Origin of the sequence: Enterobacter sp. BIDMC 26, assembly GCF_000534435.1 — a bacterium.
In the GTDB taxonomy this organism is placed as follows: Bacteria; Pseudomonadota; Gammaproteobacteria; order Enterobacterales; family Enterobacteriaceae; genus Enterobacter; species Enterobacter ludwigii.
Window position 1 is genome coordinate 906408 of record NZ_KI973182.1, and the last position, 56331, is coordinate 962738.

Annotated in this window: 63 protein-coding genes (2 of these 63 running past the window's edge); 40 read left to right on the forward strand and 23 right to left on the reverse strand. The window is 52.5% G+C overall.

Annotation, left to right across the window (positions count from 1 at the left end; translation table 11 throughout):
- The 6 genes from pabC to ptsG all read left to right on the forward strand — a co-directional run.
- Positions 1–804, forward strand: partial view of an aminodeoxychorismate lyase gene (gene pabC / locus L462_RS18995; protein ID WP_032677881.1) — the 3' portion only. The gene continues 6 nt to the left of window position 1, outside the view; only the last 804 of its 810 coding nucleotides appear in the window; its start codon lies beyond the left edge, outside the window; its stop codon occupies positions 802–804.
- 2 nt (positions 805–806) lie between these two features.
- Complete coding sequence (gene yceG / locus L462_RS18990) at positions 807–1829, forward strand: cell division protein YceG (protein WP_032677882.1); 1023 nt, start codon at positions 807–809, stop codon at positions 1827–1829.
- Positions 1819–2460: a dTMP kinase gene (tmk, locus tag L462_RS18985; RefSeq protein WP_014169579.1), complete on the forward strand. Its 642-nt coding sequence runs from the start codon at positions 1819–1821 to the stop codon at positions 2458–2460. The genes yceG and tmk overlap by 11 nt, the downstream gene beginning before the upstream one ends.
- Positions 2457–3461 (forward strand): DNA polymerase III subunit delta', encoded by a 1005-nt coding sequence (gene holB / locus L462_RS18980; RefSeq protein ID WP_032677883.1) that lies wholly within the window; start codon positions 2457–2459, stop codon positions 3459–3461. The genes tmk and holB overlap by 4 nt, the downstream gene beginning before the upstream one ends.
- A gap of 10 nt (positions 3462–3471) precedes the next feature.
- Complete coding sequence (locus L462_RS18975; RefSeq protein WP_032677884.1) at positions 3472–4266, forward strand: metal-dependent hydrolase; 795 nt, start codon at positions 3472–3474, stop codon at positions 4264–4266.
- 297 nt (positions 4267–4563) lie between these two features.
- Positions 4564–5997 (forward strand): PTS glucose transporter subunit IIBC, encoded by a 1434-nt coding sequence (gene ptsG / locus L462_RS18970; RefSeq protein ID WP_014169582.1) that lies wholly within the window; start codon positions 4564–4566, stop codon positions 5995–5997.
- Between the two features lie 57 nt (positions 5998–6054).
- Here ptsG and fhuE read toward each other — a convergent pair whose 3' ends face one another.
- Positions 6055–8244, reverse strand: coding sequence for a ferric-rhodotorulic acid/ferric-coprogen receptor FhuE (fhuE, locus tag L462_RS18965; protein ID WP_032677885.1), 2190 nt, complete (start codon positions 8242–8244; stop codon positions 6055–6057).
- A 350-nt stretch (positions 8245–8594) separates the two neighbouring features.
- Between fhuE and hinT the strand changes: the two genes are divergently transcribed.
- The 8 genes from hinT to L462_RS18925 all read left to right on the forward strand — a co-directional run bounded on the left by hinT (position 8595) and on the right by L462_RS18925 (position 14682).
- The gene (gene hinT, locus L462_RS18960; protein ID WP_032677886.1) at positions 8595–8954 is read left to right on the forward strand and encodes a purine nucleoside phosphoramidase; all 360 of its coding nucleotides are present in this window, start codon (positions 8595–8597) and stop codon (positions 8952–8954) included.
- A 1-nt stretch (position 8955) separates the two neighbouring features.
- The gene (locus L462_RS18955; protein ID WP_014169585.1) at positions 8956–9330 is read left to right on the forward strand and encodes a YcfL family putative periplasmic lipoprotein; all 375 of its coding nucleotides are present in this window, start codon (positions 8956–8958) and stop codon (positions 9328–9330) included.
- A 10-nt stretch (positions 9331–9340) separates the two neighbouring features.
- Positions 9341–9988: a penicillin-binding protein activator LpoB gene (gene lpoB / locus L462_RS18950; RefSeq protein WP_032677887.1), complete on the forward strand. Its 648-nt coding sequence runs from the start codon at positions 9341–9343 to the stop codon at positions 9986–9988.
- Positions 9969–10793 carry a thiamine kinase gene (gene thiK, locus L462_RS18945; protein ID WP_032677888.1) on the forward strand — a complete coding sequence of 275 codons (825 nt, stop codon included), beginning with the start codon at positions 9969–9971 and terminating at the stop codon, positions 10791–10793. Before lpoB ends, thiK begins: the two co-directional genes overlap by 20 nt.
- Before the next feature lie 11 nt (positions 10794–10804).
- Positions 10805–11830, forward strand: coding sequence for a beta-N-acetylhexosaminidase (gene nagZ, locus L462_RS18940; protein WP_020884661.1), 1026 nt, complete (start codon positions 10805–10807; stop codon positions 11828–11830).
- A gap of 34 nt (positions 11831–11864) precedes the next feature.
- Complete coding sequence (gene ycfP / locus L462_RS18935) at positions 11865–12407, forward strand: alpha/beta hydrolase YcfP (RefSeq protein WP_032677889.1); 543 nt, start codon at positions 11865–11867, stop codon at positions 12405–12407.
- A 238-nt stretch (positions 12408–12645) separates the two neighbouring features.
- On the forward strand, positions 12646–13950 hold the full coding sequence (locus L462_RS18930; protein ID WP_025204449.1) for an NAD(P)/FAD-dependent oxidoreductase: 1305 nt from the start codon (positions 12646–12648) through the stop codon (positions 13948–13950).
- Positions 13951–14142: 192 nt separating this feature from the next.
- Entirely contained in the window at positions 14143–14682 is a 540-nt protein-coding gene (locus L462_RS18925; protein ID WP_008500779.1) for a glycine zipper 2TM domain-containing protein, read from the forward strand.
- Between the two features lie 60 nt (positions 14683–14742).
- Here the strand turns inward: L462_RS18925 and comR are convergent, their stop codons facing one another.
- A complete protein-coding gene (gene comR, locus L462_RS18920; RefSeq protein ID WP_014169591.1) occupies positions 14743–15378 on the reverse strand; it encodes a TetR family copper-responsive transcriptional repressor ComR in 636 nt (211 codons plus the stop codon).
- 244 nt (positions 15379–15622) lie between these two features.
- On the opposite strand from comR, the gene bhsA reads away from it, so the two are divergent.
- On the forward strand, positions 15623–15880 hold the full coding sequence (gene bhsA / locus L462_RS18915) for a multiple stress resistance protein BhsA (protein WP_013097102.1): 258 nt from the start codon (positions 15623–15625) through the stop codon (positions 15878–15880).
- Positions 15881–15959: 79 nt separating this feature from the next.
- On the opposite strand, the gene L462_RS18910 is transcribed toward bhsA, so the two are convergent.
- The 3 genes from L462_RS18910 to L462_RS18900 all read right to left on the reverse strand — a co-directional run bounded on the left by L462_RS18910 (position 15960) and on the right by L462_RS18900 (position 21744).
- A complete protein-coding gene (locus tag L462_RS18910; RefSeq protein ID WP_032677890.1) occupies positions 15960–16925 on the reverse strand; it encodes a L,D-transpeptidase LdtC in 966 nt (321 codons plus the stop codon).
- Between the two features lie 150 nt (positions 16926–17075).
- Positions 17076–20522: a transcription-repair coupling factor gene (mfd, locus tag L462_RS18905; protein ID WP_025204447.1), complete on the reverse strand. Its 3447-nt coding sequence runs from the start codon at positions 20520–20522 to the stop codon at positions 17076–17078.
- A 148-nt stretch (positions 20523–20670) separates the two neighbouring features.
- Positions 20671–21744, reverse strand: coding sequence for an acyltransferase family protein (locus tag L462_RS18900; RefSeq protein ID WP_032677891.1), 1074 nt, complete (start codon positions 21742–21744; stop codon positions 20671–20673).
- 256 nt (positions 21745–22000) lie between these two features.
- Between L462_RS18900 and lolC the strand changes: the two genes are divergently transcribed.
- Genes lolC through cobB form a run of 5 tightly spaced genes read left to right on the forward strand, consistent with a single transcriptional unit; the run spans position 22001 to position 26940 of the window.
- Positions 22001–23200, forward strand: coding sequence for a lipoprotein-releasing ABC transporter permease subunit LolC (gene lolC, locus L462_RS18895; protein ID WP_025204446.1), 1200 nt, complete (start codon positions 22001–22003; stop codon positions 23198–23200).
- Positions 23193–23894 carry a lipoprotein-releasing ABC transporter ATP-binding protein LolD gene (gene lolD / locus L462_RS18890; protein WP_020884656.1) on the forward strand — a complete coding sequence of 234 codons (702 nt, stop codon included), beginning with the start codon at positions 23193–23195 and terminating at the stop codon, positions 23892–23894. Before lolC ends, lolD begins: the two co-directional genes overlap by 8 nt.
- Positions 23894–25138, forward strand: a complete 1245-nt coding sequence (gene lolE / locus L462_RS18885) for a lipoprotein-releasing ABC transporter permease subunit LolE (protein WP_014169597.1) — start codon at positions 23894–23896, stop codon at positions 25136–25138. Before lolD ends, lolE begins: the two co-directional genes overlap by 1 nt.
- 54 nt (positions 25139–25192) lie before the next feature.
- A complete protein-coding gene (gene nagK / locus L462_RS18880) occupies positions 25193–26104 on the forward strand; it encodes an N-acetylglucosamine kinase (RefSeq protein ID WP_025204444.1) in 912 nt (303 codons plus the stop codon).
- Between the two features lie 14 nt (positions 26105–26118).
- Positions 26119–26940, forward strand: a complete 822-nt coding sequence (cobB, locus tag L462_RS18875; protein ID WP_014169599.1) for a Sir2 family NAD+-dependent deacetylase — start codon at positions 26119–26121, stop codon at positions 26938–26940.
- Positions 26941–26986: 46 nt separating this feature from the next.
- On the opposite strand, the gene L462_RS18870 is transcribed toward cobB, so the two are convergent.
- Positions 26987–28918 carry a methyl-accepting chemotaxis protein gene (locus tag L462_RS18870; RefSeq protein WP_032677892.1) on the reverse strand — a complete coding sequence of 644 codons (1932 nt, stop codon included), beginning with the start codon at positions 28916–28918 and terminating at the stop codon, positions 26987–26989.
- A 237-nt stretch (positions 28919–29155) separates the two neighbouring features.
- On the opposite strand from L462_RS18870, the gene L462_RS18865 reads away from it, so the two are divergent.
- Complete coding sequence (locus L462_RS18865) at positions 29156–30385, forward strand: EAL and HDOD domain-containing protein (RefSeq protein WP_020884653.1); 1230 nt, start codon at positions 29156–29158, stop codon at positions 30383–30385.
- A 47-nt stretch (positions 30386–30432) separates the two neighbouring features.
- Here L462_RS18865 and potD read toward each other — a convergent pair whose 3' ends face one another.
- From potD to potA, 4 genes are read right to left on the reverse strand one after another with little or no spacing between them, the layout of a single operon-like run.
- On the reverse strand, positions 30433–31467 hold the full coding sequence (gene potD / locus L462_RS18860) for a spermidine/putrescine ABC transporter substrate-binding protein PotD (RefSeq protein ID WP_014169602.1): 1035 nt from the start codon (positions 31465–31467) through the stop codon (positions 30433–30435).
- Positions 31464–32255 carry a spermidine/putrescine ABC transporter permease PotC gene (gene potC / locus L462_RS18855; protein WP_014169603.1) on the reverse strand — a complete coding sequence of 264 codons (792 nt, stop codon included), beginning with the start codon at positions 32253–32255 and terminating at the stop codon, positions 31464–31466. The genes potD and potC overlap by 4 nt, the downstream gene beginning before the upstream one ends.
- Positions 32252–33109: a spermidine/putrescine ABC transporter permease PotB gene (gene potB / locus L462_RS18850; RefSeq protein WP_020884651.1), complete on the reverse strand. Its 858-nt coding sequence runs from the start codon at positions 33107–33109 to the stop codon at positions 32252–32254. Before potB ends, potC begins: the two co-directional genes overlap by 4 nt.
- Positions 33093–34244 carry a spermidine/putrescine ABC transporter ATP-binding protein PotA gene (gene potA, locus L462_RS18845; RefSeq protein WP_171032980.1) on the reverse strand — a complete coding sequence of 384 codons (1152 nt, stop codon included), beginning with the start codon at positions 34242–34244 and terminating at the stop codon, positions 33093–33095. The genes potB and potA overlap by 17 nt, the downstream gene beginning before the upstream one ends.
- A 233-nt stretch (positions 34245–34477) precedes the next feature.
- Here potA and pepT point away from each other — a divergent pair, with 233 nt between their 5' ends.
- Positions 34478–35701, forward strand: a complete 1224-nt coding sequence (pepT, locus tag L462_RS18840) for a peptidase T (RefSeq protein WP_032677893.1) — start codon at positions 34478–34480, stop codon at positions 35699–35701.
- A 59-nt stretch (positions 35702–35760) separates the two neighbouring features.
- Here the strand turns inward: pepT and L462_RS18835 are convergent, their stop codons facing one another.
- The 10 genes from L462_RS18835 to L462_RS18800 all read right to left on the reverse strand — a co-directional run bounded on the left by L462_RS18835 (position 35761) and on the right by L462_RS18800 (position 44455).
- On the reverse strand, positions 35761–36882 hold the full coding sequence (locus L462_RS18835) for a ribosomal protein uL16 3-hydroxylase (RefSeq protein ID WP_032677894.1): 1122 nt from the start codon (positions 36880–36882) through the stop codon (positions 35761–35763).
- Positions 36883–36973: 91 nt separating this feature from the next.
- A complete protein-coding gene (gene phoQ / locus L462_RS18830) occupies positions 36974–38437 on the reverse strand; it encodes a two-component system sensor histidine kinase PhoQ (protein ID WP_032677895.1) in 1464 nt (487 codons plus the stop codon).
- Entirely contained in the window at positions 38438–39109 is a 672-nt protein-coding gene (gene phoP, locus L462_RS18825) for a two-component system response regulator PhoP (protein WP_032670531.1), read from the reverse strand.
- A 73-nt stretch (positions 39110–39182) separates the two neighbouring features.
- On the reverse strand, positions 39183–40469 hold the full coding sequence (locus tag L462_RS18820) for a site-specific integrase (RefSeq protein WP_020884645.1): 1287 nt from the start codon (positions 40467–40469) through the stop codon (positions 39183–39185).
- Positions 40469–40684: an excisionase family protein gene (gene xisR / locus L462_RS18815; RefSeq protein WP_010429804.1), complete on the reverse strand. Its 216-nt coding sequence runs from the start codon at positions 40682–40684 to the stop codon at positions 40469–40471. Before xisR ends, L462_RS18820 begins: the two co-directional genes overlap by 1 nt.
- A gap of 61 nt (positions 40685–40745) precedes the next feature.
- Positions 40746–40985 carry a DUF4060 family protein gene (locus tag L462_RS0123345; protein WP_010429806.1) on the reverse strand — a complete coding sequence of 80 codons (240 nt, stop codon included), beginning with the start codon at positions 40983–40985 and terminating at the stop codon, positions 40746–40748.
- Positions 40972–42876: an exonuclease family protein gene (locus tag L462_RS18810; RefSeq protein ID WP_032677897.1), complete on the reverse strand. Its 1905-nt coding sequence runs from the start codon at positions 42874–42876 to the stop codon at positions 40972–40974. Before L462_RS18810 ends, L462_RS0123345 begins: the two co-directional genes overlap by 14 nt.
- A 223-nt stretch (positions 42877–43099) precedes the next feature.
- Positions 43100–43372: a hypothetical protein gene (locus tag L462_RS18805; protein WP_032677900.1), complete on the reverse strand. Its 273-nt coding sequence runs from the start codon at positions 43370–43372 to the stop codon at positions 43100–43102.
- 67 nt (positions 43373–43439) lie between these two features.
- Positions 43440–43625 (reverse strand): hypothetical protein, encoded by a 186-nt coding sequence (locus L462_RS25010; protein WP_155964416.1) that lies wholly within the window; start codon positions 43623–43625, stop codon positions 43440–43442.
- Positions 43626–43963: 338 nt separating this feature from the next.
- Positions 43964–44455, reverse strand: a complete 492-nt coding sequence (locus tag L462_RS18800) for a helix-turn-helix domain-containing protein (protein WP_032677901.1) — start codon at positions 44453–44455, stop codon at positions 43964–43966.
- A gap of 72 nt (positions 44456–44527) precedes the next feature.
- Here L462_RS18800 and L462_RS18795 point away from each other — a divergent pair, with 72 nt between their 5' ends.
- The 13 genes from L462_RS18795 (at position 44528) to L462_RS18750 (ending at position 51320) form a co-directional block, all read left to right on the forward strand.
- Positions 44528–44797: a transcriptional regulator gene (locus L462_RS18795; RefSeq protein ID WP_032677904.1), complete on the forward strand. Its 270-nt coding sequence runs from the start codon at positions 44528–44530 to the stop codon at positions 44795–44797.
- Positions 44797–45246 (forward strand): toxin YdaT family protein, encoded by a 450-nt coding sequence (locus L462_RS18790; RefSeq protein WP_032677905.1) that lies wholly within the window; start codon positions 44797–44799, stop codon positions 45244–45246. Before L462_RS18795 ends, L462_RS18790 begins: the two co-directional genes overlap by 1 nt.
- A gap of 16 nt (positions 45247–45262) precedes the next feature.
- Positions 45263–45526, forward strand: coding sequence for a DUF4222 domain-containing protein (locus L462_RS18785; protein ID WP_032677906.1), 264 nt, complete (start codon positions 45263–45265; stop codon positions 45524–45526).
- Positions 45516–46550 (forward strand): DnaT-like ssDNA-binding domain-containing protein, encoded by a 1035-nt coding sequence (locus tag L462_RS24180; RefSeq protein WP_072031438.1) that lies wholly within the window; start codon positions 45516–45518, stop codon positions 46548–46550. Before L462_RS18785 ends, L462_RS24180 begins: the two co-directional genes overlap by 11 nt.
- 4 nt (positions 46551–46554) lie before the next feature.
- The gene (locus tag L462_RS0123350) at positions 46555–46977 is read left to right on the forward strand and encodes a replication protein P (RefSeq protein ID WP_050595775.1); all 423 of its coding nucleotides are present in this window, start codon (positions 46555–46557) and stop codon (positions 46975–46977) included.
- Positions 46978–46991: 14 nt separating this feature from the next.
- Positions 46992–47666, forward strand: coding sequence for a DUF1627 domain-containing protein (locus L462_RS18780; RefSeq protein ID WP_032677907.1), 675 nt, complete (start codon positions 46992–46994; stop codon positions 47664–47666).
- A 200-nt stretch (positions 47667–47866) separates the two neighbouring features.
- Positions 47867–48133: a DUF977 family protein gene (locus L462_RS18775; protein WP_023311194.1), complete on the forward strand. Its 267-nt coding sequence runs from the start codon at positions 47867–47869 to the stop codon at positions 48131–48133.
- A 392-nt stretch (positions 48134–48525) separates the two neighbouring features.
- Positions 48526–49047: a hypothetical protein gene (locus L462_RS18770; RefSeq protein ID WP_023311195.1), complete on the forward strand. Its 522-nt coding sequence runs from the start codon at positions 48526–48528 to the stop codon at positions 49045–49047.
- A 463-nt stretch (positions 49048–49510) separates the two neighbouring features.
- The gene (locus tag L462_RS18765) at positions 49511–49834 is read left to right on the forward strand and encodes a hypothetical protein (RefSeq protein WP_032677908.1); all 324 of its coding nucleotides are present in this window, start codon (positions 49511–49513) and stop codon (positions 49832–49834) included.
- 184 nt (positions 49835–50018) lie between these two features.
- Positions 50019–50186 carry a hypothetical protein gene (locus tag L462_RS25305; RefSeq protein WP_181006729.1) on the forward strand — a complete coding sequence of 56 codons (168 nt, stop codon included), beginning with the start codon at positions 50019–50021 and terminating at the stop codon, positions 50184–50186.
- Positions 50187–50325: 139 nt separating this feature from the next.
- Entirely contained in the window at positions 50326–50619 is a 294-nt protein-coding gene (locus L462_RS18760; RefSeq protein WP_032677909.1) for a Ref family recombination enhancement nuclease, read from the forward strand.
- Positions 50612–50980, forward strand: coding sequence for a RusA family crossover junction endodeoxyribonuclease (locus L462_RS18755; RefSeq protein WP_032677910.1), 369 nt, complete (start codon positions 50612–50614; stop codon positions 50978–50980). Before L462_RS18760 ends, L462_RS18755 begins: the two co-directional genes overlap by 8 nt.
- Positions 50973–51320, forward strand: a complete 348-nt coding sequence (locus L462_RS18750; protein ID WP_032677911.1) for an antiterminator Q family protein — start codon at positions 50973–50975, stop codon at positions 51318–51320. Before L462_RS18755 ends, L462_RS18750 begins: the two co-directional genes overlap by 8 nt.
- A 16-nt stretch (positions 51321–51336) precedes the next feature.
- Here L462_RS18750 and L462_RS18745 read toward each other — a convergent pair whose 3' ends face one another.
- From L462_RS18745 to L462_RS18735, 3 genes are all read right to left on the reverse strand, one after another.
- The gene (locus tag L462_RS18745; RefSeq protein WP_032677912.1) at positions 51337–52224 is read right to left on the reverse strand and encodes a Kiwa anti-phage protein KwaB-like domain-containing protein; all 888 of its coding nucleotides are present in this window, start codon (positions 52222–52224) and stop codon (positions 51337–51339) included.
- A 4-nt stretch (positions 52225–52228) separates the two neighbouring features.
- The gene (locus tag L462_RS18740; RefSeq protein ID WP_032677913.1) at positions 52229–52747 is read right to left on the reverse strand and encodes a hypothetical protein; all 519 of its coding nucleotides are present in this window, start codon (positions 52745–52747) and stop codon (positions 52229–52231) included.
- A 410-nt stretch (positions 52748–53157) separates the two neighbouring features.
- Entirely contained in the window at positions 53158–54015 is an 858-nt protein-coding gene (locus L462_RS18735; RefSeq protein WP_032677914.1) for an FRG domain-containing protein, read from the reverse strand.
- Between the two features lie 189 nt (positions 54016–54204).
- Between L462_RS18735 and L462_RS18730 the strand changes: the two genes are divergently transcribed.
- The 5 genes from L462_RS18730 to L462_RS18710 form a co-directional block, all read left to right on the forward strand.
- Positions 54205–54609 (forward strand): putative holin, encoded by a 405-nt coding sequence (locus L462_RS18730; RefSeq protein WP_032677915.1) that lies wholly within the window; start codon positions 54205–54207, stop codon positions 54607–54609.
- Positions 54606–54902, forward strand: coding sequence for a phage holin family protein (locus L462_RS18725; RefSeq protein WP_032677916.1), 297 nt, complete (start codon positions 54606–54608; stop codon positions 54900–54902). Before L462_RS18730 ends, L462_RS18725 begins: the two co-directional genes overlap by 4 nt.
- The gene (locus L462_RS18720) at positions 54899–55528 is read left to right on the forward strand and encodes a glycoside hydrolase family 19 protein (protein WP_032677917.1); all 630 of its coding nucleotides are present in this window, start codon (positions 54899–54901) and stop codon (positions 55526–55528) included. The genes L462_RS18725 and L462_RS18720 overlap by 4 nt, the downstream gene beginning before the upstream one ends.
- Positions 55529–55535: 7 nt before the next feature.
- A complete protein-coding gene (locus L462_RS18715; protein WP_032677918.1) occupies positions 55536–55808 on the forward strand; it encodes a hypothetical protein in 273 nt (90 codons plus the stop codon).
- A 440-nt stretch (positions 55809–56248) separates the two neighbouring features.
- Positions 56249–56331: the 5' end (the start) of a hypothetical protein gene (locus tag L462_RS18710; protein ID WP_032677921.1), read on the forward strand. It continues 205 nt past the right edge of the window; the window shows 83 of its 288 coding nt (coding positions 1–83); the start codon lies at positions 56249–56251; its stop codon lies off the right edge, out of view.

A 56331-nucleotide genomic window follows, 5' to 3' on the forward strand; every position in this document is an offset into this window, starting at 1 on the left:
TTAATCAATGGCCTTGAGCAAAACACGCTGCCTGCTGGTGACAGGGCAACTCAGTTTGGTGATGGCTGCTTTACGACAGCGCGCATTCTTGACGGCAATGTCTGCCTGCTCGAGGCGCACCTTCGTCGTCTTCAGCAGGGTTGTGAAGCCTTGATGATCCCCTTCACGCACTGGGACACATTGCGTCAGGAGATGTGCCATCTGGCGGCCGGGAAGCAAAGCGGTGTTCTGAAGGTGATTATCAGCCGCGGCAGCGGTGGCCGGGGATACAGCGGTTCAGCTTGCCAGCACCCAACGCGGATCCTTTCGGTGTCTGCCTGTCCTGCTCATTATCCGCGCTGGCGTGAAGAGGGCGTTACGCTGACGCTCAGCCCGGTACGTCTGGGGCGAAACCCCATGCTTGCTGGTATAAAACACCTCAACCGCCTTGAACAGGTACTGATTCGCACTCATCTTGAACAGACGGACGCTGATGAGGCGCTGGTTCTTGACAGCGAAGGGTTTATTACGGAATGCTGTGCGGCTAATTTACTCTGGCGGCAGGGGAGCGATGTTTATACGCCGTCGCTCGAGCAGGCCGGCGTCAACGGGATTATGCGTCAGTTTTGTTTGCAGCAGCTGGCACACTCTGGCTTTCGCGTTGTCGAAGTGAGCGCGAGAGAAGAGGCGCTGCACCAGGCTGATGAAATTATCATCTGTAATGCGCTGATGCCGGTTGTACCCGTCCGCGCGTATGGTCAATACAGCTTGTCCTCGCGCGAGCTGTTTCAGTTTTTAGCCCCGATATGTGAGCAAACCCGATAGTCATGAAGAAAATGTTGCGCTTTGTCCTCCTCCTTATCGTTGCGCTGGGTGTTGCCGGCGGAGCGGGAGTGTGGAAAGTTCGTCAGCTGGCGAACAGTAAGATCCTGATTAAAGACGAGACGATTTTTACCCTGAAAGCGGGGACGGGCCGCCTGGCGCTTGGCGAACAGCTTTATGGCGACAAGATCATTAACCGTCCGCGCGTGTTTCAGTGGCTGTTACGTATCGAGCCTGAACTGTCTCATTTCAAAGCCGGTACCTATCGCTTTACGCCGGGGATGACCGTCAAAGGGATGCTTCAGCTGCTGGAAAGCGGTAAAGAAGCGCAGTTCCCGCTGCGTTTTGTTGAGGGGATGCGCCTGAGCGATTATCTCGAGCAGCTGCGCGATGCTCCGTACATTAAGCATACCCTGAAAGATGACCGCTATCAGACGGTGGCCGAAGTACTGAAATTTGAACACCCTGAGTGGGTGGAAGGCTGGTTCTGGCCAGACACATGGATGTACACCGCAGGCACGACCGATGTGGCTATCCTCAAGCGGGCGCATAAAAAGATGGTTGCAGCCGTCGATTCCGCCTGGGAAGGGCGCATGGACGGTCTGCCATACAAAGATCAAAACCAGTTTGTCACGATGGCCTCAATTATTGAGAAAGAGACGGCCGTCGCCGCCGAACGCGATCAGGTGGCATCGGTCTTCATTAACCGCCTGCGTATCGGCATGCGTCTGCAAACGGACCCCACCGTCATCTACGGAATGGGCGAGAGTTATACCGGTAAGATTTCAAGAAAAGATCTGGAGACGCCAACGGCGTATAATACCTACGTGATTAGCGGTCTGCCGCCGGGACCGATTGCCACGCCGAGCGAGGCTTCCCTGCGTGCGGCTGCGCATCCTGCTAAAACACCGTATCTCTATTTTGTGGCTGATGGAAAAGGGGGGCATACCTTTAACACCAACCTTGCCAGCCATAATCGCTCCGTTCAGGACTATCTGAAGGCACTTAAGGAAAAAAATGCGCAGTAAATACATTGTCATTGAGGGACTCGAAGGGGCGGGTAAAACCACGGCCCGCAACGTGGTGGTGGATACGCTCAAATCGCTTGGCGTTGCGGACATGGTATTTACCCGCGAGCCCGGCGGTACGCAACTGGCCGAAAAGCTGCGAAGCCTGGTGCTGGATATCAAATCCGTAGGTGACGAGGTCATCACAGATAAAGCCGAAGTATTGATGTTCTACGCGGCGCGCGTGCAGCTGGTGGAGACGGTCATTAAACCGGCCCTGGCTAATGGCAAGTGGGTAATTGGCGATCGTCACGATCTGTCGACCCAGGCTTATCAGGGCGGTGGACGTGGTATTGACCAGACGATGCTGGCCACGCTGCGCGATGCGGTGCTGGGTGATTTTCGCCCTGACCTGACGCTCTATCTGGATGTGACGCCGGAAGTGGGTCTCAAGCGCGCCCGTGCTCGCGGTGAGCTGGACCGCATTGAGCAGGAGTCCCTTGATTTCTTTAACCGTACCCGCGCGCGCTATCTGGAACTGGCGGATCAGGATGGCAGTATTCGCACCATTGATGCGACGCAATCCCTGGAAGAGGTCACCCGCGCAATTCAGAAGACGGTTACGCAGTGGCTACAGGAGCAACAGGCATGAAATGGTACCCATGGTTGCGCCCGCATTTTGAAAACCTGATCGAAAGCTATCAGGCTGGTCGGGGGCATCATGCGTTACTGATTCAGGCACTGCCGGGAATGGGGGATGATGCATTGATTTACGCCATCACCCGCTTCCTGATGTGTCAGCAGCCGGAAGGCCATAAAAGCTGTGGTAAATGCCGTGGCTGCCAGTTAATGCAGGCTGGCACGCACCCTGACTATTACACGCTCGAGCCCGAGAAGGGCAAAAGCGCGCTCGGTATTGATGCCGTGCGTGAAGTCAGTGAAAAATTGTACGAACATGCGCGGCTCAGCGGCGCAAAAGTCGTCTGGCTCAAAGACGCAGCACAGCTTACCGAGGCGGCGGCGAATGCGCTGCTTAAAACGCTGGAAGAACCGCCGGAGAAAACGTGGTTCCTTCTCTCCTGTCGTGACCCGGGGCGTTTGCTGGCAACGCTGCGCAGCCGTTGCCGTCTTCATCACCTCGCGGTGCCTCAGGAATCATGGGCGCTGAGCTGGCTTGAACGAGAAGTGACAACGTCACAGGAAGGGGCGCTCTCTGCGTTGCGCCTGAGCAGCGGTGCGCCCGCGGCGGCGCTGGCATTACTGCAGCCAGAGGTCTGGTCACAGCGAGACGCGCTCTGCCGGGCCGTTGAGTCTTCCATCACCAGCCGCGACTGGCTAAGTTTATTGCCTGTGCTTAACGGCGAGCAGGCCGCGGAACGTCTGCACTGGCTGGCTTCCTTACTTCTGGATGCGCTCAAACTCCAGCAAGGGGCAACGCTACTGACCAACCCGGACGTCTGGCCGCTGGTTAACACGCTGGCGAACAGCCTGTCAGGCGCATCATTACACGCTATCCTTCACGATATCTGTCAGAGTCGTGAACAGCTTTTAACAGTGACCGGTCTTAATCGCGAGCTTTTACTGACCGACCAGTTGCTGCGTATCGAACATTACCTGCAACCAGGCGTGACACCGCCTGTTTCCCATCTCTGAGAGAGACATTATGTTTTTAGTCGACTCACACTGCCATCTTGATGGCCTGGATTATCAATCCCTGCATAAAAACGTGGACGACGTGCTGGCCAAAGCCGCTGCTCGTGATGTGAAGTTTTGCCTTGCCGTGGCGACAACGTTACCGGGGTATCGCGGCATGCGTGAGCTGGTGGGCGAGCGCGAGAACGTTGTTTTCTCCTGTGGCGTGCATCCGCTCAATCAGGATGAAGAGTACGACGTTGAGGAACTGCGCCGGCTGGCCGCAGAAGAGGGCGTCGTGGCGATGGGGGAAACCGGGCTGGATTACTACTACACGCCGGAAACGAAACCGCGCCAGCAAGCGTCCTTCCGCCATCATATTCGCATTGGTCGCGAGCTTAACAAGCCGGTGATTGTCCATACCCGTGATGCGCGCGCCGATACGCTGGCGATCCTGAAGGAAGAAAAGGTGACGGATTGCGGTGGCGTACTACACTGTTTCACAGAAGACAGAGAAACAGCGGGTAAACTGCTTGATTTAGGGTTTTATATCTCGTTTTCGGGGATCGTGACGTTCCGTAACGCTGAGCAACTCCGCGAGGCTGCACGCTATGTTCCGCTCGATCGCATCCTCGTGGAAACAGACTCTCCGTATCTGGCACCGGTGCCGCATCGCGGTAAAGAAAATCAGCCAGCCATGACGAGAGACGTAGCCGAGTACATGGCCGTGCTTAAAGGCGTCAGCATTGAAGAGCTGGCCCGCGTCACGACGGACAACTTCTCTACGCTGTTCCATATCGACCCCGCCCGCCTGCAATCTGTTTGATACGCCTGTTTTTTTTAGGCTCGTAATTAATACATAAAACGAGTAAAGTTCACCGCCTCATTTGGGGCGGTGAAGGTGTATTTAGACACATCCAGAAATGCTTTTTGTAAATAACTGAAAGTTTTTCGACCGTCTTAAGCTGAAACGTGATAGCCGTCAAACAAACTCAGAGGGAATTATTTTACTCTGTGTAATAAATAAAGGGCGCTTAGATGTCCTGTCCACGGCACGGTACTCCCCCCGGGCCAATGCGTGAAAGCGTAAAAAAAGCACAAATACTCAGGAGCACTCTCAATTATGTTTAAGAATGCATTTGCTAACCTGCAAAAGGTCGGTAAATCGCTGATGCTGCCAGTATCCGTACTGCCTATCGCAGGTATCCTGCTGGGTGTCGGTTCTGCTAACTTCAGCTGGCTGCCAGCCGTAGTTTCCCACGTGATGGCCGAAGCAGGCGGTTCCGTCTTTGCTAACATGCCTCTGATCTTCGCTATCGGTGTGGCGCTGGGCTTCACCAATAACGACGGCGTTTCTGCGCTGGCTGCAGTTGTTGCCTACGGCATCATGGTGAAAACCATGGCAGTGGTTGCGCCACTGGTTCTGCATTTACCGGCAGAAGAGATCGCTGCGAAACACCTGGCAGACACCGGTGTTCTGGGCGGTATCATCTCCGGTGCGATTGCAGCGTACATGTTCAACCGCTTCTATCGCATCAAGCTGCCTGAGTATCTGGGCTTCTTCGCGGGCAAGCGTTTTGTTCCGATTATTTCTGGCCTGGCAGCGATTTTCACTGGCGTGATCCTGTCCTTCATCTGGCCACCAATCGGTTCCGCGATCCAGACCTTCTCTCAGTGGGCTGCTTATCAGAACCCGGTTGTGGCGTTTGGTATCTACGGCTTCATCGAGCGTTGCCTGGTACCATTTGGTCTGCACCACATCTGGAACGTTCCATTCCAGATGCAGATTGGTGAATTCACCAACGCAGCAGGTCAGGTATTCCACGGTGATATCCCACGTTACATGGCGGGTGACCCAACTGCAGGTAAACTGTCTGGTGGCTTCCTGTTCAAAATGTACGGTCTGCCGGCAGCGGCAATTGCTATCTGGCACTCTGCTAAACCAGAGAACCGTGCAAAAGTGGGCGGTATCATGATCTCCGCAGCGTTGACCTCGTTCCTGACCGGTATCACCGAGCCGATCGAGTTCTCCTTCATGTTCGTTGCGCCGATCCTGTACATCATTCACGCGGTTCTGGCGGGTCTGGCGTTCCCAATCTGTATCCTGCTGGGTATGCGTGACGGTACGTCCTTCTCTCACGGCCTGATCGACTTCATCGTTCTGTCCGGTAACAGCAGCAAACTGTGGCTGTTCCCAATCGTTGGTGCGTGCTATGCCGTTGTTTACTACACCATCTTCCGCGTGCTGATCAAAGCACTGGATCTGAAAACACCAGGTCGTGAAGATGCGTCAGAAGACAGCAAAGCCACCGCGACAAGCGAAATGGCTCCGGCTCTGGTTGCCGCATTCGGCGGGAAAGAGAACATCACTAACCTGGACGCGTGCATTACTCGTCTGCGTGTTAGCGTTGCCGACGTCGCGAAAGTAGACCAGCCGGGTCTGAAAAAACTGGGTGCAGCAGGGGTTGTTGTTGCTGGTTCGGGCGTTCAGGCAATCTTCGGGACTAAATCCGATAACCTGAAAACCGAAATGGATGAGTACATCCGCAACAGCTAAGCTGTGACCTGGGGAGACTAAGGCAGCCGAATGGCTGCCTTTTTTATGGGTAGAAACTTAAAAAGAGTAATTCGCGCTGACGGAGACGTTCAGCGGCGCGCCATAGACAACGTATGACCCGACGTAGTCGTAGTATTTTTTATCAAACAGGTTGTTAACGTTGGCCTGCAAGGCCAGATCCCTGGTGACCTGATAACGGCTGAAGAGATTCACCAGCGCATAGCTGCCCTGTTCTGCACGGGACTGGCCTGCCGGGCCACCCTCCACATCCGTCCACACTTTATTCTGCCAGTTCACCCCGCCGCCCACCGCCAGTTCCGGCAGCATAGGCAATTGATAACGGGTAAACAGCTTCATGGTCGTGCGTGGCTGATCGGAACTGATGGCATTCCCGCGCTTATCTTCTGCAATAAACCGTGTCGCCCCGAAGGTTAACTGCCAGTTGTCGGTCAGTGCACCGTTTAGCTCAAATTCAATCCCTTTGCTGACTACGCCATCCAGTGATTCATAAATAGATTCGCCGCTCGGCATATAGGTGTAGGTATTGCTCGCCACGTTATCCTGTTCAATACGGAAAACGGCCAGTGAGGTGGTCAGGCGGGTGTTGAACCAGTCCGCTTTCACCCCCGCTTCGTAGCTTTTCCCGGTCGTAGGGTCGAGGTAACGGCCGCTCGCGTCACGCTTGTCCTGTGGCTGGAAAATAGAGGTGTAGCTGACATAGGTCGACCAGTCTTCATTGATGTCATAAACCAGTCCTGCATAAGGCGTTACGTCATCTTTGGAACTTTCCAGACGGGTATCCGGGGAGCCTGCCGGGTTGTAGCGAATGTTATAGTTGGTGTAACGCGCGCCAAGGATCAGGTGTAGCGGGTCGGCCAGCGAGAATCGGGCCGAGGTATACGCCGATGACTGGCGAATGTCGTCCTGGCTATAGAGCTTCCACGGTGTCCACTGCGGGTCGGCGATTTTGCCATTCCAGTTTTTAAAATTACCCACATCCACCATACCGTATAACGCATCCGGCATGCTGTTATCGTAATGGTTACGCTGGCGGCTGAAGCTCCCGCCAAACATCATCTCATGCTGACGACCAAAAAGGCTGAAATCGCCACGCAGGAAGGCGTCGATGGCATCCTGCTTCCGTTCACCGCGGTTCCAGCCGCCGTAGCCGACCATGCCCACCCCGGTCTCTTTATCCGGATAGCCTGATATATACATCAGTTTGCTGTCGAAATGGGTTTCCGCATGCATGCCGTTGATGTGCGCTTCCCAGCCGTTGTCAAAACGTTGGGTCAGGTTGGCAAAGATACGGGTGTTGTCTTTATCCGAGTAAGCCCAGTCAGGCGCAACGGTCTGGCTGCGGTTGTAATGGGTTTTGCTTCCGTCGCTATACCAGGTTGGCAGCCCGCCCCAGGTGGGATCGGCGGTGTGACTTTCCTGGTATTCATAGCCTACGGAGAGGGTTGTGCTGTCGGTGACGTCGGCATCCACCACGCCATAGAGGAATTTTTTACGGTAGTGGTAGTTATCCACAGCGCTGTCGTTGTCCTGGTAACCGGTGATCAGACGACCGCGCACATTGCCAGACTCTACCAGCGGGGCCTGTAAATCCAGCACATAGCGCTGCTTGTCCCAGCTGCCGTAGCTGGCGGAGACGTTCCCTTTGAATACGTTACTGTCTGCGTGCTTGCGCACCATATTGACGTAGGCGGATGGGTTACCGGTGCCGGACATCAGCCCGGTAGCGCCGCGAACCACCTCTATACGGTCATAAATGGCGGTGTCGGCGGCGGTGTCGCCGAAGTTCCATACTTCGCTGATGGAGGTCGGCAGGTCATCGAACGCATAGTTACTGACGAAAAATCCGCGCGAGTAAAATACGGTGCGGTCGCTGTCCTGTACCTGGGCCGTTACGCCGGTGGTGTTGGTTAACACCTGGCCGACTGACTGCAGGTTCTGATCTGCCATGCGCTGCTGGCTAATCACGCTGACGGACTGGGGGATATCGCGGGGAACAAGTAACAGTTTGGTCCCGGTGGTGGTGGTTTTTACGCTGTAGTCCTGATCCTGTCCGCTGGAGGGATCCTGTGCGTTATCAAAGCCACCCTCCACAACTACCGTATCTTCGGTCGTGGAGGCGGCAAAACTGACGGTTGGCATCAATGCCATAGCAATACAGGCTGTCAGCAACGAAGGTGTTGCGACAGGCTGGCGTTGCCCATCCCTGGTATGAGTAATGAAAGACATCATCAAACCCTTAATGAATGGTGAAGGTGGTCTGCATCAGTCCCGCGTGTGCGGGCTAATGTCGTTTTCTATGTTGAAAATGCGCATGAAAATGCAAATGCGAAATATACGCATTGAGATTAACGGTGTAAACAGATGTGTCAAAAGGAACTGAAATAATGTTTCAGGCGATCGCGACGCGTCAGCGCTCACTCTCCAGGCAGCTGGAGGACATTCAGGAAAGAAATCGGTGGAGAAGGTTGAAAGGACAGGAGAATCTCGCTCATACTCTTGTGTTGTGTCACACAGTAATACTGAGAATGTGTTAATGGCGGCGCACTACGCCAGATTAAACAAAAAAGGAAAAGGTCATGGCTGAAGAAACGATTTTTAGTAAAATTATCCGCCGCGAAATCCCTTCGGATATCGTTTATCAGGATGAGCTGGTGACGGCTTTCCGGGACATTTCTCCTCAGGCTCCGACACATATCCTTATTATTCCTAATATTCTGATTCCGACCATAAACGACGTAAAAACCGAGCATGAAGTAGCGTTAGGTCGTATGCTGACAGTGGCCGCAAAAATTGCTGAGCAGGAAGGGATTGCTGAAGACGGTTACCGTCTCATCATGAACTGTAATCGCCACGGTGGTCAGGAAGTTTATCATATTCACATGCATCTGCTGGGTGGACGTCCTCTGGGGCCGATGCTGGCACATAAAGGTCTTTGACATGCTTAAAGGGCGTATTGCAGCGCTGGTAATGACGATGTTGATCGTAGGGTGCAGCACGCGTCCGGCGATCCCCGTCAGCGATGAACAGACGCTGGTGATGGAATCCTCCGTACTTGCTGCGGGCATCACGGCGCAACAACCTGCGTTGTCGATCAGTGAAATCAACTCTTCTGCTTCCTCTACGCTCTTTAATGAAAGACAAGAACCAGTGACGGTGCACTACCGTTTTTTCTGGTATGACGTACGAGGTCTTGAAATGCATCCGCTGGAAGCGCCGCGCAGCGTCACTATTCCGGCAAGATCGTCGGTAACGCTCTATGGCAGCGCCAACTATCTGGGTGCACATAAGGTGAGACTTTATCTTTATTTGTAAGGGGTGAACCTTGATTAAAAATTTGAGCCGTTATGCGCTCGTGACTGCTTTCGCTCTGTTCCTCGCAGGGTGTGTGACCCGAACTGAAGAACCTGCGCCTGTGGAAGAGGCCAAACCGGGTACCGAGCAGCCGACACAGCCAACGCAGCCGCCGCCAACCGTACCGACTGTGCCGTCTATTCCGTCGCAGCCTGGTCCAATTGAACATCCGGATCAGACATCGCAGCCTGCGCCGCGCGTTCGCCATTACGACTGGAACGGTGCGATGCAACCGATGGTCGGCAAAATGCTGCAGGCTCAGGGTGTGACCGCGGGCAGCGTATTGCTGGTTGATAGCGTGAATAACCGTACCAACGGTTCGCTGAACACGGGCGAAGCGACAGAAACCCTGCGCAATGCCCTGGCCAATAACGGTAAGTTTACGCTGGTCTCGGCACAGCAGCTCGCGGTAGCCAAGCAGCAGTTGGGCCTGTCACCGCAGGACAGCCTCGGTTCACGCAGCAAGGCGATTGGGATTGCCCGTAACGTCGGTGCGCAGTATGTGCTTTACTCCAGTGCCACCGGTAACGTGAATACGCCAGCCCTGCAAATGCAGCTGATGCTGGTTCAGACAGGCGAGATTATCTGGTCAGGTAAAGGTGCCGTTACGCAACTCTGACTGTACGCGTGAAGAGATCCTGACGCGTTATTTTCCACAGTATCGCCTTATCGCGCCGCAGGCCCCTTCCGGGCTTGGCGGCGCGAGTTGCATTATAGAGCAGGGCGAGCAACGTCTGGTATTGCGGCAGAATCACGATCCCTTAGCGTCTTCATCCCATTTCCGCCGTCAGTTTCGGGCACTGAAACGCCTTCCGGCGGATCTGGTGCCAAAGCCCCGTTTTTACCGCCAGGGCTGGATGGCCGTGGAGTATCTGGCAGGGGAGATCGGCAACACGCTACCGGAAACGGCAGTGCTTGCGGCTATGCTCTGTCATCTGCACCGGCAACCGCGCCTGGGGTGGCGGGTGACGCTGCTGCCGTTGCTTGAACAATACTGGCAGCAGGCTTCGGCCGACAGGCGAACCCCATTCTGGCTGGCACAGCTAAAACGGCTGCGTAAAACGGGCGAACCGCAGCCGCTTCGGCTCTCGCCGCTGCATATGGATGTTCATGCCGGAAATATTGTTCATACGTCCCTCGGTGCGAGGCTTATCGACTGGGAGTATGCCGGTGACGGAGACGTGGCGCTGGAGCTGGCGGCCGTCTGGTCGGAAGATGATGCTGCGCGGCAGCGGCTCATCACCGACTACGCCCGGATAGCGCACATGAATGCCGACGCCCTGAGGCGTCAGGTGAGGCGCTGGCGACCGTGGGTCGTCATGCTGATGGCTGGCTGGTTTGAAATGCGCTTTCAGCAATCCCGAGATAAACAATTTATTGCGCTGGCAGATGATGCCTGGCGTCAGTTACAAACTAAAGGATAAGAGAGGTTGGTGTGGGTCCAGTCATGTTGGATGTAGAAGGGTTTGAGCTGGATGCGGAGGAGCGTGAAATTCTGGCGCACCCGCTGGTGGGAGGCTTGATCCTGTTCACCCGCAACTATCACGATCCAGCGCAGCTGCGAGAACTGGTGCGCCAGATCCGTGCTGCATCGCGCAATCATCTGGTGGTGGCCGTCGATCAGGAAGGCGGACGCGTACAGCGGTTCCGCGAAGGCTTTACTCGCCTGCCTGCCGCCCAATCTTTTGCGGCATTACTGGGCACGGAAGAGGGTGGCAAACTGGCGCAAGAGGCCGGCTGGCTGATGGCCAGCGAGATGATTGCCATGGATATCGACATCAGTTTTGCGCCGGTTCTGGACGTGGGGCATATCAGCGCCGCCATTGGCGAACGCTCATACCATGAAGATCCGCGTATTGCGCTGGCGATAGCGAGCTGTTTCATTGACGGTATGCACGACGCGGGAATGAAAACCACCGGGAAACATTTCCCGGGACACGGTGCGGTGACCGCCGACTCGCACAAAGAGACGCCGCGCGATCCGCGTCCGGAAGCTGACATTCGTGCCAAAGATATGTCGGTGTTCCGCTCCCTGATTACCGATAACAAGCTGGACGCCATCATGCCAGCACACGTGATTTACAGCGACGTCGACCCGCGTCCTGCAAGCGGGTCCGCGCACTGGCTGAAAACCGTTTTGCGTCAGGAGCTGGGGTTTAATGGCGTGATTTTCTCAGACGATTTGTCGATGGAAGGGGCGGCGATTATGGGCAGCTACGCCGAGCGCGGTCAGGCGTCGCTGGACGCAGGTTGCGATATGATCCTCGTCTGCAATAATCGTAAAGGTGCCGTCAGCGTGCTGGATAACCTGTCGCCGATCAATGCACAGCGTGTTACACAATTGTATCATAAAGGTTCATTTAGCCGTCAGGAGCTGATGGACTCGGCGCGCTGGAAGACGGTCAACGCGCAGCTTGAAGCCCTGAATGAACGCTGGCAGGCACATAAAGCCAGCCTGTAAATCCTCCCGGAAGGCGTAGCGTGGTGAGAAGACAATGATCATCTATTTACACGGTTTTGACTCAAACAGTCCTGGTAATCATGAGAAGGTCCTGCAGCTGCAGTTTATCGATCCGGATGTCCGGCTGATCAGTTACAGCACACGCCATCCAAAGCATGACATGCAGCACCTGCTCAAAGAGGTGGACAAGATGTTGCAGCTCAACATCGATGAACGTCCGCTGATTTGTGGCGTGGGATTAGGTGGCTACTGGGCAGAGCGGATTGGATTCCTGTGCGATATCCGCCAGGTGGTGTTCAATCCTAATCTTTTCCCGAATGAGAACATGGAAGGCAAAATTGACCGCCCTGAAGAGTATGTCGATATTGCCACCAAGTGCGTCAGTAATTTTCGGGAGAAAAACCGCGACCGTTGTCTGGTGATCTTGTCGCGTAATGATGAAGCCCTTAACAGCCACCGGGCGGCTGAGCTGCTGCATCATTACTATGAAATTGTCTGGGATGAAGAACAGACCCACAAATTCAAGAACATCTCCCCGCATTTGCAGCGGATCAAAGCCTTCAAAACCCTGGGCTAAGCCACTGCGTACGTCCTGCCAGGCCCGGCCGCGAAAGCGCGCCGGGCTTTCTTTTTGTCCAGAATTGTCTACTTTTAAGCCATCAAAACTTGATGCATATCAATTTTGGTATGACCAATGCGCCTGACGTGGTATTCTCAATGCACCTGAATGGTTTCAGTGCTGTAACCTGTTGTTAATTAAGGGTTATTTTTATAACTTTTAATTAACAATTGGTTAATAATTTGAGGGGGTCACGTTGACTACGCCATTGAAAAAGATAGTGATTGTCGGCGGTGGTGCTGGCGGGCTGGAGCTGGCTACACAGTTAGGCAAGAAGCTCGGTCGCGGCAAAAAAGCCAAAATTACGCTGGTGGATCGTAACCACAGCCATTTGTGGAAACCGCTGTTGCACGAAGTGGCGACCGGTTCACTGGATGAGGGCGTGGACGCGCTGAGCTATCTGGCACATGCGCGCAATCACCATTTCCAGTTCCAGCTGGGCTCCGTGGTGGATATCAATCGTGAGAGCAAAACCATTACCCTGGCAGAGCTGCGCGATGAAAAAGGGGAACTGCTGGTTCCTGAGCGCAAACTGCCGTATGACACGCTGGTCATGGCGCTGGGCAGTACCTCCAATGATTTCAACACACCAGGTGTAAAAGAGCACTGTATCTTCCTCGATAACCCACATCAGGCACGTCGTTTCCACCAGGAAATGCTGAACCTGTTCCTGAAGTACACCAGCAATATGGGTGCGAACGGGAAAGTTAATATCGCGATTGTTGGTGGGGGGGCGACGGGCGTCGAGCTTTCTGCTGAGCTGCACAACGCGGTGAAACAGCTGCACAGCTACGGTTATAAAGGCTTAACCAATGATGCGCTGAACGTGACGCTGGTTGAAGCGGGTGAACGTATTCTGCCAGCGCTGCCTCCGCGCATTTCCGGTGCGGCGCATAATGAACTGACCAAGCTGGGCGTGCGGGTTCTGACCCAAACCATGGTGACCAGCGCGGACGACGGCGGCCTGCACACCAAAGATGGCGAGTACATCAAAGCAGACCTGATGGTCTGGGCTGCTGGCATCAAAGCGCCTGATTTTATGAAAGAGATTGGCGGGCTGGAAACGAACCGTATTAACCAGCTGGTGACCGAGCCGACCCTGCAAACCACACGCGATCCGGACATTTTCGCCATCGGCGACTGTGCTTCCTGCGCGCGTCCGGAGGGCGGTTTTGTGCCTCCGCGAGCTCAGGCAGCGCACCAGATGGCAAGCCTGGTACTGCACAATATTCTGGCGCAGTACAAAGGTAAGCCGATGAAAGCCTATGTCTATAAAGACCATGGTTCTCTGGTATCGCTCTCGAACTTCTCTACCGTCGGCAGCCTGATGGGTAACCTGATGCGCGGCTCCATGATGGTGGAAGGGCGTATTGCACGCTTTGTCTATATCTCGCTCTATCGTATGCACCAGATTGCCCTGCACGGTTACTTCAAAACCGGGCTGATGATGCTGGTGGGACGAATCAACCGCGTTATTCGACCACGCCTGAAGCTGCACTAATATTCTCTCCCTCCGGGGCCTCCGGAGGGAATTTTTAGCATATCATGCTGCTCATCGTACATTGAGTGCTTAAGAGTTCTCCTAAACACGATATATCTCTCCTCCACGTCCACTTTTTGATCCTTTGTCTTATTGGCGAAGCGCGACCTGCATTGCAAAATTGTTACCAATAGCAACAAAGGAGGAAGTCCCGTGAATAAATCAATGTTGGCGGGTATAGGGATTGGCGTCGCTGCTGCGTTAGGTGTGGCTGCCGTTGCCAGTCTCAACGTACTGGATCGCGGCCCACAATACGCACAGGTCGTGTCTGCTACCCCGATTAAAGAAACCGTGAAAACGCCTCGTCAGGAGTGCCGCAACGTCTCCGTGACCCATCGCCGTCCGGTACAGGATGAAAACCGTATCGCTGGTTCAGTACTGGGTGCGGTTGCCGGTGGTGTGATTGGCCATCAGTTTGGTGGTGGTCGTGGTAAAGATGTGGCGACCGTGGTCGGCGCGCTGGGCGGCGGCTATGCCGGTAACCAGGTGCAGGGCGCTATGCAGGATAACGACACGTACACGACGACTCAGCAGCGCTGCAAAACCGTCTATGACAAGTCGGAGAAAATGCTGGGTTATGACGTGACGTACAAAATTGGCGATCAGCAGGGCAAGATCCGTATGGATAAAGACCCGGGTACTCAAATTCCGCTGGATGGAAACGGCCAGCTGGTACTGAATAACAAAGTGTAAAAAAGATGTTCTCTGAACTTAGCTCCTCAAGCGCTCAGGCTGAGGAGCTTTTTTTTTGCGTCAGATTTTGAGCAGTTCAGGCCACAGTTTCAGCGTGGTCGCGGTAATGGTTTGCAGTTTTTCCAGCGTAGCCCCTTCACGAGCGCTTATCGACATACCCTGCAAAATACAGTTCAGGTATTGCGCCAGCATCTGTGGATTGCAATGCGCAGGAATTTCACCTCGTTGTTGGCGCTGAGACAGGAACGCGCTTAGCGTCTCTTCCTGCATGGCATGGCGCGATTTCACCGTGTTGGCAATCTCTTTTGAGGAGGCCGCAAGGGTGGCAGAGGTGTTAATCATAAAGCAGCCCGCTGGGGTATCTTTACTGGTGAAGCAGGTCGCGACGGTGGTGAAGTAGTCCCGTAGCGCCTGTTCGACGCTTTTCTCTTCACAAAACAGCTGGGCTTCGTGTTTCGCCGCAAAGCGCGAAATGTATCTGTCCAGCACCGCCCGGAACAGCCCCTCTTTATTGGTGAATTCAGCATACAGCGTGGGTGCTTTGGCACCGGTAGCTTCCACCAGATCGGAAAGCGAGGTCGCTTCATACCCATGTTGCCAGAAGAGAGTCATGGCCTTATCAAGCGCTGCATCCCTGTCGAACACTTTTGGTCGGCCACGGCTTTTCTTCGCGCAACTCGTCACGTCGGTTGTCATTTGCCGTTGGTCCTCTGTTGGTTTGTTGAATAATCATTATAAAAATAATCGCGGGTGACCACCAGCACTGATGAGAGAAAAATAAATTAATCATATGGGTATGAAAAATAACGGATTTAAAATTTAATTAATGTTCGTTATAAAAAGATGTTGACGCGTGAGCTGGATCACATTTATGATTTACCTATCGATCGTTAACTAAATAGCTAACGACCTCCAAATCATCTGCCCAAAGGTAAAAATCATGAAAAACGTAAAAACCCTCATCGCTGCTGCTGTTCTGAGTTCACTTTCTTTCGCAAGCTTCGCTGCTGTTGAAGTGCAATCAACCCCTGCTGACCAGCATAAAGTCGGGACTATCTCTGCTTCTGCCGGGACTAACCTGGGCTCACTGGAAGATCAGCTGGCGCAGAAAGCTGACGAGATGGGTGCAAAATCTTTCCGCATCACCTCAGTGACCGGTCCTAACACCCTGCACGGCACCGCTGTTATCTACAAATAAGCCTGGCTAAACCCTCATTTATGCCACTGCGATGCCACTGTAAAAAAGCCCTGCTCAGCAGGGCTTTTTTTATTGGGGATCACATCGACTGCTGGGTGACATCCTGATGCCGGGTGACATCGGTGGGCATCCCGGAACGCGCCTCCATCGCACGCTCCATCACGATGCCATCCGTGCGGGCATTCGTTTTAAAGCTCACCATCGCGGCATTCAGATTAATTGGCAGTGTCTGCGGATCGTCGCCAATGTTTTTCGATAACGGCTGGTGAATTTCAACCAGTCTTACGCCACCCGGCTCCTCAGAAACCTTAATGGGCGTATTAATAATATTCACTCGAGTACCAGGCGTGATCACGCTATAGAGCGTCTTGATATCATCATCGCGCAGACGAATACAGCCGGAACTGACGCGCATCCCGATACCGAAATCAGCATTTGTTCCATGCAGAAGGTAAACGCCACCATAGGCCGCAAGACGGATCGCGTGGTGACCCATCGGATTCTCCGGACCCGCTGGCACCACAGCTGGCAAATCAATTCCCTGTGCTTTATAGCGAGCACGAATATTAGCCGTTGGCGTCCAGGTTGGGTTGGCACGTTTATCCGATACGGTGGTGACCATTGTTGGGGTCAGCGTGTCGCCGCCCAGCTGGCCAATACCGATTGGATAAACGGTGACTTCATTTTTACCCGGCGGGTAATAGTAAAGACGCAGCTCGGCAAGGTTTATCACGATCCCTTCGCGCGCTACATCCGGGAGAAGGGTCTGCAACGGGATGGTCAGGACGCTGCCAGCGCGTGGCACATAGGGGTCGACGCCAGGGTTAGCCTGCAGCAGAGCCAGAAAGCCTACGTTATATTTTTTGGCAATCGCTTCGAGCGATCCTCCATTATTTTCAACCACATGAAAACGGTTTTCGCCCACGACCTTGCTGCCAGCAGGGGGAAGAGGCCAGGTATTTGCGCGTGAAGGAAGCGCAACAGCGACCGTTGCTGCCAGCGCAAACACGGTTATCCAGCGGGTAAAACGCGAAGAGGTCATCATCACCATAATCCATATAAATAATAAGGTTATTGTTTTATAAGGCGTTAACGATAATTATGGCGAATGGGTATGTCGGGAAATCCAGGTGAAGTGCAAAGAGTTTGTAAATTGTCCCCCCGTAAGCATTGCGCCAACGGGGGGAAGGGGGAATTATGCAACAGCGTTCTCTTCCAGCTGACGCATAAAGTGACGAACCCACTCCATCCGGTTTTTACGATCCGTCAGCTCCTGCGTAAATTTCAGACGCGTTGGACCATCCAGACGGAAATGCTGCGGCTGTTTCTGGAGCAGACCGATTAGCCACATCGGATTAACGTGATTCTTCTCGGCAAATTCAATCACGCCACCTTTTTCATTGCCTTCGAGCTTACGAATGCCCAGCTTCTGTGCCTGCTGGCGCAGCCTCGCAATATCCAGCAGGTTTCTCGCGGCATCCGGCAACAGGCCAAAGCGATCGATCAGCTCTACCTTAATTTCATCCAGTTCGTTCTCATTTTTCGCACTGGCGATACGTTTGTAGAACGACAGACGTGTGTTGACATCCGGAATAAAATCATCCGGTAGCAGGGAAGGCATGCGCAGTTCCACCTCAGTTTGCTGGCTGGTCAGATCTTCCAGCGATGGCTCACGTCCGGCCTTCAGGGCATCGACCGCATTTTCCAGCAGCTCCATATAGAGCGAGAAGCCGATGGTTTCCATCGAGCCGCTCTGGTCTTCGCCCAGAAGTTCACCTGCACCGCGGATCTCAAGGTCGTGTGTCGCCAGCGCGAAGCCCGCGCCCAGATCTTCCAGCGATGCGATAGCCTCCAGACGTTTTTGCGCATCGGTGGTCATCGCTTTCGGATGCGGGGTCAGCAGCCAGGCGTAGGCCTGATGGTGCGAGCGGCCAACGCGGCCACGCAGCTGGTGAAGCTGCGCCAGTCCAAAGTGATCCGCGCGCTCAATAATGATGGTATTGGCCGTCGGAATATCGATCCCGGTCTCAATGATGGTGGTACACACCAGGACGTTAAAGCGCTGGTGGTGGAAATCGTTCATCACCCGCTCCAGCTCGCGCTCGCGCATTTGACCGTGACCGATAGCGATGCGCGCTTCCGGCACCAGTTCGGCCAGCCTGTCCGCCGCTTTCTGGATATTTTCCACGTCGTTATAGAGATAATAGACCTGACCCCCGCGCAGTACTTCACGCAGAATAGCCTCGCGGACGACCAGGTTGTCGTACTCACGAACAAAGGTTTTTACCGCCAGACGACGTGCCGGCGGCGTGGCGATAATCGACAGGTCGCGCATGCCGCTCATCGCCATATTCAGCGTTCGCGGAATCGGTGTGGCGGTCAGGGTGAGGATATCGACGTCGGCACGCATCGCTTTAATACGCTCTTTATGACGGACCCCGAAGCGGTGTTCTTCATCGACGATCAATAGCCCCAGATCTTTCCACTTCACATCACTCTGCAGCAGCTTGTGGGTGCCGATCAGAATATCGATCTTACCCTCGCTGGCCTGTTCCAGAATCTGCGTCTGCTCTTTGGTACTGCGAAAACGCGACAGCATCTCAATACGAACCGGCCAGTTGGCGAAACGGTCGCGGAAGTTGTCAAAATGCTGTTGGGCGAGCAGGGTGGTAGGCACCAGCACCGCGACCTGTTTGTTGTTTTCTACCGCGAGGAAGGCGGCGCGCATCGCCACTTCGGTTTTGCCGAAGCCGACATCGCCGCAAACCAGCCTGTCCATCGCCAGCGGCTGGCACATGTCGCTCAGCACAGCATTAATGGCCTGGGCCTGATCCGGCGTGGTTTCAAACGGGAAGCTATCGCAGAACATCTGGTACTGTTGTTTATCATGCCTGAAGGCAAAGCCTTCTTTGGCCGCGCGTTGGGCGTAGATATCCAGCAGTTCTGCCGCCACATCACGCACTTTTTCCGCGGCTTTCTGCCGCGCGCGCGCCCAGGCGTCGCCGCCCAGTTTATGTAATGGCGCATGATCTTCTGCACCGCCGGCATAGCGGCTGATGAGATGCAGGGAGGAGACCGGCACATAGAGTTTGGCGTCATTGGCGTAGGTCAGCATCAGGTATTCGCCCTTGATGCCACCGGCTTCCAGCGTCGTCATGCCCTGATAACGGCCCACCCCGTGCTCGAGGTGAACAATCGGCTGGCCGGGGTGCAGTTCGGCGAGGTTACGGATCAACGTGTCCGGATTAATGGTGCGACGGCTGTCCTGACGGCGGCGCGCCACGCGTTCCCCCAGCAGGTCGCTTTCGCAAATCAGCGCCAGATTGTTGAGGGTATCCACAAACCCGTGCTCGGCGGAGCCAATCATCAGATAACGGCCATTACCGGTGGCTTCACTCAGGCGCAAAATACGTTTCGGCGCGATTTTGATCCGCCCCAGCAGTTCACCCAGCGCTTCCCGGCGGCCTTCGCTTTCAACGGAGAACACGACCGGCCCGGTAAAGGACTCGAGGAACTTGCGCAGATTATCCAGCGGCGACTTCTGCTGCGCCTGAACGGATAAATCCGGTAGCGTGCGGAAGGCGAGGTTGGTATTGGCGGCCTTGTCGGCGAGCGAATCGGTTTTGAGCTGCATACGCGGCCAGCGTTTCAGCTCGGCGTTCAGCTCGTCGGTGCGCAGCCACAGCACCTCCGGTGGCAACAGCGGACGCATCGGGTCCACGCCCCGGTTTTCAAAGCGGGCGCGAGTTTCGCTCTCAAAACGGCTGGCGCTGGCGTCGATATCACCGGTGTTAACAATCAGCGTATTGGCCGGGAAATAGCTGAACAGCGCGGGCAGAGGCTCGTTAAAGAACAGCGGCTGCCAGTATTCAATACCCGCCGGCAGCGTCCCTTTGCTGACCTGCTGGTAGATATGTTCGGCATCGCGTTTGACGTCGAATCTGTCGCGCCACTGGCTGCGGAACAGCTCAATTGCGGTTTTGTCTGTCGGGAACTCATGTGCGGGCAGTAAATTGATGGAGTCCACTTCTTCCAGCGTGCGCTGCGTGTCGGCGTCGAATACGCGCAGGCTGTCAATTTCATCATCGAAGAAATCCAGACGATACGGCTGGTCGCTGCCCATCGGGTAAAGATCGAGCAGTGCACCACGCGTGGCATATTCCCCGTGCTCCATCACCTGATCGACATGGCGATAACCGGCGCTGTCGAGCTGCGCGCGCAGGGCGTCCCGGGACAGGCGCTGGCCTTTTTTCATCACCAGCGCATGGCCATGAAGATAGCTGTGCGGACAGACGCGCTGCATCAGGGTGTTTACGGGGACGATCAGCACGCCGCGCTGCATCGTCGGTAACTGATACAGGGTCGACAGACGAGAGGAGATGATCTCCTGGTGCGGCGAGAAACTGTCATACGGCAGCGTTTCCCAGTCGGCCAGACTGAACACCAGATTGTCAGTGAACTGGCGGATTTCATCATGCAGACGCAGGGCATTTTGCATATCCGGGGCAACCAGTACCACCGGACCCGGGTGCCGCTCAGCGATTTCTGCCACCAGCGTGGCGCACGCCGCGCCAGTAAGTTCGCCCAGTTGGCGCTGATCGCCCGCTTTGACAGGCAAGGAATATCGATAGTGTTCAGGCATGGCTATGTCAGAGTCTCTTGGGGATATACCAACAGTATTGGGGCATATCACTGATACGCAATGTCTTTATTATCCTCGATCGTTTTACATAATCAAACCGGAACCGCACAGGGAGGAAATTCGCCCCCAAAAGGGGGCGAAAAGCGCATCAGCGGCTGGCCGATGACGGAGAAAGCGTGGAAGGCGGGGAGAAGAACACATCACCAAACAGTGCGGTGGAGACCTTACGCACCCCAAGCCCGGCAACGGTGCAGAGCAACAGGCTGGCAAACGGGTAGACCAGAATCAACGTCAGCTCCGCCCAGACCGGCCAGTATGCGGCATTCATCTCACCAATCAGGAACAGGCTAAAGGCCTCAATCAGGATGCGATGGGTGGTATAAATCGCGATGGTATTAGAACCGATCACGTTAAGCAGATTATTAGGATGGACGGCATAACGTTGCTCAATGCTGTAGAAAAGCTTCATGATCAACACAATCGACAGCAGGGAGAGCAGCAGCGGGACGTTAGCAAACCACAGCACCACAGAAATGGCAGCGAACGCGGCTAACGCCAGCCAGGCGCGACGCAGATTGAACCCTTTCATCCACGCCATCAGCTCAGCGCCATACCACGCGCCGAGGCTGTAGTAGATCATGTTGCGCACCACGCTGTTCATTCCCCACCACGGCAGCGGCAGGAAGTTTATCGCGACGCTCGCCAGTGCCAGCAGCCCCAGTACCGGCAGCTTCCAGCGGCTCAGCAGTTTACACAGCGTGAAATAGACCACCAGGGCATACAGATACCAGAGACTGGTGCTGGCGGTGAGCATTCCCTTCACAAACCCGGAAAGGGAATCGGCATAGGCCGCATTGGAGGAAGTGGCCAGTTCACGCTCGGGAGCAAGCCAGGCGTTGAGGTGGCTCAGCGCCTGCCATTGCAGAACGCCCCACAGCGCCAGAACCCAGACAATGCTCCAGATCCGTTTATCGAGACTGGTACGCCAGTCCACCTCATCAATGTAACGTCGAATCAGATAGCCGGAAATGAAGAAAAACACCGGCATGCGGAAGGGAGCAAGATAGAGATTAAAATAGACCCAACATTTGGCGAGAAGACCGGATAACGGATGTTGTAACCCATTGAGATGGGGATAAAAGGTGATGACTGAATGGTAGATAACCACCAGGCAAATACACAGCCCTTTTATCTGGTTAATCCATAATGCTTTTTGCTTCATTGTTCGCGACTACCTTTTTGCCATAAACGAACGAACAATTGTTGTTAAACAAAACCGTGATGTAACGGGTAACAGTCTGTATCAGGAGGTTTTTCGGAAAAGGTGGAGGCTGTACAGTGAGGTTTCAGAGAGTAGTACCCTGATTTATCTGAATTTTTCAGAAAAATGATTACCAAAGCTTACGGTTTCAGTCATTTACGCTTAAGGGATTCGCTTATATACTCGTGGGTCTGCTATCAGCAAACAGACGGATTTCATGTACCAACCTGTCGCACTCTTCATAGGCTTACGTTACATGCGTGGGCGCGCCGCGGACCGCTTCGGTCGTTTTGTCTCCTGGCTTTCGACTATTGGCATTACGCTTGGCGTAATGGCTCTGGTGACGGTTCTTTCCGTCATGAACGGCTTTGAGCGCGAGCTGCAAAACAACATCCTGGGGCTGATGCCGCAGGCTATCCTCTCCTCAACCAACGGTTCCGTTAACCCACAACAGCTCCCGGAAAGCGCGGCGAAGTTACAGGGTGTCACGCGCGTTGCGCCGTTAACCACGGGCGATGTGGTGCTGCAAAGCGCCCGTAGCGTGGCGGTCGGCGTGATGCTGGGCATTGACCCGGCGCAAAACGACCCACTGACGCCATTCCTCGTGAACGTGAAGCAGACCGACCTGGAAGCTGGCAAATATAACGTGATCCTCGGCGAGCAACTGGCCGGGCAGCTTGGCGTCAACCGTGGCGACCAGCTGCGCGTAATGGTACCGTCGGCCAGTCAGTTTACGCCGATGGGACGTTTGCCAAGCCAGCGCTTGTTCACGGTGGTTGGCACGTTTGCCGCCAACAGCGAAGTCGATGGTTATCAGATGCTGGTGAATATTCAGGACGCGTCACGTCTGATGCGCTATCCGGCGGGGAATATCACCGGCTGGCGCCTGTGGCTCGACGCCCCGCTAAAAGTGGATACCCTCAGCCAGCAAACGTTGCCGGAAGGGACCAAATGGCAGGACTGGCGTGAACGCAAGGGCGAGCTGTTCCAGGCCGTGCGGATGGAAAAAAATATGATGGGGCTGCTGCTGAGCCTGATCGTGGCGGTCGCGGCCTTCAACATCATCACCTCACTGGGGTTGATGGTGATGGAAAAGCAGGGTGAGGTCGCCATTCTGCAGACTCAGGGGCTAACGCCGCGCCAGATCATGGCGGTATTTATGGTGCAGGGTGCCAGTGCCGGGATTATCGGTGCGCTACTCGGTGCGGTGCTGGGGGCGCTGCTCGCCAGCCAGCTTAACAATTTAATGCCGATCATCGGCGCTCTGCTTGATGGTGCGGCGCTGCCCGTGGCTATCGAACCGTTACAGGTGATTGGAATTGCGCTGGCTGCGATGGCCATTGCGCTGCTTTCTACGCTTTATCCTTCCTGGCGCGCTGCCGCCACTCAACCCGCTGAGGCTTTACGTTATGAATAAGATCCTGTTGCAATGCGACAACCTGTCCAAACGCTATCAGGAAGGCACTGTGCAGACTGACGTATTGCACAATGTGAGCTTCAGCGTGGGCGAAGGTGAGATGATGGCGATTGTGGGCAGTTCCGGCTCCGGCAAAAGTACGTTATTACACCTGCTCGGTGGGCTGGATACACCCACCAGCGGTGACGTGATTTTCTCCGGCCAGCCGATGAGCAAAATGTCATCTGCGGCAAAAGCGGAGCTGCGTAACCGCGAGCTGGGCTTTATCTACCAGTTCCACCACCTGCTGCCGGATTTCACGGCGCTGGAAAACGTGGCGATGCCGCTGCTGATTGGTAAAAAGAAACCCGCAGAAATTAACACCCGCGCCAGCGATATGCTGAAAGCGGTTGGGCTTGGGCATCGCGGTAATCATCGTCCTTCTGAACTTTCCGGCGGTGAACGCCAGCGTGTGGCCATTGCGCGTGCGCTGGTCAACAATCCGCGCCTGGTACTGGCGGATGAGCCAACGGGTAACCTGGACGCCCGCAACGCGGACAGTATTTTCCAGCTGCTGGGTGAGTTGAATGCCTCGCAGGGAACCGCGTTTCTGGTGGTAACCCACGATCTCCAGCTGGCAAAACGGATGGGGCGTCAGCTTGAGATGCGCGACGGTCATCTGAACCCAGAACTGACCCTGATGGGGGCGGAGTAATGGCTTCACCGTTATCGTTACTCATAGGGTTGCGTTTTAGCCGCGGACGTCGTCGCGGCGGCATGGTGTCACTGATCTCGGTGATCTCCACCATCGGTATTGCGCTGGGGGTGGCGGTGCTGATCGTGGGCCTTAGCGCCATGAACGGCTTTGAGCGTGAACTGAACAACCGCATCCTGGCGGTGGTCCCGCACGGTGAAATCGAACCGGTGAATCAGCCGTGGACGCACTGGAGCGATGCCCTGAGCAAAATCGAAAAAGTGCCAGGCATCGTGGCGGCCGCGCCTTACATTAACTTTACCGGGCTGGTCGAGAGCGGCGTTAACCTGCGCGCCATTCAGGTAAAAGGGGTGAACCCGGTGCAGGAAGAGCGCCTCAGCGCGTTGCCGAAATATGTGCAAAACGGCGCGTGGGCAAACTTTAAGGCCGGTGAACAGCAAATTATTATGGGCAAAGGCGTTGCCGAGGCCCTGAAGGTTAAGCAGGGCGACTGGGTCTCTATCATGATCCCGAACGCCAGTGCCGACCACAAGCTGCAGCAGCCTAAACGTGTACGCCTGCACGTCACCGGTATTCTTCAGTTAAGCGGCCAGCTCGATCACAGCTTTGCGATGGTGCCGATGGAAGATGCGCGCCAGTATCTCGACATGGCCGACAGCGTGACGGGGATTGCCATTAAGGTCAACGACGTCTTCAACGCCAATAAACTAGTGCGTGATGCCGGCAGCGTGACCAATAACTATGTCTACATCAAAAGCTGGATTGGCACTTACGGTTATATGTACCGTGATATCCAGATGATCCGCGCCATTATGTATCTGGCTATGGTGCTGGTGATTGGGGTCGCGTGCTTTAATATCGTTTCGACGCTGGTGATGGCGGTCAAAGACAAGAGCGGCGACATCGCCGTCCTGCGTACCCTGGGGGCAAAAGACGGTCTTATTCGCGCCATCTTTGTCTGGTACGGTCTGCTGGCTGGGCTGTTCGGGAGCCTCTGCGGCGTGGTGATTGGCGTGGTGGTTTCTCTGCAGCTGACGCCAATTATCAATGGCATCGAGGCGCTTATTGGCCACCAGTTCCTGTCGGGTGATATCTATTTTATTGACTTCCTGCCGTCTGAATTGCACTGGCTGGACGTTTTTTATGTGCTGGTAACGGCACTTTTACTGAGTCTGCTGGCAAGCTGGTATCCGGCGCGTCGCGCAAGCCGAATTGATCCGGCGAGGGTACTAAGTGGCCAGTAATTACGTCATGATTTAGCGGTCGTCAGGCCGCCAAATCAAAAAGAGGAATGCATGATGTATTATGGATTTGATATTGGCGGCACCAAAATTGCGCTGGGCGTGTTTGATAAAAACCTCAAACTGCAGTGGGAAACCCGCGTTCCCACGCCACGCGAAAGCTACGATGAATTTTTAACTGCCATTGCCGCACTGGTGGCGCAAGCTGATTCACGTTTTGGCGTGAAAGGCAGCGTCGGCATTGGTATTCCGGGAATGCCCGAAACTGACGATGGTACGCTGTATGCGGCCAACGTTCCTGCTGCCAGCGGTAAACCGCTGCGCGCCGATCTCTCCGCCCTGCTTGAACGCGACGTGCGTTTAGATAATGATGCCAACTGTTTTGCACTCTCCGAAGCCTGGGACGATGAGTTTCAGCGCTATCCGCTGGTGATGGGGCTGATCCTCGGCACGGGCGTAGGGGGAGGGATCGTCATCAACGGTAAGCCGATTACCGGGCGCAGTTACATTACGGGAGAGTTCGGGCATATCCGCCTGCCGGTTGATGCCCTGGCGGTCGTCGGGCGCGACTTCCCGCTGACCCGCTGCGGTTGCGGTCAGCATGGCTGTATTGAGAACTACCTCTCCGGACGTGGGTTTGCATGGCTTTACGAACACTTCTATCATCAGAAACTTGAAGCCCCTCAAATCATTACCTTGTGGGAGCAGGGGGATGCGCAGGCGCGAGAGCACGTTGAGCGCTATCTGGATCTGCTGGCGGTGTGTCTGGGTAATATTCTCACCATCGTCGACCCGGATCTGCTGGTGATTGGTGGAGGGCTTTCAAACTTTAGCGCGTTAACGGAACAGCTGTCCGGGCGTTTGCCCCGACATTTATTGCCGGTTGCCCGCGTGCCGCGTATTGAACGTGCGCGACACGGGGACGCAGGAGGGATGCGCGGAGCCGCATTCCTTCATCTCACCGATTAGTTTACGAGGTTTTTATGCTGTCGCGTCGCTTAGGTCGACTCAGCCGTTTTCGCAAAAATAAACGCCGCTTACGTGAGCGCTTGCGCCAGCGGATCTTTTTCAGAGACAGAATGATGCCAGAAGCGATGGATAAACCCAGAGTGGTGGTGCTGACCGGGGCGGGGATCTCCGCAGAGTCAGGTATTCGTACTTTCCGCGCTGCGGACGGGTTATGGGAAGAGCACCGTGTTGAGGATGTGGCGACGCCGGAAGGCTTTGCCCGCGATCCGGATCTTGTGCAGGCGTTTTATAACGCCCGCCGTCGTCAGCTGCAGCAGCCAGAGGTTGTGCCTAACCCGGCGCATCTGGCGCTGGCGAAGCTGGAAGAGGCGCTTGGCGATCGTTTTTTGCTGGTTACGCAGAATATCGACAATCTGCATGAACGGGCCGGTAACAAAAACATCATCCATATGCACGGTGAACTGCTGAAAGTTCGCTGCGCCTGGAGCGGTCAGGTGCTGGACTGGAAAGAGGACGTGCTGCCTGAAGATAAGTGCCACTGCTGCCAGTTTCCGTCGCGCCTGCGCCCGCATGTGGTCTGGTTTGGTGAAATGCCGCTTGGTATGGATGACATCTACAGCGCGCTGGCCATGGCGGATGTCTTTATCGCCATTGGCACGTCTGGCCATGTCTATCCGGCGGCCGGCTTTGTTCACGAAGCGCGGCTGCACGGCGCGCATACGGTTGAGCTGAATCTTGAGCCGAGCCAGGTGGGCAGCGAGTTCGAAGAGAAGCACTATGGCCTGGCCAGTACCGTCGTACCGGAGTTTGTCGATAAGCTCCTGAAAGGGCTGTAATCGCGATAGCCTGAAAAGGCACCCGTACTGCGGGTGCCTTTTTTGTTTATGGCGTAAAGTACGCCAGCGTTTTCTCCAGCGATTTCGCCTGTTCGTCCAGCGACAGGGCCGCTGCCGAGATCTGTTGTACCAGGGACGCGTTTTGCTGGGTCGTGCTGTCCATCTGATTGACGGCAATGCTGACCTGGCTAATTCCCCGATTCTGCTCATCCAGAGCCTGAACAATATCGTTAATCACCAGATGCACATGCGACACGGCCTCAATGACCTGCTTCATCATGACGCCGGTTTCATTGACCAGCTCAACGCCTTTGCTGACACGACCTGAAGACTCGGCTATCAGCTGGGAGATCTCTTTTGCCGCGTTGGCGCTTCGCTGGGCAAGGTTGCGAACCTCACCCGCCACCACTGCAAAACCGCGCCCCTGTTCGCCCGCGCGCGCCGCTTCTACGGCGGCATTCAGCGCCAGAATATTGGTCTGGAAGGCGATACCGTCCACAATGCTGTTGATCTCTCCAATCTTACGGGCGCTTTCGTCAATTTCCCCGATCACCACCACGACATCGTTGACCAGCGTCTCGCCATGTCCGGCAAGGGTCGCGGCGCGATCGGTAAGGGTGGTAGCTTTGTGCGCATTGTCGGCGTTATTTTTCACCGTGACCGAAATCTCTTCCATGCTGGCCGCGGTTTCGACAATCGCCGCTGCCTGTTCTTCGGTGCGTGAGGCCAGATCGAGATTGCCTGCCGAAATTTCACTGGTGCCACCGTGAACGGAGTGGCTGGCTTCGCTGATGTTACCCACGATGCGCTTGAGCTGCATCTGCATGGTGTGCAGGGCGTAAAAAATACTGCTGGTATCCCCGGGACGCACCGGGATAGCGTTGTTCAAGTCGCCTCCGGCCACGGCCAGCGCGATCCCGGCGGCATCTGACGGTTCGCCCCCCACCGGGCGGTCCACTTTACGGGTAAAGATTTGCGCCATGACCAGGCTGACAACCACAATGCTTAACACCATCAGGAGGATGGCTTTCAGTAAAAATTGTCTTGCCTCGGCCATCACTTCGCTGACCGGGGTGACGATAGCCAGCTTCCAGGGCGTCTGACTGTTGCCGATGGTAATCGCCTGCCAGGTGATAAACGCCTCTTCCTTCAGTTGAGGATCGTTTGTGCGTATCACCTCATCCCCTGTGACGGTTCCGGTGTAAGGCTTGCCTACGGCACGTTTATCCGGGCTGGAAACCACGTTGTTGCCCGCCGACAGAAGCAGGGCGTAGCCTGTACCGTTCCACGGTTTAATCGCCCCGATCATCGATTGCAGGGTAGCGAGCGAGAAATCCGACGTGACTGACCCCAGGAACTGACCCTCACGCATGATGGGGGCGGCAATCGAGGTGAGCATTACGTCCACCCCATTGTAGGGATAAATATAGGGTTCGATGATGACATCTTTTTGCCGTTGCTTCGGCAGCAGATAATAATCACCGCTGCCGGGCGTTTCGATGTCCGTCAGCAGATGTAATGCCGGTTTGCCTGTGGCGTCGCGGTCAACGTAGCGGGCGTAACGTCCGGCAGGATCTTCACCGCTCTGACCGGCAAAGGTGGCATCATTGCCATCGAAAGCATCAGGTTCAAAGGCCATCGACATTGAAAGAAACTGAGGGTGCGCTGAGAGATAATGGATTAGCAGCTGGTTGAGTCCCTGTCGATCAGCGATGCCCGCGTCGCGCAGTGCCTGAGCGCTATTTCCCATGTCACGCGCGGCCGCCAGAGCGGAATCCATCTGTTTACTGACCTGCAAAGACTGCACTTCAGCAATCTGACGGATGTGTTTTTTAGCCAGCACTTCTTGCTGATCCATCCACTGCCACATCATAAAACCGATCGTTGCCGTAAAGCCCACCGTCACGGTGAGGAAAATGGACAATAGCATCAACGTCTTGACTCTTATTTTTTGTTTTCGGACCATGGCGTCTTTCATTCTCAACTCCCGTAATGACGTGCATGTCGGGCAGGCACAGATCACTTATCGGATATTTCGCCATGTTTCTGTAGAGCACCGGGTATATTTAATTTAAATTTTTGAACGCTAATTCCCGTTAATTAGTGTGGATGCTTTTATTTTGTGCATTCAATCAAATTAGTGTTCGATAATGCTCGTTATCGTTGTGCAGATAGGGGATGCTAATAAATATAAAGACGTTCAGGAGGATGGGATATGTATGGATTTATCGCGAGACAACCCATTTTTAACCTCGATATGAATACCGTGGCCTATGAGCTGCTTTTCAGAGACGGAATGACCAACCGTTTCCCGGATGTGTCGGCGGAATATGCCACATCCAGAATGATATCAGACCAGTTCTTATCCGTGCCGTCCCAGCGCATCGCCGGGGAACATACGTCGTTTATCAATTTTCCTTCCCGGATGATCATCGACCGCAGCGCTGAGGCGCTGGACAAAAACAACGTGGTCATTGAGATCCTTGAGGATGCTGACCCGGGTGAGGCGCTTTTGCAGGCCGTGAGAGAAATGTATGAGCACGGGTACTGCTTTGCGCTCGATGATTTCACTCTCGCACCGGAATGGGATGTTTTTTTGCCCTATATTTCCATCATCAAATTTGATGTCCAGAATTACACCTTAGCGCAAATTAAAAATTACCTGAGTGAGCGTAAAAGCCTGACCGGGCATATTAAATATCTGGCTGAAAAAATTGAGACTAAAGAGGAATTCAAACAATACAGCGATGCCGGATTTTCTCTTTTTCAGGGATATTTTTTCTGTCGTCCGGAGGTGATTAAATATAAACGGCTATCGCAAAATCAGCTTGCAATTTTCCGTCTGCAAATGGAAGTAGGACGCAATAAACCTGACTTTCGGATCATCGAGGCGTTAATCAAAAGCGACCTCACGCTGTCCTATAAAATCATGCGCTATATGAAGCACACCGCTTTTAAACACATGGGGGCCTGTAATTTCAGCAAGTTAACGCTGAGTGAAGTGCTGAGGTATCTTGGAGAAAATCAGCTCAGAAGGTTTGTAGCCGTTGTAGTGCTGGCAAGTGCAGCCAACGACACCGTCACCGAGCTTTACCCGATGAGTATGATGCGCGGGAAATTCTGTGAACTGATTGCCGAGAAACTGAACGAGCCGATGCTGGCTGAGAATGCGTTCATGTGCGGTCTGTTCTCACTGCTTGATACCCTGCTTGAGCTGCCGATGGCAGAGCTGATGACGCAAATTGCTGTCCCGCAGAGCGTGAGTAATGCGTTGTGCCATCAGGAAGGGCAGTTAGCGGACATGGTTCGCCTCTGCCATTACTACGAGCAGCAGCAGTGGGATGAGGCAAGCAGAATAAGTCACGCGCTGGGGCTGGCAGAGGAAGACATCGTAGAGGCGATGAGGAAGGCCACGATCTGGGCCGGGGAGAACGCCGTCAGTTAATCGTTCCTCACTCCGCTAAGACGGAGTGAGGAAGAAAGCCTGGCCGCTTACCGGCCCGCTTTTAATTTCTGGTAATACTCTTCATAGATGCGGCTTGCGTCACCGACATCGTTTTGCCACTCGCCTTTACTGATGGTTTGCGCATCCGGATAGAGCGATTTGTCGTTCGCGACGGCCGGGCTGAGCAGCTTACGCGCAGCGAGGTTCGGGGTGGGATAACCAATGGTCTCCGCAACCTGTTTCGCGACGTCCGGGCGCAGCAGGAAGTTAATTAGCTTCAGGGCACCGTCAACGTTCTTCGCGTTTGCAGGAATAGAGAGGCTATCCATCCAGAAGATCCCGCCTTCTTTCGGCCACACTACCTCCAGCGGCGTACCGGCCTGACGGGCAACATACGCGGAGCCGTTCCACACCATGCCCAGATTCACTTCGCCTTCCATATACGGGTTTGCCGGGTTATCAGAGTTGAATGCCGCCACGTTAGGCATCAGCTTTTTCAGCTCGTTATAGGCCGCTTCAATCTCTTTCGGGTCCGTCGTATTGCCTGAGTAGCCGAGCTTACGCAATGCTACCTGGAACACTTCGCGCGCGTCGTCGGTTAACAGCAGGCTGCCTTTGTATTCCGGTTTCCACAGATCGGCCCAGCTTGTAACGGTTTTCGGATCGATAGCCTCGCTGTTGACACCAATGGCGGTTGCGCCCCAGATGTAAGGAATGGAGTAGTCGTTATTCGGGTCAAACGGCTTATTGAGCATCTCCGGATCGAGATTGTTGAAGTGAGTGAGCTTCGTTTTATCGATCTTCTGAATCATGCCCTCTTTGCGCATTTTATCGACGAAATAGGTCGACGGGACGACCAGATCGTACGCGCCTTCTTTGTAAGTTTTGAGCTTGGCGTACATGGTTTCATTCGACTCATAGGTAGAATAGATAACCTTGATGCCCGTCTCTTTCGTGAACTGCTCCAGCAGGCCTGGTGGCACATACTCGGTCCAGTTATAGAAATAGAGCGTTTTGCTGTCATCAGCGTGCGCGGCACCCATTCCGAGCACCAGTGCCGCAGCGGCAAGCATTTTTTTCATTTCATTGTCCCCTGAGATTTTGTTTTATCACGAGCAATAACCTGGCTGGCAATCACCAGCACCAGCGAGAACACTAACAGTATGGTCGCCAGCGCGTTCACCTCGGGCGAGACGCCGACTTTCACCATTGAATAGATCTTCAACGGCAGAATTTCATAACTCGGGCCGGTGACGAAGGAGGAGACCACCACATCGTCCATCGACAGGGTAAAACTCAGCAGCCATCCGGCAGCAACGGCGGGCATCGCCAGCGGCAGGATGATTTTGCGCAGGATGGTCATCTCACTGGCACCCAGATCTTTTGCGGCTTCCAGCATGCGCACGTCAAACCCTTTCAGGCGTGCGAAGACGGTGACCACCACAAACGGCAGGCAGAAAGTGATGTGGGAGAACAGCAGTGACCAGAAGCCCAACTGGACGCCCAGCAGCATAAACAGCACCAGCAGCGAAATCGCCATGACGATATCCGGCGACATCATCACCACAAACAGCATCCCGCTGACGAACGGTTTACCCCGGAAGCGATAGCGGTAGAGCGCCACGGCGGTAAGCGAACCAATCAGCGTGGCGAAGGTGGCGGAGAAAATCGCCATCGTCAGGGAGTGCTGAGCAGCCTGCAGCAGGCTGTCGTTGTTCATCAGCAGGCTGTACCAGTTGGTAGTGAAACCTTGCCAGTTGATGCCGAAACGCGAGCTGTTAAACGAGTTCACGATCAAAATAATGATCGGAATATAAAGATACGCATAGATGGCGGTCATAAAACCGCCGCGAAGCAGTCGACCGATCATTCGAGTTCCACCTTTTTATTCAGTAATCGTGAAGCACGCCAGTAGATCAACAGCATCAGGCCCATTACCACCGTGAGCGTAATGCTGGTGGCGGAACCGAACGGCCAGTCGCGAATGTTCAGGAACTGACTCTTAATCACGTTGCCGATAAGCAGGTTTTTCGCGCCGCCCATCAGGTCGGACACGTAGAACAAGCCCATTGCCGGCAACATTACCAGCAGACAACCTGCAATGATGCCAGGCATGGTCAACGGAATGATAATCCGGATAAAGGTCTGCAGTTTGCTGGCGCCCAGGTCTCTCGCAGCTTCCAGCAGCGGTTTATCCAGCTTCTCAATGCTGGAGTAGAGCGGCATCACCATAAAGGGCAGCAGGATGTAGACCAGACCCACAATGACCGCACCCGGCGTAAACATGATGCGCACTGGCGTATCAATCACGCCCAGCCACAACAGGAACTCGTTCAGATAGCCTTTGGTGCTGAGGAAAATTTTCAGCCCGTAGATGCGGATCAGGGAGTTGGTCCAGAAAGGCACGATCAGCAAAAAGAGCAGCAGTGGACGCACTTTTTGCGGCAGACGCGCCAGAAACCATGCAAAGGGATAACCCAGCACCAGGCAGGCAACGGTGGCGATCAGCGCCATATTAAGCGAGTGCAACAGCACGTCAAAATAGAGCGGATCGAGCAGACGCGAGTAGTTGTCCAGCGTAAAGACCAGCTTTACGAAGTCAGTATCGTCGCGGGTCAGGAAGCTGGTGGCGATGATCATCAGGTTGGGTAAGAAGACAAACAACACAAGCCAACCGACGATAGTAGCAATCACCACATTCTGGAATTTACTTGTGTTCTTCATCAGCCAGTACAACCTCCCAGCTTTCTACCCAGTTGATAACCATTTTCTGGTCGAGGGAGTGGTCGAAATCAGGGTCGTCCTCATTAAAGAACTCGCTGACCATCACCATCTTACCGTTTTCCAGTTCGACGACAGACTCCAGCGTCATCCCTTTATAGTTGCGCTCCCGGATATAGCCAATCAGTCCCTCGGCATCAGTATTGCCGTGGATCTCTTCAACGCGCAGATCCTCCGGTCGCAGCAGGACGTTGAGCTTTTGCCCTTTTTCGACGGCGAAATTCACGGTGATATTGCACTCGCGGCCTTCTACGTTGGCCCGCACGCGCTGTTCGTCCAGGCGTTCAATCACCGTGGCGTTGAAAATGTTGATCTCCCCAATGAAGCTGGCCACGAACAGGTTTTTCGGCTCTTCATAGATTTCACGTGGCGTGCCGTCCTGCTCGATTTTGCCGTCACGCATCACCACGATACGGTCCGACATGGTGAGTGCCTCTTCCTGATCGTGGGTAACGAAGACAAAGGTAATGCCGAGCTTGCGCTGCAGGGCTTTAAGCTCGTTCTGCATCTGCTTGCGCAGTTTGTAGTCCAGCGCGGAAAGTGACTCATCCAGCAGGAGCAGACGCGGTTTATTGACCACAGCGCGGGCGATAGCAACGCGCTGCTGCTGGCCGCCGGAAAGCTGGTGTGGCTTACGCTGGGCAAATTCTTCCAGTTGCACCATGCGCAGCGCGTCGGTAACGCGAGCCGGGATTTCGCTGGCCGGTGTTTTTTGCATCCGCAGGCCAAATGCGACGTTCTCGAACACGGTCATGTGCGGAAACAGGGCATAGCTCTGAAAGACGGTATTCACGTGCCGCTCTTCGGCGGGAACCTGGGTGATATCCTGGTTTTCAAGGTGGATGTGACCGCTATCGACGTTTTCCAGTCCGGCGATAAGGCGCAGTACGGTTGTCTTGCCGCAGCCAGAGGGGCCAAGCAGCGTGAGGAACTCACCGTCATTGATGGTCAGGTTGAGCCCGGAAATAACATCTTTACCATCAAAACTTTTACGAATTCGTTCCAGTTGCACCAGCGGTGAACGTGAACGGGATTGTGTATTCAATTTTTGCGCTGTCCCATATAGACGCTCCGGGATGCAGACCGAAGCGGGGTTTGTGTGTAACCACCTTGGTGACTCGTAATGAGGGCGGACATTCTACGGCAAACCACTGTAATCGCCAATCCTTGTCACTGATTCATAAGCTACATTTACTAACGGATACGATATAAACGGAAAATATTCTCGTTTGCGGGATAAAAGTGACCTGACGCAATATTTGCCTTTTGATGCTTATTGATAATGTTGTCACAAAAAGTGAGGGTGACTGCATGGATAAATTACTTGAGCGTTTTTTACAGTACGTTTCGCTGGATACCCAATCTAAACCGGGTGTCCGCCAGGTGCCAAGCACCGAAGGCCAGTGGAAGTTATTAAACCTGCTCAAAGAGCAGCTCGACGCCATGGGGCTGGTTAACGTCACGTTAAGCGAGAAAGGCACAGTGATGGGAACGCTGCCTGCGAATGTCTCCGGTGATATCCCGGCGATTGGCTTTATCTCCCATGTCGACACCTCTCCGGATTTTAGCGGTAAACATGTGAACCCGCAGATTGTTGAAAACTACCGCGGCGGCGACATTGCGCTGGGGATTGGTGACGAAGTACTGTCGCCGGTGATGTTCCCGGTGCTGCACCAGCTGCTCGGTCAAACGCTCATCACCACCGACGGCAAAACGCTGCTGGGTGCCGATGACAAAGCGGGGATTGCCGAGATCATGACGGCGCTGGCGGTGCTGAAAGAGAAAAATATCCCGCACGGGGATATCCGTGTCGCCTTTACGCCGGATGAAGAGGTCGGCAAGGGTGCAAAACACTTCGACGTAGAGGCCTTTAACGCGAATTGGGCCTATACCGTCGACGGTGGCGGCGTAGGGGAACTGGAGTTCGAGAATTTCAACGCCGCGTCCGTGACAATCAAAATCGTCGGAAACAACGTTCATCCTGGCTCCGCCAAAGGGGTCATGGTGAATGCGTTGTCGCTGGCGTCGCGTATTCATGCGGAAGTTCCGCCAGAAGAGAGCCCGGAACAGACCGACGGTTATGAAGGTTTTTATCACCTGACCAGCATTAAAGGCACCGTAGACAGTGCGCAGATGCACTACATCATTCGCGACTTTGACCGTAAAGCATTTGAAGCGCGTAAACGTAAGATGATGGAGATAGCCAAAAAGGTCGGTAAGGGCCTGCATCCGGATTGCTATATCGAGCTGATTATCGAAGACAGCTACTACAATATGCGCGAGAAAGTGATGGCGCATCCGCATATCCTCGATATCGCGCAGCAGGCAATGCGTGACTGTGATATTGAACCGCTGTTAAAACCGATTCGTGGCGGCACAGACGGTTCGCAGCTGTCGTTCATGGGGCTGCCTTGCCCGAATCTGTTTACCGGTGGCTACAACTATCACGGCAAGCACGAGTTCGTGACGCTGGAAGGAATGGAAAAAGCGGTGAAGGTGATTGTGCGAATTGCGGAGCTGACCGCGGCGCGGTAATGACGAAAAAAATGGCCGGGTCAGGCGAAGCCGCCACCCGGCACGCTTTTCTTTACGGTTTAGTCCTCAAAGAACCAGTACCCGCTGTTCACCAGCGCGGCGAGCATCGCGAGGAAAGAGGGATCTTCCAGCGCATCGCCAAAGGTATCAGCCGTTAAGGTCAGGTGGCTGGCAATAGCCTCCAGCGCAGGGCGGTGAGGGGAGTCCAGCTTCTCGCCGTTAACGAAAACATCTTCACCGATGCGCAGTACGCGCAACCCGCCCAGACGAACCAGTTTGTCGCCCTGCTGCAGTGCGTCATAAATCTCGTCGGCCTGGTATGGCGGCTCTGGCGGTGCCACATCCAGCTCATGGCGTGACTGGCTGATAAACTCACCAAACCACTGGCTGAAATGCGCCGGTTCATTGATCAAATCCAGCATCATGCCGCGAAGCTTGTCCAGTTCGGCTGGCACAATATCAGCCGGGTGCTCGCGTGCAGGCACATCCGGATCGCTGTAACGATGGCTGCCCAGTTCACGCTGCAGCACGTAGTCAGCAAAGCCGCTGATCATTTCGCGACCGCTTGGTGCGCGGAATCCGACGGAGTAGTTCAGCGAGTTTTCCAGCGAATACCCTTCGTGCGGGAACCCTGGTGGGATATAGAGAATATCACCCGGCTCCAGCTCTTCATCGATAATCCCTTCAAACGGATCGACCTGAAGCAGGTCCGGATGCGGGCAGTGCTGTTTCATCGGCACTTTGTCGCCCACGCGCCAGCGGCGGCGGCCTGTACCCTGAATGATGAACACGTCGTACTGGTCCAGATGCGGACCAACGCCCCCTCCTGGCACGGAGAAGGAGATCATCAGATCGTCCATTCGCCAGTCGGGCAGGGCGCGGAACGGACGCATTAACGCCGCAGTCGGTTCATGCCAGTGGTTAACCGCCTGAACCAGTAATGACCAGTTGTTTTCACCCAGGTGATCGTAGCTTTCGAAAGGACCGTGGCTGACCTGCCATTTCCCGTCCTGGTGGCTTACCAGGCGGCTGTCGACTTCGCTCTCCATGGCCAGGCCGGCCAGTTCGTCAGGGGAGAGGGGATCGACAAAATTGCTGAACCCGCGTTTAAGAACGACCGGGCGTTTCTGCCAGTAACGTTCAATAAATTCGGGCCAGTTAAGTGTTAAGTGATAATCCATATTTTTTTATTCCGCAGGCTCTTACTGACTCGGATTATAACGGAAGCACAGGAGCCTGGGTGCGAGATCCTCGCATTTTTCACATAACGGGTTAACTATCGTTCGATGTGGGCTGCTGGCGACCGAAAATGACCTCCATTCTGGCGCCTCCGAGTAAACTGTCTTCGGTTTCAATTTTTCCGTCGTACTGGTCGACGATTTCGCGTGCCACAGCTAACCCAACCCCCTGGCCGGGGCGCAACGTATCCGCACGCTGACCGCGGTCGAATACCACATCACGTTTATTGCGCGGGATCCCCGGGCCATCATCCTCAACGATAATATGCAATTCGTTATCCGTCTGACGCGCGGAAACTTCCACGAATTCCAGGCAATATTTACAGGCGTTATCCAGCAGATTGCCCATCACTTCCATGAAATCATTTTGTTCACCAACAAAGCTGATTTCGGGAGAGATATCGAGGCTGATATTGACCCCTTTGCGCTGGTAAACCTTGTTGAGCGCGGAGGTGAGGTTATCCAGAAGCGGTGCCACAGGATGCAGTTCGCGGCTCAATAACGCGCTGCCGGAACGCATGCTGGCACGGTGCAGATAGTAACCAATTTGCTGAGAAATACGGCTGATCTGTTCCAGCATCACCGGCTCGGCGTCATCAACGCTCAGCTTTGAGCTGCGCATCGAACGCAGGGTACTTTGCATCACCGCCAGCGGCGTTTTCAGGCTATGCGTGAGGTCGGTGAGGGTGGTGCGGTATTTATCATAGCGCTCACGTTCGCTTTTCAGCAGACGGTTGAGGTTACGCACCAGGCTTGTCAGCTCGCGGGTAGTCTCCGGGTTGAGCTTCTCACGATGATGTTCTTCCAGCTCGCGCACCTCTCTCGCCAGCGATTCGATGGGGCGTAAACTCCACCACGCGGCGAGCCACAGCAGCGGGATCACCAGCAGCAGATTCGCGGCCAGAACATAGACGAACCAGTTCCATACCATATAAGAACGTTTAAGCTCGACCGGGATGGTATCGACCACCACGATGGTTAACTGCGGCATGTTCATCGTGGCCGGGTAGAGGTTAATCGCCACGGAGTGCGTCATTTCTGTTTCGGCATCGTCTGCGCGGATCTCATTCAGCTTTTGCTGCAGGGACCGGTCCTCGCGCAGCAGCGAGCTGGTGGTGTTCAGATCGGCTTCAAGTTCGTGGAAACCATTGGTCTTAAGCCATTCCGGACGAATACTTTTAACCAGCCATGGGATATCGCGTTGTGCCCAAAGTAGTTTTCCCTTTTCGTTATAAATCAGGGCCAGGGTCGGGCTTTGCTGGTTAAGGTTTTCCGGCATTTCGACGGTGATCGTGTTGTTTTCCCATTTCGCCAGGGTATAAAACAGGTTGCTTTCACCACGCAACAGTCGAAAAGTTGTTTTATCAAAACTGACGCTGTAGCCCACCAGAGCCACCATGCCGTAGGAGAGGGATAACACCAGCACGACGGCGGCCGTTGCCAGTAAAAAGCGAACCCGCAGCGAGAGGGGCAGAATATGACGCAAGATCCCTTTCATTTAGCGTATTTCGAACAGATAACCCTGACCACGGACGGTCGTGATCACGTCCTGCGGGTACTCCGCCTGAATTTTCTTGCGCAGACGTCCCATCAACACATCAATCGTGTGGCTCTCACGCAGCTCGGCATCCGGATAAAGCTGAAGCATTAAGGAGTCTTTGCTCACCACTTTGCCGCTGTTGCGGATTAACGTTTCCATGATGGTGTATTCAAACGCGGTCAGCTTAATGACTTCATTATTGATCGAGAATTCACGACGGGAGAGATCAACCTGGAAAGGGGGAATCGAAATCACCTGGGAGGCCAGGCCGCTGTTGCGGCGCAGCAATGCCTGCATGCGTGCCGCCACTTCTTCGATGTGAAACGGCTTGGTAACGTAATCATCCGCACCTGCGCTGAGCACTTCAACCTTGTCCTGCCAGCCTTCACGTGCGGTCAACACCAGAACCGGAAGGGAGACATCATGGCTGCGCCAGCGACGAATCAACGACAAACCGTCTTCATCAGGCAATCCGAGATCGACGATGGCGATGTCCGGCAGGTGCTCATTGAGATAATAATCGGCTTCTTTTGCATCTTCGGCATCGTCCACCTGATGTCCCATCTCCTGAAGCTGAACCTTCAGGTGATGGCGTAGCAATGCGTTATCCTCAACAACCAGTACGCGCATCATCTTTTCTCCCTATATGAATGGTATGAATAGTTTAACGCTGATTATGTAGTTTGAAACCAGCGTCATGAAATTAAATGACTTTTTTAATGCTACCAGTGCCTTGGGGGCGTCTTGGGGGCATTGCCGTCGGCATCTGATTATTCAGCATATTGACCTGATCCTGGTTCATATCTCCAATCCACTTCGAGTAAACCTCGTACACCATACGCGCATCCTCATGGCCCATCTGGCTGGCGATAAAGGAAGGGTTAGCACCGGCCATAAGTGTCCAGCAGGCGTAAGTGTGTCGCGACTGATAGGGATTTCTTTCACGTATACCGGAAAGTTTAGTGCCCCGTTTCCATCCATACGAAATCGAGTTTTTGGAAAGATACCGGTTCTTGCCCGACGCACACCTCTCAGGAGAAAAAACGAAACGTAGATTCTGCGTTTCGGTTTTGCCAAGCTCCCGATGATGGAAGATGATTTGCTGCCTGGGACTATTGCCGGTGATTTCGTACTGCTCCTTCAACGCATCAAGGGCAGGCTTCAGCAGAGTTATCGTTCTTATCCCGGCATCAGTTTTGGGCGGCACAAACAACCCTTTATTCGTCAAGCTTCTGGAAACGTGAATTTCACCTTTCTTCAGGTCGATATCCTCCCATGCCAGAGCACAAACCTCACCTGGCCTCATTCCTGTATGGACAGACACAATAATGATTAAAACCCACTTGCGAGGGAGGAGAGCAATTAACGCATGATACTCATGAAGTAAAAGCGGATCAGGATCTGCCTTTGATAGCTTGAGCCTCGACACTCCCTCATAAGGAGCGTGTAATATAAACTGGCTTCTGTTCGCAAGCTTAAGCATTTCCGATAAAACCGCCATCTGTTTATTGACTGTTGAGGGCGCGCGTCCCTTTTTAACCAGATTAGGCATTGAAGGGTTTAATACACTGCCGGTCAGCAGCTCTTTACGGTAATTCAGAATGTCGGCGTGCTGAATATCAGCCAGGGGAGTATTTTCTCCCACCACGCGCTTCAGGGTGTTAACTGCAGATGTGAGAGAGTGCAGTGTTGCCCCTGACACCTCCAGCGCTTTTGTATCAATGAAAAAATCGCTCAGCTCTTTAAACGTCGTGATCCGCTTAGTTGATGAGAATTTTTTAAGGGCCTTCGATTCAGGGAAGCGCGCCGCGTAATCGAACTGGCCGAACTGGATCTCACTCACGATGACGGCGCGAAGGTTTCCAGCCTTCTTGATGTTGCTGCTGTTAACCACCCAGCCACGGAGAACTTCGCGGCAGCGAATGCCGCGATAGGTAAACGTGATCCTGATTTTTCCGTTATGAAGTTCAACGCCGGTTGGAAAGTTCATCATGCTTCCTGAATAAATCTATTGATCAGCGGGAAGTTGTACCAGACCAAAGCGCGTTTGCTTTCTCCACCGGGCACCGCGGGTACTCGCTTGAAATGAACCCCTTCAATCCAGCATCCGAGGCGATAAGCTTTTATTTGCCTGTCATCCAGCCCCGTTTTTTCAGTTAGCTTTCCCGCCACCATCCACTCTTCATCAAAAATGATTTGCGCCATGCTTAACTCCATGACGCCGCCACGATACCGCAGCGGCAGATAGTATATTGATTGTCAAAAATCACCGGCCAAGGCCAGGGAGGCACCGGAGATGCCTGGCACCGGTCATTGCCGTGGCCACGTAACTACGGGGGCGGTTAACAACCTCAACCGTAATTTTTCTCCCTTGGAACTTGATGGTGTAAAAAGTCTGCTTGTCGCTGCGACCATGCGCGCCATATTTCTCAAAATGGCATTTGAGCGCGGCGGCGCATGCTGGCCCGCCGATGCTGTCTCCCTTGCTGCGGTTAATCAGACGCACAGGATCCTTCCTGATGGTTGATCACGCTGCGGGCAAGCCCGGCGGCCATAACCGGTAATTCCTCATACTGATTGCAATAAGCCGGGTTGGAACATAAGCCCTGCAGCGCTGCAATTGTCAACTGTTGCAGGTAGGTAACAGACGAAAGCGGCGAGTATGTTTCAGGTGCTGGTTCGGACTCGATTTTCGGCTTTGCAGTAACGGTCGGTGGATCGAGCACGACAGGTTTTGGCAGCTCAGGGCGGCGGTATTCCACAATCGCATCAAGGGCTATTTTCTGACGAACGCTGATATCGTCAGACCACTGCTCAAGAATCGTAGTAGCAACGTCTTGTACTTCTTCATCACTGAAATAAGGCGACAGAGAGAATTCAGTCGTGGTGATATCTGCAATCAGTAACGGGAAAATATGCTCGATGTCTTTACCCGTGGTGGCGGTGAGATTTTCGATATCGTCCTGGTCACCGATGTTTGTGCGCCCGGACATCAGCTCGTTTAATGCATGGGCGATTTCAATCTCGCGATCATTTAGCGCGGAAGGCACTTCCTGTTTTTCGACTTCATTTGAGGAGGTGGCGTTTATCAGAGTATCAACTGAGAAGACTCCGCCGCCCATATTCTCCACCCGCGGCTGATCACCAGCCTGCTTTTCAGGTGTGGGGTCCTGAGCGAATGCCTCGTTGAGTTCTTTGTCGAGTTGCGCAGCTTTGCCAGGGCAAACTGCTGGTGGCAAAGTTTCGCCAGATACAGGCGGTTTGGCTTTATCATTTTCGATTTCCTCAGGGTTGGCGCGAGGTTTTGGGCGGCAAGCCTTATCAACCGTTTTCTGATCGGGGTGCGCGTGGTCAGATTCAACCAACTCGCGATTGATGTACTCACGCAAGGCGACGGGATCCATCCAGAGGTCTTCCTGAGCAGATTTAATCAGGGCGATAATGGCTGCGCGTGAATAGTCCAGAATGCCTGGGGTACCGCGCAGCTTTTTCCACCAGGCTGTGAAGCGGGTGTCCTGCTCAGCTTCGGCCATGGCCTTAGCGGGAATGAAAAACTTGTTTGGAATTGAGTAAATATCGATTTCGTCGAAGGTGCTCAGAATCGCAACAGCAACCTCTATCTTGAGCGTAGAGAGGTTGTGTACCAGATCCGGGCTTCGGTCTGTCTTATTTCCCCCGCCCAAAGTGGAGCCAGTGTCTGTGAGGTTTTCTTCGGTGGTAGTACGAACAGTTTGAGGTCGCTTATCTACCGGGGTATCGATCCATTTAGCGATCTGCTTTTTGATATCCGGCCACTGCGCAGAATCTTTTGTGTTCTCACGTACCCATGCGAGAAGCTGCTCCTGCCGTTCCGGCGCCAGCGCCAGCGCGCGGGTCTCTTTCGCCAGTGCCTCTGCCAGTTCGCGGGTAAAGCTGCTAGCATCATCGTTAATCAGGTCTACGATCTGGCCGAACTGCGCCGTAGTGATTCCAGGGACCGGCCCGAACAGTGCCAGACAAGCTGCTCGTGATGCCTGGTCAAGACGCGCAACGGTTTTAATTTCTTCCTGTGCCTTGTTGTCCTCGCAGTCTGCTTTTTCATTGATTTCTGGCTGTGGCGCTGCAGCTGGCTCACCTGCATTCACATTCCATATAGCAACGGTATCGAAAAATGCAGGTGAGAAAACATCAAGCTCAGGGCAGGGTAAACCTTCTCGGTGTTCCCAGATTTTAACTTTGAAGAAATCATCAATGTGTTCCGGGTGTTCAGCTGCCAGCTTGCCAAAAATAACGGCTTCAGCTATGGCTTTTGTGGTCGCATTAACAGCAGTGGCAAGCGGTTTTAAATCCGGACATTTTTTTAATGCTTTATCTTTCGGGAAATAAGCGCCGCCGAAAACTTTTAATTCAACAGACATAATTACCTCTATTAATTTTTGGGGAAGTGATGTTTATCGATATGGTTTTTGAATAACGCGCCTTACATTTCTTAACGCGTTACGCCTTTCTCTTTTTTCATTGCATTGCTCACATAAATAAATCGTGCGCTTAAAGGGGTATATGTCTGTTTTCCTTTCATGCATTTCCGATTTCTTATATTCTTGGCAGCAAACAGCGCAATGACAAATGGCGTCATCCATATCAGTTAAGTTGTTGGCGTTTGTAATCGTAATAAGACATGCCACAAGCGTTCTGCGCTTCTGCGAAATTCACAGACAGCAAGCTAATGTGCTTAACAGCGCAAACCGGGCAATGAAATTCACCGAGCACGTAGCCACTGTCAAGCACGACGGTTACAGGACCTGATGAAGGCAAATGAACTACACCTGAAATGGTACCGTTAATATTAAAGGTGGCAATTTCTTTATTTACGATAACAAGATTCAGTTCAACGGTTGTAACGCTTACTTTCATTTTTAACTCCTTGACTCAGGATGTGAGAATCCCTGCCGTTTAAGGCATAGGTTTTAAATTGAGAAAACTAAATTGCTTTTAAACTATTACGCCATTCCTGGTGAGGTTGGCGATGCACAACTAAATTTCTGTATTTCCGTAATACTTTCCAGGCGGCATGGCATCCAGCAACATCACGAAGAAATACTGAAGTTACGAGTTTTCCCTGTGCCCAGGCAATTTGTTGTTCCGGTGTTAATTGTGTCTTATCCATATATGAACACTCCACTGGCTTACGCCACATTCATGAAACTGCCTGGACGAACTCGGTAAAGCACAGTGCTTCTTCACCCTCCGCCAGACTGTTGAAATACTCTTCGTATGCTTTTTCCATCTCAAACCCCTGTTTGCTGCTTTGCTTTGTGAATCACCCTTATCGCCGGGTAGGCGGAACGTTTACCTGTCGCACCTGTTGTGCTTCGATGTGTAGAGAATACAACATAAAGTAGATGTGTCAACACTAAAAGTAGAAATTTAAGAGGGATTAGCTACTTGCAGTAGTGGGGGAAGGCGTAAAAAAACCCGGCATGTGCCGGGTTATTTGGGATTTTTTTACTTCTGCGGGGTGTTTGCGTACTTCAGAAAGAAATCATAAAGCTGTTTATACCGCATTTCGAAAGCCAGTAGCATGTTCTTTGCTTCAACACTTGGGAACTGCCGATACACTCGAACCAGTCGCTTTTCGTCTTCGCTTAATTCTCTGAATTCCGCATCGCTGCCTGTGTCTGGTTCTGTCGCGGGGAAGCCCGAAAACTCAGTTTCCGGAAGCTTAGCTGGTGCACTCTCACCTTCGCCGTAATCAAGCCAGGCCGCCTGGACATTTAGCCAGTCAGCTATCTTTTGAAGTTTCTCATCGCGTGGCTTAGCCGTGCCCAACGTATAACGACGAGCCATTTCGTATGTGACATCGCAAGCCTGGCTTAAATCCTTGACGGAACGGCGCTGTCTGCGCATTTCTTCGGTCAGCCGGTTCGCGAAATCCTGATGTTTATTCGCTTTTTCTACCATATGTAGAAGAGTAAGGCACGGCGCGTTTATAGTCATTTCTATTTTTCGTAGTTGTATTTTCTACTTTATGTAGTATATTGCAGTCATCGACTCATTCAGGAGAAAACGATGACTACTTCATACAAGAACATAACGGAAAAGGCTGTCAGGTCGATTGGTTCTGTTTCGGCCGTCGCCCGCAAATTCAACTTTAAGTCCTCACAGTCAGTAGCAAACTGGATTATCCGAAACCGAGTTCCAAGCGAGCGAGTGATAAAGCTCTGTGGATTTGGCGGCTGGACTGTCACCCCACATGAGTTACGTCCGGATTTGCATCCAACCCCTACCAGCGGAATTCCTGTTCAGGATATCCCACGCGCGCAGAAGGAGTCTGACTGATGGAAATCAAAAAGCTTGCATGCGAGCTGGAGTCCTGGGCTCAGGAAAAGGGCTGGAAGACAGTCACGCAGCTGATAACCCCTCATCATTTTGGCGATCTGCTTCAGCCATTGGATAACGTGACGGACCCTGACGAGTACGCGCGGCGCTTGCACAACAACAAGCAGATTATTCAGCGTGCGTTCCGCAACGATACGCCTAATTACCTGAAACAGGCGGAAGCGCTGAGCTATGCCATCCGTACCGCCATTGATAACGAGCTGGCGCAGAAGGACTGCATGCACTACCGGGCCGCCAGGGTTAACAAAGAGTGCATCGAAGCCACCAATGCGGTCTTCACTGGCAAACCGCAACCGGTAATCCGCCGCGAGACTCTGGAAGCGATCGACGCGCTGGCGCAGATGGTCGGCGTGAAAGTCCAAATTATGAACTGCCATCACGTGGCTTAACAGTCTGGAGGCACCTATGCGTACTTCTCAGGAATTAGCGAGCGCACTGGCAGAGCGCATGAAAAACGCGATGAAGAACCGACCCGCTCAGGAGCCAGTGGATCGCAGCGGTGAAATCATTCCAGGGAAGCAATACCGCGACGAACGCGGGCGCATGGTAACAGTTTTGCGTTCATCCCAGCTCCGCGTTTCATATCGCCGGGAGGGGTACACCGGCGTCAGTGAAACAGGGCGCCGTGAGTTTGAAATGAAGTTCACCGAGGTGAAAAGTGAGTCTTGATGCCATGCGCTGGGCCAAAAAGGCCAAAACAGGGCGATCGTCTGCAAAGTCGGTACTGACCTGGCTGGCTGATATGTGCGGAGCCGACTTAACGACATATCCGTCAATTGCCGCTCTGTCTGAAGCTACTGAGCTGGACAAAAAAACAGTTCAGGCAAGCCTGCAGCATCTGATCGCTATGGGATTTATCCAGGACACTGGAGAACGTCGCGGGCGCACAAAACAAATCCCTGTCTACAAATTAATTGGGGTGGAGGAAAGCATTGCAGACTCTGAACATACCCAAAAACGGGAACATTACCAAAAACGGGGTCGTTCAAAGGGAACCGAAAATGGGAGTGTTTCTGAAAACGAACCCAAAAACGGTACTGTTAAAAACGGTGAAACGATCCCGTTTTTTCCGTCAAACGATCCCAAAAACGGGATACGGAATCCCCCAGAGGAATCTAAAGATCTAAACCCCACACATAACGCACGAGGGGAACTGGTTGGATCACCGAGTGAACGGCCTGTTCCGGAATACGCTGGTCAGCCAGGGACTTTTTACCCAGCCTCACAGTTGCTGGGGAAATTTCCTATGAGCAAGGAGTGGAAACCATCTGCTGACTTTCGCAGGCAGGCAAACCTCTGGGGTCGTCCCGTCCCCACGAACTTGACTCCCGAAGACTTACGTGCTGCCCATGCCTGCTTTGTTGATTACTGGATCTCTGAGGGCAAGGCATTCAACCAGACGCAGTGGGAGCAAAAATTTGCTCTCCACCTGCAGAACACAAAGCCAACAAAACCGCGAGGTAATTCTCATGCAGGACTGGACCCAAACTCCACAGCAAACGCCGCTGTACAACGAGCGCGTGCAGCACGTGCAGAACAATTACGAGCTCGAGGAGAAGGCGTGGAAATTCTGGGAGCTCATGCTGGAAATTTACTCCACTCGCTGGGAGACCAAAAACGGCTCGGCCCCGTCGGGCCTATGGATTGCGCAGATTGGGAGTTTGACCAGCGCCCAGACGACGAGCGTTTGTAATGCCATGGTTGCGCGCTGTAAAGCGGGAAATTCTTGGCCGCCAGACTTGGCTGAATTCGTAACGTTGGTGGCGGATACGGGCGGCAATGCTCTGGGGCTGAGAACTGCCGACGTGATGGCGGAATACAGGCGCTGGCGTAACGAGTCTTACCGCTATGACAGCTCTGAACAGTTTCCATGGCGCCATCCGGTTTTATATCAGATTTGCACCGAAATGCGCCGCACCGGTGTTGAGCGGCAAATGACTCAGACCGAACTGGAAGCACTGGCCGCTATGCAGCTGGCGAAGTGGGAAAAACATGTGGCGGACGGATATCAGATCCCGCCGGTTAGAAAACAGATTGCCGCACCTCGCCATGCGCCAGGGCCGACCCCCGCGCAGTTACTTAAAGCGCAGGCAGAGGCAGCCAAATCAAAACGTATGTGAACAGGAGAAAATTTATGGAAACCGTACTTGATGCACTGAAAGCCATGAAAAAAGCGACATATCGCGAGGTTGCTGCCCGTCTGGATATCGAGCCCGTTGAAGCGCTGAACATGCTGCGCGAGCAGAAAGAACAAGGGTTATGTGATTTTTACGATGGCGCATGGTCAATCGGTACAGCTAAAGAGCAGGCCAGGCAGCCGATCAAACCTCAGGCAGCGGAGCCAGCGAATCAGGCTCCGCGCCTGAAAGGTGATGAACCAGCACCGGTTGATGTTGTGGCCATCCGCCAGTTGCTTGGAAAGAGCGGCTCTATGACCACCGCTGCGCTGGCTGCAGCTGTAAATCGTAATGCCCGCGGCATGGTCTCTGTAATGCTGTCTTTTGAGCGGCAGGGCGTGGTTATCAAAAACGGCGAGGGGAAGGGCGTGACATGGTCTCTGCCTGGAGCTGGTGAGGCCGCAGGCGTTACAGCCGAAGCTGCACAGCCAGAAAAAACAACTGCAGAAATTATTGAGACCATCCCGGCATTCGCCTCTCGCCCTGATGACCTGATTATTCCGTCATCCCGTTATATCTCCGGTGAAATCCGCCGGACAAAAGCGAAGCTGTCAAACCTGCAGCGTCTTCAGGGCGCCGTTCGGGAGCTACGCCGCCATAAGCATCTGCTGGAGGGGCTGGGGAATGACTAATTTACCGAAATGCCCTCAATGCGGCATGGCCCCTTCACTGAGGGTTCGCAGCCGGGGAATGAACTGGGGTTCAGCAGAGGTCCGCTGTTCGAACGGTTGCCCTGGCATCCGGGCGGGATTTTCGTTCCCGCCTGATGGTGAGGCAGCGGCCCGGCAGTTGCTTCAGGAAAAATGGAAAGAGCTTGTGTGAGGAATCAACGATGCCACGACCAAAAACTCATGAAGAGCGCACGGTGATGATTAACCGGATTATCGAACTGGTGAAAGAGCAGGGCCGTATCACGACTAAGGACGTCGTCGCGATGTTTAACCTGCACCGAACCACGGCAGAGAAGTACATCCGGATTGCCGTGCAACGTGGAGAGCTTATCCGTTACGGTCGCTGCGGTATTTTCCGTGACCAACGTGCAATTATCGACTTTGACCTTAGCCGCTTTTCACAGCATAGAGTGGGTATGCAACCTTAAGTAAGACTTTCACCGCAAAAGGGCACATATCATTCTTAATTCAATGAAAGCGCGAACCCAATGGATGATTATCCAGGTCGATATGAACAGGCAACAACCTCTGGCTGGATAACTCCTGGTAGAGCTAGAATGACGATGCATTTATCACTGCTGTTTAATACAGATTAAAACAATGATGCTAAAATCTTGGTCTACATCAAAGATCTGTGTAACTGACTGATATTATTGGGGTGGTGTGATTTTGTTGTGGCTTATGACAAAATTTGATTGATCTTTTTTGTGGTTGTGACTAGAGGTCTTTTCAATTGGATTCATCGATCGATGAAAAAAGAATTGATCGATGAATCCTTTGATTCTAAACTAACAGTATTGAAGTAATCAGAGATTCAGTCATGGCTAACAATTATTCAACTCAAGCTTTCTTCGATTTCCTGTACGAACTGCCTTCATTGGGACTCATCAATGAAGCAACTGCACGTAACCTGAAGAATTCAGCGTTGCTATTGCTCTCTGTTACCAAAATTCATAGTGATGATGATGTACGAGATCTAGACGTTGAAGACTTGATCGAGAAGTATATTGCGACCCAGTCCACGAAGCCTGGTGAATCTTCCATTCAAAGCTATCAAAGCCGATTTAAAAGCGCCGTTAACAAGTTCGAGGAGTATGTGCGAGTGGGTACTATTGTAAACCAGTCAGATACTGACGGAAGCCAAGACGGATTTGATACTGCGGATCAGAATGCGGAGAAGATTAAACTGGGCAAGAGAGAGAAGGTGCAAGCCTTCAATTTGCCGATTGTAGTTCGCCCGGAGACAGGAACGATGATTACTGTCCAAGGCTTACCAACTGATCTCACTGCGGAAGATGCTGAGCGTATTCTTTCGGTATTAAAAGCGTATGTGCGTTCATAAAAAGAATTTGGGCCCAGCCTTTGGAGAGGAAGGGCCCGGATTGGGGATGTTGGAGCACCCGCAATCAGTACTGCGTACACAATAGTACAGTAGCGGATCCCCATATTTTAATCAAGTTTTAGGGAGGTGCTCCCCTGAGGCGAGGTTTATGTATGGCTTTAAAAGACATCGCTACCAAACCGTTACCAGCCGGTTTTCGCTGGGTAAAATGCCGTTTCCGTAAAGCTCGTGCAAAGGCAGGGACTCCTGATTCTGAACGTAAGATTCTTGATGCTCATGCCTATGGTTACAAATGCTGGTCCTTTCCAGTGCGCACTAAGCACTAAGTTTTAAACCCGCTTCGGCGGGTTTTTTTATGCCTAATGCCAAATATCCTTTAACATTTCGTGCTCTTAATCCATTGATCATTTTTCTGTATGGCGTTACTGTATAAATATACAGTTAATCATCAGGGGTGGTAATCATGGGTTTTCTATCACCAGCAGCAGACTACGCAGAACAGACGCTCACTATCACCAGCCTTTACGGCTTTGACGACAACTGCCGAACCATCGAAACTTCAGCCGGCTACGCGGTCATAAACGTCGCCAGAAAGCCGGAAGTGGGTGATACCGTCCTGGTTTCGTTCTGCGGCAGTCTGGATTTCGCAAAAGTGCAGGGGAAAGCGCTGATAACTCAGGATGGAGAGGCTATTGAGGGTGATGCGCTGGATGATGCAACAGTCATGGGGGTAGTAACTCATCTCCTGAACCGTGTGACAGATACCGACAATCGGCCAGTGATTTAGCAGACCGTACACGATTCCTGTGCTTAAAGAGCAGATCGGTTACACAGACCAATTACGGCTAATTGGTCTTTCTAACCTATTAGGCGTTAGCGAAAAGGGCTGCTTCAGTAACGTTCAGTGCGCAGGGAGAAAAGGGCCGACCCCGCTGTATCGGGGATGACTGAATTAAATAGGATTTTGCGTTATGAATGAGCAAGAATTAATAGCTGCCGTTCGCCCCGCTGGACGTTATGAGGTAGTGACCAATGAAGATGGTTCTTTTATCGTGATACCTATCCCGCTCGAAGCAATACTGATTACCCGCGAATCTCTCCAGCAACATGCTGAGCGCTTCCGCAACCCTGACAACTGATTTATAATAATCAAGCTGGTCTGAACAACCAGCGCCTGTCGCACCATCACCGGAGAAAAGTGATGGCGCAAAGAACTACCTCGAATTACTCACACCGCCCGTCTATGTGCGGTGCTTCTGCTTATGCTGGTGGTCCAGCATGAAGAAAGCAGATAGCCTCCATCTTTCGCGTGTGGCCGCACTGGGCTGTATCGTGCGCAGAAATCAGAACCTGGGCGAAACGCCTGCGGAAATCCACCACATCCGAACCGGGCAGGGCGCAAGCCAGCGCGCTGACCATCGGAAATCAATTCCTCTGTGCCATATGCACCATCGCAACGGCAGTTATGGTGTGGCCATTCATGCTGGCCGTAAGCTCTGGGAGAGAAACTTCGGTACCGAGTTGCAGCTGCTGGAACAGGTCCAGTTAGAGCTGGGAGTGTTCTATGCCTAAATACCTCATCACTCCTGTCGGAAAACCACGCATGACCCGCGCTGATAAGTGGAAGCAGCGCGCGCCGGTGATGCGCTATCGCATGTTTTGCGATGAAGCCCGCCTTCATGGAATCCAGGTACCGGAGAACGGCGCCCACATCACATTCGTTTTGCCGATGCCGACGAGCTGGAGCAATAAAAAACGCGCAGCTATGGACGGACAACCCCATCAGCAAAAGCCCGATCTGGACAACTTAACAAAATCTCTATTGGACGCTTTGTTTGAGGATGACTCCCACATTTGGGACGCCCGGACATCAAAAGTATGGGGCGAAACCGGAATGATAATTATCGAGAACATTGGAGAGAAAAATGCGTGATATGTACGAGGTAATGGACCGCTGGGGAGCCTGGGCTGCAGCTGATAGCAGTGGAGTCGACTGGCAACCAATAGCTGCTGGTTTTAAAAGTTTACTGCCGCACGGTAAAAAGTCACGTCTGCAATGTGATGACGATGAAGGGATAATGATTGATGGCTGTGTTGCACGCCTGAAGAAATATAAGCCGGAACAATATGAGCTGATTATTGCTCACTTTGTTATTGGTATCTCGCTACGTGCTATAGCAAAGAAGCGTAAGTGTTCTGATGGAACGATACGAAAGGATCTCCAAACAGCCCTTGGGTTCATCGAAGGGCTGTTTATATTTATAAATATTTAATAAATCGATATCTATCTCATGCATAAGGTCTTTTTGAATTGCTCTTAAAGACCTTTTGGCTAATTTCTGAGGTAAAAATATCCTCATCCAAAAAATCCAATAGAGCTTTAATTTCTCTCTTTGTTTGGGGCATTTCAATTCTTTCTTGGCCCTCGATATTTTTGATTTTTAAAGGGAATCCAATTTTTTCTGCTGCAGATTTCAAAACGGGCAGTAATTCAGCGTCTAAAATCCCACTTTTATTTATTAATGTTATTTTATTTCTTATTGGGGTGTCGGCAATAACGCTCAAATCAAGCCCCTCAGGTATAGAAAATGCAGCATTACTGGAAAATAATGCAAGATCTTGGTCTGTAGCCTCTTGAAAATACACTGTCATGTCAAAGATACTGCGAAGTTTGAAAAAGCTTCGGAAATAAATTTTATCATTTTTAATAATGGCGACTAATTTATCGTCTATATTAAATCCAACCTTTTCAGCTTTGCTAAAAGTATTTGCCGCCCCAACCAGGGACATTACAAATGATTTAGATGTGTCTAGGATTTGCTTTTTATTAAAGGTTTGTAAGGCAATGCAATTTTCCGCATTAGGTTCACCAACACCTACAAACAAACCTTTAATGTGGTCTATATTTATTTCTTCAGGTTTCCACTCGGGAATTGCAGTGTTTCTCCTTACTGCATCCATAAGTAAATTAGAATCATGGAAATTCTCTAATTCAAAGCTTTCATTGTAACTAGGGTTATATCCAGCATAAAATGGTATTACTGAGTCATGATGCGCTTCAAAATATTGTCTTTGCTGATTAAATGTTTCGTTAATCATAGTCGAGGCAGCTCTATCTAGTTTGATTCTCACTATTTTTATAGCGCTCTGATTATCCATAATTGCAAATAACGGCATGGATTTATCCTTTTACATGTAGGAATGTGTGTTCAGTCAGTTTGACAACTTTAAAATTTATATCCTTGATGTTCGTGATAATCTCTTTGGAAATTAACACGAACCCCACACCCGTATCATCTTCAGCTTCATAAAATTTATACCCATGTAAAGCTAACACGGGATTGAAGTTGTAGTTTTCGGAAAAGGATATATATAAAAGAAGTGATACATAAAAAAATATAGCATACTCTTTTACAGTTGCAATTGAATCCGTCCCAAGTAAAGGGAACAGATAGCTAAGAAAGTAATTAGTTACTTCTTTGTTTGCAGGTGACACGGAGTCAATATTCTTACTAAGAATTTCAAATTTTTTTTCGGCCACAGTTACTAAAGTCAGACAAAGTATCCAACTAACAACCGCCGTAACAAGACTTGTGTATATAAGCCATGTGTTGTGCTTCATAAACCCTATGAAAATCAACGTCACACAAACTGGAGCGATGGAGCTCGCAGTAAGTAGTAGCCTTGCTAAACGATTCATATCAATCCGCCTTGTACTGTATGTGTATACAGTATTTTAGCCTATAAAGGAGCTCATAACCATGTTGTTTAAGAACGGTTTTTAACCTTATCACTTGTAGTGTCAAAAAACACTAACGCGTACGCAAAAACTATCGTAGTCTGTTAAGAGTGGCTTCTAATACACGGACTTAAAACGCTTTTAGAGCGCCGGTCGTGACAAATTTTAACGTCTAAACCAACGTCAGTGCATTAATCCTTTGGCCTGTCGAAGCGCTAAAGTCCACTTTGTTGTGGATTCTAAGCTTCATGCGCTATAGTTTAATGTCTTATAAGTGGTCTATCATTCGTACTTGATTCTGATGGGTAACTTGAAACGACACAGAATGTGAGCCAAACAAAAGTGGTTTGACTCACACCAAAAAGTTGGGGTTAGCGCAGTTGCCACTTCTTCTTTATGTACCCAGCTGCAAATTCAACTTCTGGGAACATTGTTCTGGAGTTGATGTTCAAAACGTCTAAGTCTTTAAGTATCTGTGATTTCGCCTCGGCTGGAATCACAATTTTACTTGCGGTAAAACCTTTATGTGTTCGGCCAGGGGATGAGTACTCGAGAAGTCCAGCGACTAGAAATGCTCCTGATTGAGCAATAACTCTCCTGTTTGTTTTAGCTGGGTACACAAAATAATATCTGAACATGTCGCCAGGTTTTATCGAATCAGTGAAGTAGGGTTTTTCTACTCTAATAAACTGATATAGGCGTTTCATAGGAGCAAGTTTGCGAAACTCCACGCGAGCACCTTCATTCCAGGATTTAACTTTCTTATATTCCTGCTTAATTTCAGTCTTTTCTGTATCGGTGAGTCGTGCCAAATTACATATCAAACTGATGGTATCACTATCTGAAAATCGTACTCGACTTTCATCAAAGTCCAAAACGTGTACGACACCATTTGCATCATGGTGTGCCTCCTCGTTGCAAGCAAAATATAGGGCAACCAGAGGGTTTAGGGACACATCAAGAAGGCGGGTTGGCAGTCCATAATGCTGTGCTCTGACTAACTTGTCGAACATCAAGCGATCACCATTGAACTCTGTTGGAGATTCAACCATTAACTCGCTGAAAATCTGCCTTTCGGCATTTGCGCGAAGGCCTCGCATAACAGAAGGTCTCAAACTCCATTGAGTGTTTGACTGGCCTCTGTAGCATCTGATGTGTGTTGGAGTTGTTTGCTGGTAAACGTAGCTGAGAAACGAAGTTACTGAATCTATTTTTAGTGACAATTCCATTTTAAATCCATTAAAAAATACTGAACTGAAATTTATAGAGGCATTTCAATAGCGTAACAAGGGCCATTTATCACATTATGGAAGATTGATAACAACTTTCAACAGATCAGTTCCTTAAGCCCTGGCCCCCGCCGGGGTTTTTTATATCCCCTCGTTCTGAGAGGGCTCACGGCAAAAAGAGGGGGCTAAATGTCCGCAGAACCAATAACTGCAACGGTAACGGCGGGCGTGGCTGCTGGTACAACCGGAATCACCTTCGCCACGCTTTTTCCAGAGGCTACGCCCGCAGTGATGGTCTGCTCCCTCGCAGGGGCGGCGCTGTATATCCTCAGCTCTGAGGACCACAAAATCTGGAAGCAGATTCTTTTTGCGCTCATTTCGTTTATCGGTGGCATTTACTGTGCCGGTACTGCTTCAGAAATTATCGCCGCCCTTATCAACGCCGGACTGAATCAGCTTGGCCCGCCAGTCACTATTAAGGTTTCGCCAGCAATTGGCGCACTGGCGGCTTCAACGGTTTCAGTGACAATTCTGCTGCGCATTCTTGCCCGCTCAAAAACAGGCAATCTGCCCGGCGTGAAGGGGGAAGAATGACGTGGCTGCTGCTGAACTTTCCATGGCTGTTGCTTCACCTTAATGCACTGGCCTGCATCTTGATTACGTTCCGCCTGATGTTTTTCCGTAAGCGCAGTATGCGGCGGCGCCGGATAATGGAGCTTCTGGCCTATGGGCTGATTCTGGCTCCTGCATACACGGCTTTCCGCATCTGGCACGGCGATTATGTGCAGGTCGATTACGGTGAAATCCTCATTAATCTTGTTGTCTGCATCGCTATCTGGCGTGCGGGCGGCAACATCGCTCGCATTACAGGAGAGAGAACAACGTGAACCAAACACAATTTCAAAAGGCGGCAGGTATCAGCGCCGGGCTAGCCGTGCGCTGGTTTCATTACATCGATGCTGCAATGAAGGAATTCGGCATTACCGCGCCGCTCGATCAGGCCATGTTTATCGCACAGATGGGTCATGAGTCCGGCGGGTTTACCCGTCTGGTGGAAAACCTGAACTATGCGGCGGAAAAACTGGTCCACACATTCGGCAGGCACCGCATTACTCCCCAGCAGGCCGCCGCGCTCGGCAGAACGGCTACTCAACCGGCTAACCAGAAAGCGATCGCCAATCTTGTTTACGGTGGAGAGTGGGGGAAAAAGAATCTAGGTAATCAGGTAGCGGGCGACGGCTGGAAATATCGCGGGCGAGGCCTGAAGCAAATCACCGGACTGAGCAACTACCGCAGCTGCGGTCAGCCGCTGAAGCTGGATTTGGTGACACAGCCTGAATTGCTGGAGGTCGACGAAAACGCCGCACGTTCAGCAGCATGGTTCTATGCTTCCCGCGGCTGCCTGCTCCACTCCGGCGATGTTGAGCGCGTTACGCTGCTCATCAACGGCGGCCGAAATGGGCTGGAGCAACGCCGCGCACTGTTTAATCTGGCTAAATCCGTGCTGATCTGAGGTGGCTATGAGCATCATCGAAATGATTCTGGGCGGTCTTGGTGCGCTGGTGGCCGTCGCGCTCAGCGGGTTTGTTGCTGGAAATATTCGTGGAAGCGGAAAAGCAGAGGCAAAAGCCAAACAGCAGCGCACTGAAGAGAATGCTGCGGCGACCGTTGCCGCGGCGGAACGCAAGGCGGAAGTCACGAAAGAGGCCAGCAATGTACAGCAGAATGTTAACCACATGCCTGATAACGATGTTGATCGTGAGCTGCGCACAGACTGGACCCGCAAGGGTTGAGGTAGTGGACACTGCTTGCGATTGGGTTAAACCCATTTACGGAACGGATCACGACTGGGATCTACTGGACCATCAGACGAAGAAAGACATCCTGGCGCATAACAAAGCGTGGCAGTCAAACTGCCAGAAGCAGGAGTGAAGCATGTTGGTGTGTTCACATTCCATTGCGGGTAAATTTCGTCCCCGGCAAAAATAGAGAAACAAATTAGCGAAGCTAACCCACAGGACTTAAGTACCGTTAAGGGAAATTGCGAACTATCATATGGTGAAAAAGGCAAGATGAACCAGTTCAAAGACATCAGCTGTCAGTTCATCATATTGTAATGTGAGCAATTGGGTGACGTAACACCCCCTGCATTTCAGAACCCTATTCGATAATGCTTTTTATGAGATTATCTTCAGCGTATTCTGTGACATCCAATTTTGAACAGGAGGTTACGATGTCAGATATTGATTTTGAAGCTTTAGGGCGATGCAAGCATATCAGCAAACAATTAGAATCTGCTTTACGAGACAGACATAC

Coding starts and splice junctions, on each gene's coding strand:
- yceG (WP_032677882.1), top strand. CDS start 807: ATGAAGAAAATGTTGCGCTTTGTCCTCCTCCTTATCGTTGCGCTGGGT.
- tmk (WP_014169579.1), top strand. CDS start 1,819: ATGCGCAGTAAATACATTGTCATTGAGGGACTCGAAGGGGCGGGTAAA.
- holB (WP_032677883.1), top strand. CDS start 2,457: ATGAAATGGTACCCATGGTTGCGCCCGCATTTTGAAAACCTGATCGAA.
- L462_RS18975 (WP_032677884.1), top strand. CDS start 3,472: ATGTTTTTAGTCGACTCACACTGCCATCTTGATGGCCTGGATTATCAA.
- ptsG (WP_014169582.1), top strand. CDS start 4,564: ATGTTTAAGAATGCATTTGCTAACCTGCAAAAGGTCGGTAAATCGCTG.
- fhuE (WP_032677885.1), bottom strand. CDS start 8,244: ATGTCTTTCATTACTCATACCAGGGATGGGCAACGCCAGCCTGTCGCA.
- hinT (WP_032677886.1), top strand. CDS start 8,595: ATGGCTGAAGAAACGATTTTTAGTAAAATTATCCGCCGCGAAATCCCT.
- L462_RS18955 (WP_014169585.1), top strand. CDS start 8,956: ATGCTTAAAGGGCGTATTGCAGCGCTGGTAATGACGATGTTGATCGTA.
- ycfP (WP_032677889.1), top strand. CDS start 11,865: ATGATCATCTATTTACACGGTTTTGACTCAAACAGTCCTGGTAATCAT.
- comR (WP_014169591.1), bottom strand. CDS start 15,378: ATGACAACCGACGTGACGAGTTGCGCGAAGAAAAGCCGTGGCCGACCA.
- bhsA (WP_013097102.1), top strand. CDS start 15,623: ATGAAAAACGTAAAAACCCTCATCGCTGCTGCTGTTCTGAGTTCACTT.
- L462_RS18910 (WP_032677890.1), bottom strand. CDS start 16,925: ATGATGACCTCTTCGCGTTTTACCCGCTGGATAACCGTGTTTGCGCTG.
- mfd (WP_025204447.1), bottom strand. CDS start 20,522: ATGCCTGAACACTATCGATATTCCTTGCCTGTCAAAGCGGGCGATCAG.
- L462_RS18900 (WP_032677891.1), bottom strand. CDS start 21,744: ATGAAGCAAAAAGCATTATGGATTAACCAGATAAAAGGGCTGTGTATT.
- lolC (WP_025204446.1), top strand. CDS start 22,001: ATGTACCAACCTGTCGCACTCTTCATAGGCTTACGTTACATGCGTGGG.
- lolD (WP_020884656.1), top strand. CDS start 23,193: ATGAATAAGATCCTGTTGCAATGCGACAACCTGTCCAAACGCTATCAG.
- lolE (WP_014169597.1), top strand. CDS start 23,894: ATGGCTTCACCGTTATCGTTACTCATAGGGTTGCGTTTTAGCCGCGGA.
- nagK (WP_025204444.1), top strand. CDS start 25,193: ATGTATTATGGATTTGATATTGGCGGCACCAAAATTGCGCTGGGCGTG.
- cobB (WP_014169599.1), top strand. CDS start 26,119: ATGCTGTCGCGTCGCTTAGGTCGACTCAGCCGTTTTCGCAAAAATAAA.
- L462_RS18870 (WP_032677892.1), bottom strand. CDS start 28,918: ATGAAAGACGCCATGGTCCGAAAACAAAAAATAAGAGTCAAGACGTTG.
- L462_RS18865 (WP_020884653.1), top strand. CDS start 29,156: ATGTATGGATTTATCGCGAGACAACCCATTTTTAACCTCGATATGAAT.
- potD (WP_014169602.1), bottom strand. CDS start 31,467: ATGAAAAAAATGCTTGCCGCTGCGGCACTGGTGCTCGGAATGGGTGCC.
- potC (WP_014169603.1), bottom strand. CDS start 32,255: ATGATCGGTCGACTGCTTCGCGGCGGTTTTATGACCGCCATCTATGCG.
- potB (WP_020884651.1), bottom strand. CDS start 33,109: ATGAAGAACACAAGTAAATTCCAGAATGTGGTGATTGCTACTATCGTC.
- pepT (WP_032677893.1), top strand. CDS start 34,478: ATGGATAAATTACTTGAGCGTTTTTTACAGTACGTTTCGCTGGATACC.
- L462_RS18835 (WP_032677894.1), bottom strand. CDS start 36,882: ATGGATTATCACTTAACACTTAACTGGCCCGAATTTATTGAACGTTAC.
- phoQ (WP_032677895.1), bottom strand. CDS start 38,437: ATGAAAGGGATCTTGCGTCATATTCTGCCCCTCTCGCTGCGGGTTCGC.
- phoP (WP_032670531.1), bottom strand. CDS start 39,109: ATGCGCGTACTGGTTGTTGAGGATAACGCATTGCTACGCCATCACCTG.
- L462_RS18820 (WP_020884645.1), bottom strand. CDS start 40,469: ATGAACTTTCCAACCGGCGTTGAACTTCATAACGGAAAAATCAGGATC.
- xisR (WP_010429804.1), bottom strand. CDS start 40,684: ATGGCGCAAATCATTTTTGATGAAGAGTGGATGGTGGCGGGAAAGCTA.
- L462_RS18810 (WP_032677897.1), bottom strand. CDS start 42,876: ATGTCTGTTGAATTAAAAGTTTTCGGCGGCGCTTATTTCCCGAAAGAT.
- L462_RS18805 (WP_032677900.1), bottom strand. CDS start 43,372: ATGAAAGTAAGCGTTACAACCGTTGAACTGAATCTTGTTATCGTAAAT.
- L462_RS25010 (WP_155964416.1), bottom strand. CDS start 43,625: ATGGATAAGACACAATTAACACCGGAACAACAAATTGCCTGGGCACAG.
- L462_RS18800 (WP_032677901.1), bottom strand. CDS start 44,455: ATGACTATAAACGCGCCGTGCCTTACTCTTCTACATATGGTAGAAAAA.
- L462_RS18795 (WP_032677904.1), top strand. CDS start 44,528: ATGACTACTTCATACAAGAACATAACGGAAAAGGCTGTCAGGTCGATT.
- L462_RS18790 (WP_032677905.1), top strand. CDS start 44,797: ATGGAAATCAAAAAGCTTGCATGCGAGCTGGAGTCCTGGGCTCAGGAA.
- L462_RS18785 (WP_032677906.1), top strand. CDS start 45,263: ATGCGTACTTCTCAGGAATTAGCGAGCGCACTGGCAGAGCGCATGAAA.
- L462_RS0123350 (WP_050595775.1), top strand. CDS start 46,555: ATGGTTGCGCGCTGTAAAGCGGGAAATTCTTGGCCGCCAGACTTGGCT.
- L462_RS18780 (WP_032677907.1), top strand. CDS start 46,992: ATGGAAACCGTACTTGATGCACTGAAAGCCATGAAAAAAGCGACATAT.
- L462_RS18775 (WP_023311194.1), top strand. CDS start 47,867: ATGCCACGACCAAAAACTCATGAAGAGCGCACGGTGATGATTAACCGG.
- L462_RS18770 (WP_023311195.1), top strand. CDS start 48,526: ATGGCTAACAATTATTCAACTCAAGCTTTCTTCGATTTCCTGTACGAA.
- L462_RS18765 (WP_032677908.1), top strand. CDS start 49,511: ATGGGTTTTCTATCACCAGCAGCAGACTACGCAGAACAGACGCTCACT.
- L462_RS25305 (WP_181006729.1), top strand. CDS start 50,019: ATGAATGAGCAAGAATTAATAGCTGCCGTTCGCCCCGCTGGACGTTAT.
- L462_RS18760 (WP_032677909.1), top strand. CDS start 50,326: ATGAAGAAAGCAGATAGCCTCCATCTTTCGCGTGTGGCCGCACTGGGC.
- L462_RS18755 (WP_032677910.1), top strand. CDS start 50,612: ATGCCTAAATACCTCATCACTCCTGTCGGAAAACCACGCATGACCCGC.
- L462_RS18750 (WP_032677911.1), top strand. CDS start 50,973: ATGCGTGATATGTACGAGGTAATGGACCGCTGGGGAGCCTGGGCTGCA.
- L462_RS18745 (WP_032677912.1), bottom strand. CDS start 52,224: ATGCCGTTATTTGCAATTATGGATAATCAGAGCGCTATAAAAATAGTG.
- L462_RS18740 (WP_032677913.1), bottom strand. CDS start 52,747: ATGAATCGTTTAGCAAGGCTACTACTTACTGCGAGCTCCATCGCTCCA.
- L462_RS18735 (WP_032677914.1), bottom strand. CDS start 54,015: ATGGAATTGTCACTAAAAATAGATTCAGTAACTTCGTTTCTCAGCTAC.
- L462_RS18730 (WP_032677915.1), top strand. CDS start 54,205: ATGTCCGCAGAACCAATAACTGCAACGGTAACGGCGGGCGTGGCTGCT.
- L462_RS18725 (WP_032677916.1), top strand. CDS start 54,606: ATGACGTGGCTGCTGCTGAACTTTCCATGGCTGTTGCTTCACCTTAAT.
- L462_RS18715 (WP_032677918.1), top strand. CDS start 55,536: ATGAGCATCATCGAAATGATTCTGGGCGGTCTTGGTGCGCTGGTGGCC.